Genomic DNA, 48,528 nt, shown 5'->3' on the forward strand with positions numbered 1-48,528 from the left:
TTCCAGTGAACTTTCTATTTTCTGTGAGAATAAAAGCAACATCTCTTGCATCTCTCGTTCATCGAAAATATTGTTAGCAAATGTAGTTTCTCGGCCAACAGACTTTCTCTCGCGATGTGGGTTTACTTTAGAATCTGATAAGCCTCTCACTGCTCGATACAAGCGATAGCCTTGTTTATTCAGCTCCCGAATTAAATCCCACTCCTCCCATGCTTTTAAATCCGCGCCAGAATGGATACCTAATCGATGTAGTTTCTCGGCTGTGACTTTCCCAACACCGTGGAATTTCGTAACTGGTAGACTCTCTAAAAAGGCTTCTGCTTCCTCTGGTAATACGACGGTCATCCCTGCTGGCTTCTTAAAATCTGATGCAATTTTGGCGATGAATTTATTGTATGAAACGCCTGCTGATGCGGTCAAACCGAGTTCGTGATAGATCGCATGTTGGATCTCCAGGGCTATCTTCATTGCGGATTTGATTCCTTTTTTGTTTTCGGTAACGTCTAAATAAGCCTCATCTAAAGACATTGGCTCCACTAAATCTGTATAACGATGAAATATTTCACGGATTTGTGCGGATACTTCTCGGTAATGTTCCATATTTCCATGGATGAAGATGCCGTGTGGACATAGTTTATATGCTTGCTTTGTCGGCATCGCAGAATGGACACCGAATTTCCTAGCTTCATATGAACATGTGGAGACGACACCTCGTTTATTTGGGTCTCCACCAATGATAAGTGCCTTTCCACGATATTCCGGATGGTCTCGCTCCTCTACCGAAGCAAAAAAAGCATCCATATCAATATGAATAATTTTACGCGTCTTATCCACTTCACTCATCACCTTCCAAAAAACGAACGTTTGTTCCTCTCTTAATTATACTCTCTCCTCTTAAATAATGCAAGCTGGATTCGGTTAAATTTTGAACAAAAATTACACAGCAAAAAAGAGACTATTTTTTAAGTACAGCGTGTCGACAAATGCTTAGTTTCTAGGCAAAAGCGAGTACCAGCGCGGAGCATACTAAGGTATGTGAGCACTGGAACAGAGCTTTTAACGACGAAAATGAGCGTTTGTCGACACGCTGATATTTTGCGGAAAATCACGTGAAGCAGTTTTTCTACAGTCTGTTTTAAGTAGCCTCCCTTTTTTATTTTTTCTCAAATGCGCCTTTACCGAAAAATTCGATGACGCGTGGCATGACCTGGTACATTCGCGAAATAAGGTTCATCAAAAACGGTAGATTTATTTCACGCTTTGGTTTCCCCATAATTGCCACGATTTTTGCAGCTACTTTTTCAGGCTTCAGAACCAAGAAACCTACATTGTCTAAATAGTCGCCCGATTTGTCGGCAATGTCGAAAAAGCTAGTTGCGATCGGCCCAGGGTTCACCGTCGTTACGTGGATACCTGATGGCTTGGTTTCCATTCGCAAAGCATTGGAATAGCCTAAAACTGCGAATTTTGTTGCGGAATAAGCGGATGATTTTGGTGTCGCGATTTTGCCAGCTTGGGAGGCGATGTTGATAATATGCCCCGACTTACGCGCCAACATGTCTGGTAAAGCGAGTTGCGTCAAGCGCATCAAACCAAGTACATTGGTATCAAACATCCGTTCCACCGTCGCAAAATCAGTCTTTACAGCTTCTTCAAAAATCCCAAATCCAGCGCAATTTACTAGGACATCGATTTTTGTATCGCCGATTTTTTGCATCACGTCTTCTATCTCTTCAAAGTCTGTCATATCCATTTTGTGGTAAGCGCTAACAACACCATAATCCGCTTGAATCTGTGTTGCTAAATCTGACAATTTTTCCGTGCGGCGAGCCGTCAGAATCGTGTGTGCGCCTTGTGCCGCGACTTGCCGTGCCATCTCTGCTCCGAGCCCATTGGATGCACCTGTAATCATCACCGTTTTCCCCTTCAAAAAATCGTTCATCCTTCTCCAAACTCCTTTATAGTTCAAATATCGCAAAATCGGTCGCCATTTCCGTATTAGGAAAAATCGCTTGGCATTCTGAGACCAATTCGCGATTGTCCTCCCGGCTATAACGCGAACTAATATGCGTGATAATCAGCCGTTTTGCATTCGCATTCTTAGCTAGCGTGGCAGCTTCTATCGTCGTAGAATGCATGTACTCTCCAGCCATATCGCCCATTTCAGCACCAAATGTCGCTTCGTGCACGATGACATCCGCCTGATCCGCGAGTACCAACTCATTCGCCGTCGTCCGTGTGTCGCCAAAAATAGCCATAACCCGTCCTTTTTTAGCGGGTCCAATAAACTGGCTTCCATCGACTACTTCGCCATTCTCAAGCGTCACCGTCTTACCTTCTTTCAGCTCCTTAAAAATCGGTCCTGGCTTCACACCAAGTGCCGAAAGTCCTTCCGCATCAAGCGATCCCGCCTTATCAGCCTCCTCAATCCGGTAGCCATAACTCAAAATGCCGTGATCCAACTCGCGACAAATAACTTTAAAATCAGCATCTTCAAACACGACTTCACTATCAATTTCCACAATTTCAAGCGGGTATTTCAAATGCGTGCCACTCACCGCTAAACTCGTCCGAATATAATTCGCAATCCCCACAGGTCCGTAAATCGTAAGTTCCGTTTCGCCGCCCTGAAAAGAACGACTGCTAAGAAGCCCTGGCAAGCCGAAAATATGATCCCCATGCAAATGCGTAATAAAAATTTTTTCCAGTTTACTCAATCGAATCGAACTTCGTAAAATCTGATGTTGCGTTGCTTCCCCACAATCAAACAGCCAAATACTATTTCGTTCATTTAGCATCGTGAGCGCAATTGCCGTTACGTTACGGCCTTTGGAAGGGACACCCGCTCCTGTTCCGAGAAAAATCAATTCCATCTTTGTCTCACAATCCTTTCTCTAATCCGCTATTAATCATACCATATTTAGCCCATTTATGGCACTCCCACCGCTAAGCTTTTCCGACTTTTCCGGTTCAATCAGTTGCACATTAGAAATCAAACGGCTAAAATAGTAAGGAATAATGAGGGCGACTATGATTATATCTTAATTGTCTCATTCTCAGAATAAAAGCTAAAACATCTCGCTCATTTTTTCTAGGTAAGTTGTATTGACAGCTTTACGCAAATCGAGCGCTTGTCGCCGGTTTATCTGAGGTATGTTCCACACAATAAAGAAAGAGGGTAAGCACGTATGACAGAAGTGAAAGAACAAGTAGCTTTAATTACTATTTTTGGCGGTACGGGAGATTTGGCAAATCGCAAACTTTACCCTTCGCTATACCATCTCTTCACGAAAGGCTTTTTGAAAGAAAATTTCGCAGTGATCGGTACAGCTCGTCGTCCATGGACCAATGATTTCTTCCGTGAAAAAGTCGTAGAATCATTGAAAGGCATCGAAAAAGAAGGCTTCGACCCAGAAGAATTCGCGTCACATTTCTACTACCAATCGCACGATGTAACCAATCGTGAATCGTATGTCGAGCTGAAAGATTTATCTGATGAACTCGATAAAAAATACGAACTACAAGGAAATCGCCTATTCTACCTTGCTATGGCGCCAAATTTCTTTGGAACTATCGCAAGTCGATTAAAGTCAGAAGGTTTTGTCGATAATGCTGGATTTAGCCGTTTGATCATTGAAAAACCATTTGGTCGCGATTTAGCAAGTGCCCAAGAACTCAATGAGTCACTGCGTCAAGCGTTTGATGAAAACGAGATTTACCGCATCGACCATTACTTAGGCAAAGAAATGATACAAAATATTTCCGTGATTCGTTTTGCGAATTCTATCATTGAATCGCTTTGGAATAATCGCTATATTGATAACGTCCAAGTAACATTGAGTGAGACGCTTGGTGTAGAAGATCGCGGGCGTTATTATGAAGAAAGTGGCGCGCTTCGTGATATGGTTCAAAATCATATTTTACAAATCGTATCCTTGCTTGCGATGGAGCCACCGATTAAATTAACCACACAAGAAATTCGCCATGAAAAAGTGCGCGCGCTCCGTTCTCTGCGTGTCATTGAAGGCGACGATGTGTACAAATATTTCGTACGCGGGCAATACGGTCCTGGAACAGTAGACGGCAAAGAGCTGCTCGGTTACCGTCAAGCAGAGAATGTCGATTCCGATTCTAATACCGAAACATTTGTCGCAGCGAAACTCATGATTGATAATTTCCGCTGGAGCGGCGTTCCGTTTTATATTAGAACCGGGAAACGCCTTGCGAAGAAAACAACGCAAATTGCGATTCAATTCAAAAACGTACCGATGAACCTTTTCGGTCCAGACCAATCGCTTGGAGGAAACGTGCTGGTGATACATATTCAACCAGACGAAGGTATCACGCTACACATGAATGTCAAAGAACCCGGCCAAGGAATGCTGACCATGCCAGTCAACCTGAACTACGCACACTCCTCACCAGACGGCATGAACACACCAGAAGCCTATGAAAAATTAATTCAAGACTGTCTAAACGGCGACGCAACATACTTCTCACATTGGGATGAAGTCTCCCTATCATGGAACTTCATCGACAAAGTAGCCGCAGTCTGGTCGAATTCAAAAGAACACTTCCCGAACTACACATCCGGCACAATGGGACCCAAAGAAGCGGATAAATTGGTGTCACAGGATGGATTTGAGTGGTTTGAATAGAGAAATGCTGAAGAAGCCCGTTAGACCCGAAAAAATTTGTTAGGGGCCGCAGTGAAAACCCGCTCTTGGTTTTTGAGGAGGGCACGAAAATTTCGAGGGTCTGGCTTCTGAAGCTGGATCCGGGGGCGCCAAACATGACGCAGTACATGGAACGAATGCTCACTCTGTTCGCACTCGTATTGAGGCTCTAAATCGGCGAGTGATGCCTCATAAGTGCCACAACATAGGGGGCGCAGTAAAAGTCCTCTTTTGACTTTTGCGGAGGCCACGAAATTTCCGAGAGGCTGGCTCTTGAAGCTGGATCCGGAGGTGCCAAACGTGACGCAAATCCAGAAAAAGATCCAGGTCTGTTTTACCTCCACAACCCGTGAAGTAAAACAGACCTGGAGTTTTTTTCTCTCTTCATCCACTCTCCCAATGTTGTTCCTTTTTTCACAAATCCATGTTACAATTAAAAGGAATACACAGTAAAAGGAGAATCAATATGCCAGAAAGCATTGACGATTATATCGATCGCGGTATCCATGGCGCAAAAGAAATTAATCCTGCCGAACGCAAAAAGTATCTCGGCACCTTTCGAGAACGTGTCGAAATCCAGATGAGTAAACAAGAAGTTTTTCAAAAATATTGTACCAAAGAATTAGAACAGGAAATGAAAGATCACCCGAAGGCCAAACTGCTCTTAAACGGCTCCATTTCCTATGAAATATTGCGTTCTTACATCATGTTGGCAGAAAAGCATAAGATGCCATTCTCGATTGTGGCACGCGAAGACGACGATACACCGATTGGCCTTGTTCTTGCGGAAGACCACGAAATCAACCGGGAAGATACGCATCTCCACGAAACGCCGGTTATTACAGAAGACACCACTGGAAAAGTCAGTCTGCTGGACAAAATCAAGGCTATTTTTCAAGAGTAAGGAAGTGTTTCACATGCTCCACACGATTGTACTGGCACTCGCCATTCTCGTGTTTTTACAAACAATTTATTTTTTCATACGGAAAAATACCGATATGGGCGTGATGTTCCTGCTCATCGGTATCGCATTGCTTATTATTTCGACGATTGGCTAAATGTAAGAGGCTCGCCGGTATTTATCGCTGTGCGCAGCCTTTTTTGCATGTCGCCAATTCCTCGTGTTCCGTGAAGCGGGAATGAAAATTGTTGTTTCCCATCTGTAATCGCCGCTAACAAAGGTTCGAATTTCTTTCCTCCAAGCATCACCATTGTCTCCTGCTCGATTCCGAGTGCTTGCCATTGCTGCTTTAATTCCTCTAACGAAATCGTATCTTTGGTCACACCTCGCGCAGTAAACCGCACGTCATACGTCCCTAAAACAACGGAATCAGGCGTTAAAAAACCATACTTCGGCGATAAAACCAGATAATCCCCATCAAATTTTTCAGCATAGGTCCGGCATAAACGATGAAAGTTTCCGGTATACGCTTGGCTCGCCGTCACCGGTCCCGCGTCCTCCTGCTTGTCCCAAATCTTTGGCTTTCCTGATGGTATAATAATCATGATGTCCCCTCATCCATTGGGTATTCCCACAAAACAATCTTACCGCGAGACTCCGTTTTATCATATTTCGGCTGATATAAAAATCCGGACTTGCGCAAAACTTGAATCGAATGCGGATTACTCTCGAAGCTTCTAGCAAATATACGCTTGATTTCTGGTTGTTGTTTCAGCCATACCAACAGCCCCCCTAACGCTTCTGTCACATAGCCATTATTTTGATACGCTGGCACAATGCTATATCCCAACTCGATTTCCCCTGTTTCTTCTGGCTTGCCTTGTCCGCCAATTTCTCCGATGACCTTGTTCTCCTCTTTCAACACGATTAAATGCGTCCATTTCGTCATCTCTGGTTCTTTTTTCACGCTTTCCAATACATATGGTAGGTAAAAAAAGAAATCGATGCCAGGCCAGTCTCTGGACACCTCATAGCCTGATACGCGCTCCAATTCGTCCACACCAGCAATCGTCGCTTCAATCCATTCCAAACTGTATTCTACTAACAGCAACCGTTCCGTTTCTAATTTCCCCATGTCCATACCTGACTTTCCGTTTCAATATATCTTCTCTCTAAAATTATCAAATTCTACCTCATTACGCAAACTTTTTGCAGAATGTCACCTGTTATTATCACCACATACTAATTTTTTGAAAACTTTTTTCATTATCATTGTACACGCTTACATTATTATCTACCAACCGATTTAGCTATGTATTCTAGTTTTTCAATGAAATCCAAAAGCAACAAATTTTCAAATAACGGTTGACATTTCCCCGTCAAAAGCTATAATTAATAATAATATTACATTGATTGATATTTATTGAATTCACATAGGCTACATACGAATGAAGTATCTCATTGTTGATAAATTTGATTTAGAGGAGTTAATGACTTATGAAAACATCTAACCGAAATGACGTCATTACAATTTTATTACTCTAGCAAGGGTCTGGAACACTGTTTAAAACAAGCAGTCGTTTAGATCCTGTTTATCATTAAATGGGATTCTTATCTAGGCATCCCATTTTTTTACTCAAAAATGGGATGCTTTTTTGTTGCCAAGATGCGTTATCAATGTCATTTTTCGCTTTAAAAGGTCATGCTAGTTGATATATTCTAAAAATTCAGCTTCGACCAACAATTATAATAAAGAAACGGGGAATATGCTCATGCGTAGTGATAAAATCAAAAAAGGTGTCGAACAAGCTCCAGCCCGGAGTCTTCTGCACGCAACCGGTCAAATCAAAAGTCCAGGTGATATGGATAAACCATTTATCGCCATCTGTAACTCTTACATCGATATCGTTCCAGGTCATGTGCATTTGCGTGAGCTCGCGGATATTGCGAAAGAAGCGATTCGTGAAGCTGGTGGTATCCCGTTCGAATTTAATACGATTGGGGTCGATGATGGGATTGCGATGGGTCATATCGGGATGCGCTATTCCCTTCCGAGTCGCGAGGTTATCGCGGATGCGGCGGAAACGGTTATCAATGCCCACTGGTTTGACGGGGTTATGTATATTCCGAACTGTGACAAAATTACGCCTGGTATGTTGCTTGCCTCTGTGCGTACGAACGTGCCGGCAATCTTCTGTTCTGGTGGTCCGATGAAGGCTGGGCTTTCTGCAACAGGTAAAGCCTTGACGCTTTCTTCTGTATTCGAAGCGGTTGGTGCTTTTAAAGAAGGTAGCATGTCCCAAGAAGAATTTTTAGATATGGAAGCAAATGCTTGTCCGACGTGTGGATCGTGTGCTGGGATGTTTACAGCGAACTCGATGAACTGCTTGATGGAAGTGCTCGGTATGGCGGTTCCGTTCAATGGAACGACGCTTGCTGTATCGGAGGCGCGCCGTGAGTTGATCCGCGAATCGGCGTTCCACTTGATGGATCTTGTGAAAAAAGACATTCGTCCTCGCGATATTATTACGCGTGATGCGATTGATGATGCTTTCGCGCTAGATATGGCGATGGGCGGCTCGACAAACACAGTGCTACACGTTTTGGCTTTGGCGAACGAAGCGGAAATTGATTACGATTTGGAGCGCATCAATGAAATCGCAAGTCGTGTCCCTTACCTCTCCAAAATCGCGCCGTCCTCTGCGTATTCGATGCATGATGTCCACGAGGCTGGCGGTGTTCCTGCTATTATGAAGGAGCTTGTCGACCTTGGAAATGCGATTCACCCCGACCGGATTACGGTGACTGGTAAAACGATTCGTGAAAATGTCGAAAATGCGAAAATTAACAATACGGACGTGATTCATCCAAAAGAAGATCCGTATACAAAAACGGGCGGTCTCTCCATCCTATTCGGAAATATCGCGCCAAAAGGTTCGGCGATCAAAGTCGGCGGCGTGGACCCATCGGTATCCGTCTTTACCGGAAAAGCGATTTGTTTCGATTCGCATGACGCGGCTGTTGAAGCGATTGATAATCATACGGTTCGCGAAGGTCATGTGGTCGTGATTCGCTATGAAGGTCCTCGTGGCGGTCCGGGAATGCCGGAAATGCTTGCTCCGACGTCTTCTATCGTGGGACGCGGACTTGGAAAAGATGTGGCGCTAATCACGGACGGTCGCTTCTCTGGTGCAACACGTGGCATCGCGATTGGTCACATTTCTCCTGAAGCGGCGTCTGGTGGTCCGATTGCCTTGATTGAAGATGGCGATACGATCGTGATTGACTTGCCGAATCGGACGCTGAATGTCGATGTGGCGCCTGAAGTTTTAGAGGCTCGTCGCGCTGGGATTCCTAAATTTGTTCCTAAAATTAAAAAAGGCTATCTGGCTCGCTATGCTGCACTCGTGACATCAGCTCACACTGGTGGCGTACTGCAACTTCCGGATGATTTCTTAGAGTGATAAGGAGAGGTGAAGAAAATGATCAAAGTAGAGAAGGAAACGACGACAAAAAGCGGTGCGGAGCTTTTAATTGATGCTCTGAATGCGCAGAATGTAGAGATGATTTTTGGCTATCCTGGTGGGGCTGTGTTACCACTATATGATGCGTTTTATGATTGCGATATTCCGCATATTCTGACGCGTCACGAACAAGGCGCGGTGCACGCAGCGGAAGGTTATGCTCGCGTCACCGGAAAAGCTGGCGTTGTCGTCGTTACAAGTGGACCTGGTGCAACGAATGCTTTAACGGGAATTGCGGACGCGATGAGCGATTCAATCCCGATGGTCGTTTTCACTGGCCAAGTTGCCACACCTGGTATCGGAAAAGACGCGTTCCAAGAAGCCGACATGATTGGCTTAACGATTCCGATTACAAAATATAATTACCAAGTACGCGATGTGAAAGATATTCCGAAAATTATTAAAGAAGCTTTCCATATTGCCACAACGGGTCGTCAAGGTCCCGTCGTGATTGATTTACCGAAAGATATGTCTATCGCAACAACCGATAAGGTCAACGATGACACAATTCACTTGCCAGGTTATCAGCCTACCGTGAAGCCAAATGGCATGCAACTTGAAAAATTGATGCAAGCTTTAGCGGTTTCTAGCAAACCGGTTATCTTAGCTGGCGCTGGTGTGAATCATTCGCGCGCGACGGCGGAACTACTCGATTTTGCGGAACGCTATCAAATTCCAGTCGTGAACACGCTACTTGGACTTGGTAGTTTTCCACAAGATCATCCCCTCTTCCTCGGAATGGGCGGGATGCACGGTTCTTACGCAGCAAACATGGCGCTGACGGATCCTGATTTGCTCATTAATTTTGGCTCGCGGTTTGATGATCGCATGGTTGGCTCGCCACAAGAGTTCGCGAAACATGCGGTGATTGCGCATATCGATATCGACCCTGCGGAAATCGGCAAAGTCTTAACAACGAAAATTCCGATTGTTGCGGATATTAAAGAAACGTTGACGCAACTGCTGGAAATGACTGTAACGGAGGAAGCGGACAAAACGCATTGGTACAAGCTAAATATGACGCGTAAAGAACGCCATCCCTTCACGTATAATCGGGATTCAAAAGCGGAAATCAAACCGCAAAAAGTGATTGAGATTATCGGGGAGATTACGGAAGGCAAAGCGCTTGTTGCTACCGATGTTGGGCAGCACCAAATGTGGGTCGCGCAATTTTATCCGTTTCGTCATGATCACCAAATTATGACGAGTGGCGGACTTGGTACGATGGGCTTCGGTTTCCCAGCGGCTATCGGTGCTCAGCTCGCCTATCCGGAACAAACGGTCGTTGCTTTTGTCGGTGATGGTGGTTTCCAGATGACAAATCAAGAACTCGCGATTTTGAATGACTACAACATCAATTTGAAAACGGTCATTATTAATAACGGATCGCTTGGCATGGTGCGGCAGTGGCAAGAAAAGTTCCACAATGAACGCTTCTCCCACTCCATTTTCCAGAGTCAGCCTGATTTTGTGAAACTCGCGGAGGCTTATGGCGTGAAAGGTGTTCGTTTGACGGATCCAGAAACATTGGCCGCAGATTTGGAAGAAGCGTTTGCCTATCCTGGCCCAATCGTTATCGACTGCGTTGTATCGCCGAACGAGCTAGTACTACCAATGATTCCACCAGGCAAGGCGAATCATCAAATGGAAGGAGTGGAATAAATGCGACGTATCATTACAGCAACTGTTAATAACTCAAGTGGTGTGCTAAATCGGATTACCGGTGTTATCTCGCGTCGCCAATATAACATTGATAGTATCTCTGTTGGTTGGACCGAAACGCCGAATGTTTCCCGCATTACCATCGTCGTTCATGTCGATTCGCTCTATGAAATTGAACAGGTGACGAAACAGTTAAACAAGCAAATCGATGTGCTAAAAGTGAGTGATATTACCGATGATCCACATATGGAGCGGGAACTGGCTTTAATTAAAGTCAACGCCCCTGCAACGACACGAGCGGAACTTAATTCGATTATTGAGCCGTTTCGTGCGACGATTATCGATGTTGGTAAAACGAGCGTTGTTGTGCAAGTCGCGGGAACGAGTGAAAAAGTCAATGCATTTGTTGACAGCATTCGCCCATATGGCATACAACAAATGGCTCGCACCGGTGTTACTGGCTTTACTCGTAGCGCTAAATAATCATTTTGAATCCCAGAAAACCTTTTTTCTGAGAAATATATAAAGATAATTTATGGAGGTTAGGAAAATGACAAAAGTTTATTATGAAGATTCGGTACAAGAAAGCGCGTTAGAAGGTAAGAAAGTTGCGGTAATTGGTTACGGTTCACAAGGCCATGCGCATTCGCAAAACTTACGCGATAACGGGAACAATGTCATTATTGGGATTCGTGAAGGAAAATCAGCCGAAGCTGCTCGCAATGACGGTTTTGAGGTTTTATCTGTGGCAGATGCTACGAAAGCGGCGGACGTCGTGATGATCCTTTTACCAGATGAAACGCAAGGAGATACTTATGAAGCTGAAATCAAGCCGAATTTAGAAGCTGGAAATGCCTTAGCTTTTGCGCATGGTTTTAACATTCATTTTGACGTAATTAAACCACCTGCTGACGTGGATGTGTTCTTAGTAGCACCAAAAGGTCCAGGACATTTAGTTCGTCGTACATTCGTGGAAGGTGGCGCGGTTCCGGGATTATTCGCGGTTTATCAAGATGCTACTGGAAAAGCAACAGACATGGCATTATCTTACGCTAAAGGCATTGGCGCAACTCGTGCCGGTGTTATCGAAACGACATTTAAAGAAGAAACAGAAACAGATTTGTTCGGTGAGCAAGCGGTATTATGTGGCGGTACCACGCATTTAGTACAAGCTGGTTTCGAGACATTAGTTGAAGCTGGATACCAACCGGAACTTGCGTATTTCGAAGTATTACACGAGTTGAAATTAATTGTTGACTTGATGTATGAAGGTGGCATGGAAAAAATGCGTGATTCGATCTCAAATACAGCGGAATACGGCGACTACGTTTCTGGCCCACGCGTTGTAACGAGCGACACGAAAAAAGCAATGAAAGAAGTCTTGACGGACATCCAAAACGGCAACTTTGCCAAAGCATTTATTGATGATAATAAAAATGGTTTCAAAGAATTCCATCGTTTGCGCGCAGAACAAAAAGGACACCAAATCGAAGCGGTTGGTGCATCTCTACGCGAAATGATGCCTTTCGTCAAACCACAAAAATAATAGGAAGAGAATTGGGGATTTAGAAAACCTGCAGCGTTTCAACGGATACTTAGATTCTAGGAAAAGTCGGGCACTGGAGCGGCATGTACGATTTGTACGTGAGCACTAGCGCGCAGACTTTAACGACGAAGATAAGTGTTTATCGAAACGCTGCCCCCTTTTCTAATGAGGTGAAAACTATGGCTTATATTCAATTTTTTGATACGACCCTACGTGATGGTGAACAAACGCCGGGCGTCAATTTTAATCAACAGGAAAAAATTCAGATTGCGCGTCAGCTTGAGACTTACGGGATTGATGTGATTGAAGCGGGATTCCCGATTGCGTCTGACGGTGATTTCCATTCGGTGAAAGAGATTGCTAGTATTATTAAGAATGCAACGGTTTGCGGGCTTGCTCGTGCTGTGGAACGTGATATCGACCGCGCTTATGAGGCGTTACGCGGTGCTGCGAGTTCCCAAGTACACGTTTTTCTTGCTACTAGTGATGTACATATGAAGCATAAATTAAACATGAGCAGGCCGCAGGTGTTGGCGTCAATCAAACACCATGTCGCGCATGCTCGAAAACTTTTCCCAATCGTTCAGTTTTCACCAGAAGATGCGACGCGTACGGATCCTGCTTTTCTAGTGGAAGCTGTGCAAACCGCGATCGATGCTGGGGCGACGGTGATTAATATTCCGGATACGGTTGGCTTTACGAACCCAACGGAATTTGGTGCCCTCTTCCGCTACTTGCGTGAAAATATTCCGCGTTTTGATGAAGTTATTTTCTCCACGCATTGTCATGATGATCTTGGGATGTCGGTTGCGAACGCGCTTGCTGCCATTGAGAATGGGGCGCGACGTGTGGAAGGAACAATCAACGGTATTGGCGAACGTGCTGGGAATACAGCGCTTGAAGAAGTTGCTGTGGCGCTTCATATTCGCAATGATTACTACAAATCAGAGTCCGGTATTATTTTGAATCAGACGAAGAAAACGAGTGATTTGATCAGCCGCCTTTCTGGTATGCCTGTTCCGCGTAATAAGGCGATTATCGGTGGTAATGCTTACGCGCATGAATCTGGTATTCACCAAGATGGCGTTTTGAAAGAACCGACGACGTACGAGATTATCACGCCTGCTTTGGTTGGTGTCGAGAAAAACTCACTTCCACTTGGAAAATTGTCTGGTCGCCACGCTTTTGTGACACGTATGGAGGAACTTGGCTATACGATGACCGACGATGAGAAAAATGACGCGTTTAAACGATTTAAACATTTGGCAGATGTGAAAAAAGACGTGACCGAAGACGATTTACACGCGTTGATTCTTGGGCAAACGTCCGAAAAAGCAGATGATTACGAGCTGAATCACTTGCAAGTACAGTACGTGACGGGTGGCGTTCAAGGTGCGATTGTCCGCATTCATACGGAAGACGGTTCTGTTTTAGAAGATGCAGCGACTGGCGCCGGTAGTATTGAGGCGATTTATAATACGATTAACCGCCTGATGGAGCAAGATGTTGAGCTTACAGATTATCGTATTCAAGCGATTACTGCGGGACACGATGCACAAGCTGAGGTTCATGTTATCGTCAAAGATAAAGACGGCGCAACGTATCATGGGATTGGCATTGACAATGACGTCCTCACCGCCTCCGCCAAATCTTACCTCCACGCCAGCGCAAAAGCAAACGAAGCAAAACAACAAACAAACGAGGAGGTACCAGTCAAGTGACCTATTCCATTACAGCCCTTCCTGGCGACGGGATTGGACCAGAAATCATGGCGAGCGGTCTAGAAGTTCTAGCAACCCTCGCCGAGAAATTCCAACTAGATTTTAAAATTGAAACACATCCATTTGGCGGTGCCGGCATTGACGCCTTATCCGACCCACTTCCAGAAACAACACTTGCCGCTTGTCAAAAAGCAGACGCGATCTTGCTTGGCGCGATTGGTGGTCCAAAATGGGACAATGCACCGAATCGGCCAGAACAAGGATTGCTTGCCTTGCGTAAAGCACTAGGCCTGTTCGCAAATATCCGCCCTATCCAAGTTCCAACCACGATTGCCCACCTCTCTCCATTAAAAAAGGAAATTGTAGAAGGTACCGATTTTATCGTCGTCCGCGAGCTCACTGGTGGTATTTATTTCGGCGAACCGAAGCATTGGGATGAAAACAGCGCGGTGGATACATTAACGTATACGGCCTCAGAAATCGAGCGCATCGCAGTACAAGCTTTTGAGTTGGCAAAAACGCGTCGCAATAAGGTGACTTCGGTGGACAAAGCGAACGTGCTAGCGTCCAGTAAACTATGGCGTCAAGTCGTCGAACGCGTCGCTGAACGCTATCCCGAAGTCACGCTAGAACATCTTTATGTCGATGCTGCGGCCATGATTCTTATCCAACGCCCGACCACTTTTGATGTTATCGTGACGGAAAACATGTTTGGTGACATTTTGAGCGATGAAGCCTCTGTTATCACCGGTTCACTTGGCATGTTGCCTTCCGCGAGTCATCCAGCATCCGGCCCATCATTATACGAGCCGATTCACGGTTCCGCGCCAGATATCGCCGGTCAAAATATTGCCAACCCGATGTCGATGATTTCATCCGTGTCAATGATGCTACGCCAGTCTTTCCAACTTTTCGAAGCGGCGGATTATCTTGACAAAGCGGCCGCTGATACCATGGAAGCTGGATTTTTAACCAAAGATCTTGGCGGGAATACATCGACCACAGATTTTACAAATGAAGTTAAAAAACGAGTTAAAGGAGGAGAATAACAATGGCTAAAACAATGTTCGATAAGTTGTGGGATCGTCACGTCATATTTGGGAAAGAAGGTGAACCGCAACTGTTATACATCGACCTGCATTTGGTGCATGAAGTTACCTCCCCTCAAGCTTTTGAAGGATTGCGAATGGAAGGAAGACAAGTTCGCCGCACGGATCGCACGTTTGCTACAATGGATCATAACGTCCCGACCGAAGATATTTTCAACATTCATGACGTCGTTGCAAAAAAACAAATCGATGCGCTTCGCAAAAACTGTGAAGAGTTTGGCGTCACGCTTGCCGATGTTGGTAGTGAACGTCAAGGAATCGTGCACATGGTCGGACCTGAAACGGGGCTAACACAGCCTGGCAAAACAATCGTATGTGGTGACTCGCATACCGCAACACATGGCGCTTTCGGAGCGATGGCTTTTGGCATTGGCTCGAGTGAAGTGGAACATGTCCTTGCTACGCAATCCATCTGGCAACAAAAACCTAAATCAATGGGTGTCAAAATTAACGGGACGCTTCCAAAAGGTGTTTATGCAAAAGACGTTATTCTGCACCTGATCGCAACGTATGGCGTCGCGTTTGGTAGTGGATATGCCGTCGAATACTACGGGGAAGCCGTTCGGAATATGACGATGGAGGAACGCATGACGATTTGTAACATGTCCATCGAAGGCGGCGCCAAAATGGGCATGATGGCACCAGATGCCACAACGTTTGCCTATATTAAAGGGCGCGAATATGCACCGACAAATTGGGATGCAGCAATCGCGGATTGGGCGATTTTGCCAAGTGATCCTGATGCGACTTATGACCGCGATATCGAAATTGACGTCTCCGATCTAGCACCGTATGTCACTTGGGGAACCAATCCTGGCATGGGCGTTCCAGTCACAGAAGCATTCCCAGCAATCGAAAGCATCGACGACGAGCGTGCCTATCAATACATGGGACTTGAACCTGGCCAATCAGCCTCCGAAATCGATCTTGGCTACGTCTTCATCGGATCTTGCACCAACTCACGACTTTCGGACCTCGAAGAAGCTGCTCAAATCGTAAAAGGCCACCAAGTCGCATCCGGCATCCGCGCGATGGTCGTTCCTGGTTCCCGCCAAGTTCGCCTTGCCGCAGAACGCATCGGTCTTGACCAAGTTTTCATCGATGCAGGTTTTGAATGGCGCGAGCCCGGCTGTTCGATGTGTCTCGGCATGAACCCCGACCAAGTACCAGAAGGCATTCATTGTGCCTCGACATCCAATCGTAATTTTGAAGGACGTCAAGGTAAAGGCGCACGAACACATTTGGTGAGCCCAGCAATGGCCGCAGCAGCAGCGATTCACGGTCGCTTTATCGATATTCGCAAAGGAGTGTGGCAAAATGGAAGCAATGGTGTTGCATAAAGGAAAAACTGTAGCCCTGATGAACGATAACATTGATACCGATCAAATTATCCCGAAACAATTTCTAAAACGCATCGAACGAACTGGATTTGGCGAATTTCTCTTTGACGAATGGCGCTACCTTCCCGATCGTTCCTTGAACCCAGAGTTTCCGCTGAACGCTCCTGACCGACAAGAAGCTACCATCCTTGTCACCGGTGAGAATTTTGGCTGTGGATCCAGTCGTGAACACGCTCCTTGGGCCCTACTCGACTACCGATTCCGCGTCATCATTGCCGGCGGTTACAGCGATATTTTTTATATGAACTGCACGAAAAACGGTATTTTGCCCATCAGTTTGCCAAAAGAAGCACGCGTGAAACTGGCGGCTATTCCGGCGAACGAAGAAATAGCCGTCGATTTGCCGAAGCAACAAGTGATTAGCTCGGTAGGCACGTATGATTTTGATATCGATGCGACCTGGAAAGAGAAATTTATCAAAGGCCTCGATGATATCGCCCAAACGATGGAGCATGAATCCATGATTACCGATTACGAAAACAAGGCACGCGCCTATTAAAAATGAGGATGTGAGGATGTTATGGAAATGGTTGATGTCGATGCTTTAGTTAGCAAACAAGACGTGCTCGACGCGTATGACACGTTAAAATCTATCGTCAAGCACACGCCACTCGAAAAAGACTACTACTTATCACAAAAATATGACTGCAACGTCTACTTAAAACGCGAAGATTTACAGTGGGTTCGTTCGTTCAAACTGCGCGGCGCCTATTACGCCATCGCCCAACTAACCGAAGAACAACTGAAAAATGGCGTTACGTGCGCCAGTGCTGGAAATCACGCCCAAGGAGTCGCCTTCACGTGCCAAAAACTTGGCGTACCAGCAACAATCTTCATGCCAACGACGACGCCTCAACAAAAAGTATCGCAAGTTCGCTTTTTCGGTGGCGAGTTTGTCGAAGTTCGCCTGACTGGTGATACGTTTGACGCTTCGGCTTATTCGGCTAAGAAGTTTAGCGAAGAGCATAACAAGGCGTTCATCGCGCCATTTGATGATCCAGATATTATCGCTGGTCAAGGAACGGTTGCTGTTGAAATGCTCGATGATCTAGGCTCTGAAAGCTGCGACTTCGTATTTGCTGCGATTGGCGGCGGTGGCTTGGTTTCAGGTGTTGCGTCCTATGTGAAAGCAGTGCGTCCTGATACCACAATCATCGGCGTAGAGCCAAGTGGTGCACCATCAATGGCCAAATCATTACTCGCTGGCAAAGTTGTGAACCTGCCGAAAATCGATAAATTTGTCGATGGCGCTGCAGTGAAACAAGTCGGGGAACTGACGTACAAACATTGCGAGAAGCTTGTGGATGAAGTCACAGAAGTCGATGAAGGCGAAGTTTGCTCAACGATTCTAGACATGTACACGAAGCAAGCCATTGTCGCAGAGCCAGCTGGTGCCCTCTCAGTCGCGGCACTCAACCATTTCCGCCCACAAATCAAAGGCAAAAACGTCGTGTGTATCGTCAGCGGTGGGAATAACGACATCAATCGGATGCAAGAAATTGAAGAACGGTCCCTCGTTTTCGAAGGCCTGAAACACTATTTCATCGTCAATTTCCCACAGCGTCCAGGTGCCTTGCGTGAGTTCGTAAACGACGTCCTCGGCCCATATGATGACATTACCAAGTTCGAATACACAAAAAAAGTAAACCGGAATCAAGGACCCGTTATCATCGGTGTCTTGTTAGAAAATCCGAATGACTACGAAAAATTGCTTGAACGCATTGCTGTTTTTGATCCTAGTTTCATGCCGATTAATGACAATCAAATGCTCTATACCTTGCTTGTATAATGCAAAACACAGTCTGTAAGCCCTCCTTTCTTGAGGAAACTTACAAACTGTGTTTTTTTCATTAAAAAAGATTGAGCAACTACCAAAAAATCGGCAATTACTCAATCTCAATCCACGTTCTCGCGCTAGAATTAAAGTTTTGTTACTTTATCAGCTTGAGGTCCGCGTTGTCCTTCTACGATTTCAAATTCCACTTTTTGACCTTCATCAAGTGTTTTGAAACCTTCTCCTTCGATTGCGCTGAAGTGTACGAATACATCGTCGCCACCTTCAACTTCGATAAATCCAAAACCTTTTTCGCCATTGAACCATTTCACTGTACCTTCTTGCATGTGTCAAAAACCTCCAAAAATTTTTTCTTAATATGTTCCTTTTACAAATTAAAAACTTACTGGGAAACTGCTAAACAACAAGCTCACCTTGGTTTTCATATAAAAATTCACATATTATAAAAGATACTCATAGTTTAAGGATCAGTACCCTTTATAACATGTGAATAAGCTCTTGCTAAGCACCTACAGCATCCCAACAAACCACCTGTAAGGGCAATATTAATTTTATCAATACAACCATTTTAACGCTTTCATTCTAAAAATGCAAGCAATATTTACCTAAGTGCGCCATTATTGCGACAACTTAAAGATAGTTTGGAGCATAACCCATATAAATCGGCGACAAGCGCTCGCATTCCATCGGGGCCGTGGACTTCCGGTTCTCATGTACAGTCGTACACTCCGCTTCCGGCTTCCGCGATCCCGATGGAATACAAACGCTTTCGCTCGATTTGTGTAAAGCAATATATACTTTTCTACCCGAAAAAAGATTTCGCGATGCCTTACTTATTTTGTATGCTATTAACCGTAGTATTTTTATTTAATAATACTACGATCTTTTATGCGCCATTTTACTAGTAAGTTATGCAGTGGTTCGCGGACGAGGAAGTACACGCCAAGCGAGATAAAGATGGACGCGATTCCGAATAAGAAGCCGCCAAATACATCGGTTGGGTAGTGAACGCCTAGGTACACACGGGAATACATGATGAAGAATATCCAGCCTAGTGCAACGACACCAATCACGATTTTCGCCCACATTTGTCTTACAGTGAAAATCAAGAACATCGCTGCTAACCCGTAAAAAATCGTCGTGCCTGTCGCGTGACCACTTGGAAAACTAAAACCGGTTTCTGAAATAAGACGGTCAAAGTTTGGACGCGGACGCTCAAAAATATGTTTTAGAACCGTATTCATTAGAACCGCACACACTAGTACTGTTCCGCCGAACCATAGTCCAACAACGAATTTACGCAAGATGAATAGAACAACCACGGCAATTACCGTTAAAATAATCGCCAGTTCTGCGCTACCGAAGAACGTTAAATTCTCGATTAGACTCGTTTTTGAAGCGGATATGTTTGTTTGGATACGGCTGATCCAGTTTAAATCGAATTTGACCACCCATCTTGGTTCGGAATTGACCGCTAGTGCGACAATAACGAAAATCAACAAGGCAAACCCGCCAATAGTGAATAATGGTATGGCTTTCTTTTTGTTTGTATTCATAGATTTACTCCTAACTTCACTTGTTTTTTTGTAGGAAGGCTTGAACTTCTTCCACCATTGCTTGATACTGCGCTTGTTCCTTGGTATCACTTTTCTCAATCAGATTGATCGTTGTATCCGTAACAGCAAGCGTCCCGTGGTACACAAAAGTAGCATTACCAATCAGTTGCAGATGTAGCGCGCCATCTGAATCTTTGCTGGCAGTGACTTTGACGCGACCACCGTTATTATACACATGAACAGGCGTTTCCAGTTTATCATTGTGAAGCAGTTTTTTCATCAGACTTGAGGCCGACATTGCCGTTCCACAAGCATTCGTAAAGCCAACTCCACGCTCAAAAGTCCGAACGTAGATAGTGTCTTCCGCCAATTCCTTGACAAAGCTGACATTGACACCATCTGTAAAATAAGGATTTTCGCCGTTTAGGTACGTGGAAAGCTTCGTTTGTTTATCGGAGTCGAGCGTCGCCTGGTCCACAAAGGTGATTAAATGAGGATTGGGCACCGCTACTGCTGAAAAACGCAACTCATCGTCAAACGCCGGAACCTTCTTATCTATCATTTGCGCTTCATCCCAGTTTAATGGCAACGTTTCTGGCGCGAATAAAACCGGCGAAATTTCAACTTGATACGTTGGAATACCAGCGCCGATTTCTTCCGCTTTCGATACGTGTAGTGTCGCCTTCATCGTCTCGACGGTTGCTTCTTGCAAGTCATGCTGTTCTAGCAGGTAACGCGCCACCGTACGCAAGCCATTTCCACACATCGATGCTTCAGAGCCATCTGCATTAAAAACGCGCATACGGCCGATTGAGGCGTTATCTGAGCTTTCTGAAACGAACAAGATACCATCCGCGCCACCGAGCATTTCATCTCGATCACAAATACGGACTGCTAACTTCGCTCGATCTGCATCTTGCCAATGACTGAGATTATTTTTAGTCTCATCAATAAGAAAGAAATCATTTTGCGAACCATGTACTTTAATGAAGTTAATGTGTGCCATCAAGGTCCCTCCGTTTCTATGAACTGAAGGTCCTCTGTAAGCACCAGTAGCTATCAAACGACCTCAGATTTCCATTTTTATTAGTTTTGATAGTTCTCCACTACAATATCCGCACATCGCTTACACAACGTTGGGTGATCATGATTCTCGCCAACATCTTTCTTCACGACGCGGCAACGTTCGCATGTTTCGCCTTCTGCTACCGTGATTGCAACCGCAACATGGTGATCTTTCACCGCGTTGGCCGGCGCTCCTTCTAAGCCTTCCACTAATTCAAAATCAGACACGATTAGTAGTTGTGCGAAGTCGCCTTCCAATGAATCAAACAATTGTTTCGCTTCGCCATCCACGAACAGCGTCACTTTTGCCAGCATCGATTTACCGATAATTTTTTCATTACGCGCTTCTTCCAATGCTTTTTGAACCACGTCGCGAATTTGCATGAATTGATCCCATTTCTCCGTGATCGCTTCTGTCACAGGATAATGCTTCACTTCCGGCATCTCCGTCAAATGAATGCTCGCCGCGTCTTGATCCGCTAAATGTGACCAAACCTCGTCCGCCGTATGTGGTAAAATCGGTGCCAATAACTTCGTCAAAACAACGACCGCTTCATGGAAAACCGTTTGCATCGCGCGACGGTCTTTGCTATCCGCTGCTTCGATATACACAACATCCTTCGCAAAATCCATATAAAATTGGCTAAGTTCTACCGTACAGAAATTATTGATTTGGTGATAAATCGTTGAAAACTCATACTTATCATAGCTTGCACGAACATTTTTAACGAGCTCATCCAGCTTAATTAGTAAATATTGATCGACTTCGCGTAAATCTTCATAGGCAATCGCATCCGTTGCTGGCGCGAAATCAGAAATATTTCCGAGCAAGAAACGCATCGTGTTACGAATTTTGCGATAGACTTCCGATACTTGTTTTAGAATATTATCACTGATACGCACATCTGCTTGATAATCCACAGAGGCAACCCACAAACGCACGATATCCGCGCCTAATTGATTGATAACTTTTCCTGGAAGCATCGTGTTTCCAAGTGATTTACTCATTTTACGACCATCGCCATCTAAGGCAAAACCGTGACTTAAAACATTGCGGTACGGCGCTTCGCCACTAATAGCTACACTCGTCGTTAACGAGGAGTTGAACCAACCGCGATATTGGTCAGAACCTTCCATGTAAAGATCAGCCGGGCGATTCAGATAAGGACGTGCCTCAAGAACGGCTTGATGACTTGATCCTGAATCGAACCAAACATCCATAATATCGTTTTCTTTCGTAAATTCACCATTTGGACTACCTTCATGCGTGAATCCAGCCGGTAATAAATCTTTCGCTTCCCGCTCAAACCAAATATCCGATCCATGCTCGCGGAACAATTCAGAAACGTGATTAATCGTCTCGTCCGTGATGATAGAATCGCCATTTTCCGCGTAGAAAATCGGAAGTGGCACACCCCATACACGTTGGCGCGAAATAACCCAGTCCCCACGATCACGAACCATATTGAATAAACGCGTTTCGCCCCATGCAGGCGTCCAAGTCACCCCTTGCACAGCGTCTAATAACTCTTGACGGAATGCATTAATCGATGCAAACCATTGCGGTGTCGCACGGAAAATAACCGGTTTCTTCGTACGCCAATCATGCGGATACGAGTGCGTAATGAATTCCATTTTTAATAACGCGCCGACTTCTTCCAATTTCTCCGTTACCATTTTGTTCGCCGTATCATAAAACACGCCTTCAAAACCTGGTGCTTCGTCTGTGAAAACACCGCGATCGTCTAGTGGTGCCAATGTCTCTAAGCCATATTTTTGCCCAATGATAAAATCGTCTTCCCCGTGTCCAGGCGCCGTATGAACCGCACCAGTACCAGCTTCTGCTGTGGCATGTCCGCCATTCATCACCAAGGAATCCCGATCGTAAAATGGATGTCTCGTTACAACGCGATCAAGCTCTGCGCCACGAACCGTTTTCACGACCTCAGCCGCTTCCCAACCTAATGTCTCGCGAAGGCTTGGGAACAGTGCTTCTGCCACCACAAATTTCTCGCCATTTACCGCTACCACCACGTATTCTAAATCTGGATTTACCGTAATCCCCATATTGGCAGGAATCGTCCACGGCGTCGTTGTCCAAATCACGATATTCGTACCTTCTTCTAGCGCACCTTTACCATCCGTTACTTTAAACGCCACAAAAATCGAGGCAGATTTCTTATCTTGATATTCAATTTCCGCTTCAGCCAGAGCAGATTCACTAGATGGAGACCAATAAACCGGCTTCTTCCCTTTGTAGATGTAGCCTTTTTTAGCCATCTCACCAAAAACTTTGATTTGCTCTGCTTCATATTCCGGTTGTAGCGTGATGTAAGGATTCGCCCACTCACCAGTCACACCAAGGCGCTTGAATCCTGCACGTTGGATATCCACTTGTTTATACGCATATTCAGCGCAAAGCTTACGGAATTCTGCAACAGACATTTCTTTACGCTTCACACCTTTATTCGCCAGCGCTTGTTCAATCGGTAAACCATGCGTATCCCAACCAGGCACGTATGGCGAACGGAAGCCGCTCATCGATTTTTGACGAACAATCATATCCTTGATTACTTTATTCATCGCATGGCCCATATGTAGCTCACCATTCGCATACGGCGGCCCATCATGCAAAATAAACGTAGGCTTATCCGCATTTTTTTGTTGAATTTGGTCATATAAATCCATCTCTTCCCATTTCGCTTGCCATTCCGGCTCCTTATTCGGTAAATTACCTCGCATTGGGAATTCTGTTTTTGGCATTAATAACGTATCTTTGTACTCCATCAGTTCATTCTCCTTTGTATATCGTTATTTTTTATTCTTGTATTCGACAAGGCTTGCGTATCTCATTTTCAGGTCCAGCTTCAACGGCCAACTCCTCGAAAACTTCACGCCCTCCGCAAAAAGCAAGAGTGGCTTTTCCTGTGCCGCTCCAGTTTTTGTCGGATCTGAACGGGCCGTTTCCGCTTTTCAACACAAAAAACCCCTCCCTCAAAAAAGGGACGAGTCTAAATAGTCGCGGTACCACCCTTGTTGACATCGATCATGCATCTTTGCCCACTTCGTTATATCGTTAACGCCGACTTACGCTTCTTCCTAATTGGCAACGTGTACCTTTCAAAAAAAGAGCTCCAGAGTGATTTCCATATTCTATCCTATTTGCCAGTCTCTCACCATCACCAGCTCGCTTTAAAACAGGATGTATTCAGAACGTGTACTTGTCTCTATTATAGCTTTTCGATATCGTTTTCTTCTACTACTTCTAATTTCTCTGGTTCTGCTGATTTCAATTCGGTTGCATCGACTTCATATTCCATCAATTGCTTCCAATCATCACTCTTGATTAAATCCATTTGCGTTTCTACAAGTAAGCGCAAACGTTCACGGAACACTTTAGACTGACGCTTCAAGTCTTCAATTTCGATGGCAATTTTGCGGGCTTTTGATAACGAATCACTCAAAATACGGTCCGCGTCTTTCTCTGCTTCACGCACGATTAACTTCGCTTCTTTATCCGCATTATCAATCACTTGGTTCGCAGCTTCTTGAGCCACAATCAAGGACTTGTTTAGCGTTTCTTCAATATTTGTGAAATGTCCTAAGCGATCATCTCTTGAAGATAGCGTCTCCTCTAAGCGCTTCTTCTCTTTAATCAGTTGTTCATAATCCTTAATAATTTGGTCGAGGAATTCGTTCACCTCATCCTCTTCATAACCTCTAAAACCACGGCTAAACTCTTTATTATGTATATCCAGCGGTGATAATGGCATGCTCAACACCTCCATATGGTCAAAGCCTAACTAAATCTAGGCTAGCCCTTCTATTATACCATAAAAATTCATTCCATATATACCTGTCTCTTACTATAATAAAATTCTGACCTTCTCGCAAGTATTATCGTCTCAAAAAACGAAAATATTAACGTAAATAACCTATTTCCATCCGAATCTTGTCTTTCTTCGTGTGTCCATTGATTTCTCCCAGTTTAACACGACCATAACCGCGCGCTGAAATAATATCCAATTCCTCACACTCAAAATCAGGATTTTCAACCGTTTTCCAATTCACCTTCACCAGCTTCCCCTGCACGAGTTGTTTCGCTTTTTGGCGGGAAATATTGTGCGCTGTTGCCACGACAAGATCCAGACGCAAACTCGTAATCGTCGTTCCAACATACTCCCAATCCGCGCGCACAGGCAACGCTTGATCCAGACTCAATTCTTCCAACATGATATTCACTTTCCCTATTTTATCGAGTTGCAAACGAATATACTCTTTCATTTCGCCCATCACAAAAAATTGCCACAACTCATTTTCCGTTAAAATATCGCCGAAAATATCGCGTTTCATACCGAGTGACATCACCGTTCCAAGAATCATCTGGTGCGACAGTGTCGTGAACTTCACCGGATAGCGAATATCAAACAACGTAATCTGAAAATCAGCATCGGTCGGCTCATAGTAATCCGGATAAATAAGCGCGCGTCGACGTTCTGCATGCGCCACACCGCCCCAGAATCTCACCTTGATATGGTCATATCCTCCAACCACCGATTCCAAAATCAGGCGCTGACGCGGATCCAAGAAATCCGTCAAACGAGGCGTGTACTGGTCCTCAACCTGCACAATCCACTCCAAGGCTACATCAATAAAACTATGCTCTTCTGCTCTAAAATGTTGATAAATCCCTTCCATGTTCCCCTTACTCCCTTTAACAACAAAATGACCCTTACGAAAAAGCCATTTTGCAATATAGTCGTGCTTTCATAAAACCCATTATAGCACGCTTCCCCGTTTTTTAACACCCACACAATTCCAAAAAATACCGAATGAAAGCACTCCTGATTTCCAGACAGCTTTCATTTCGGTATCAACATGTTAGAAAAATAGTGGTAATAAATAATTATACACTAAGTACTGTAAGCCAAACGTCGCCATTCGTATCGCAAAAAAGGCAATGATCGGTGATAAATCAAGGACTCCACCAATTGGCGGAATAATTCTCCGGAACGGCGCTAAAACAGGTTCACAAATTTTCGCTAAAAAGCGGCCAAATGTGGTTTCGTAAGCACCCGGGAACCAAGACATTAAAATATAAACAAACAGTACGTACGGGAAATAATCCAGTACTAAGAAGACATAGTGTGCGATCTGATATGCTAATATAATGTGTTACACCTCATTTACATAAAATCTTGTTCTTCTAACATCTCAGAAATAGCGCCATCGACCTCGACGTTTTCTGGTGTGCAGAGGAAAATATTGTTGCCAATACGTTGAATATCTCCACCTAAAGCATACACAGTCCCACTCAAAAAGTCCACAATTCGGATTGCTTGGTCATGGCTAATACGTTGCAAATTCACAACCACCGTCTTATATTCCTTCAAGTAGTCAGAAAGCTCTTGCGCTTCTGCATACACCCGCGGTTCCACAAGAACCATTTGGCTTGAAAATTGAGCCCCATTCATGCTTACCACTTTATGCTCATCGACTGGTGCTACTTCGCTTTGATTCGTAAAATAGTTTTTTCCTGTTGGTTTTTTCATTTTTTTCTCAGTTGGAACCTCGCGAAGTGGTTGAGGTTTCGCCGCAACCGGTTGCTCTTCGTAATAATCTTCGCCCTCTTCCTCATCTAAGAAAAAGTAAGATTTAAATTTATTTTTTAATCCCATCTGATTTACACCTCCACATTTAGTTTTCCTCTACTAAAGCTCTTCCTACTCTGATAAACGTTGCGCCTTCCTCTATTGCAACCTCAAAATCATTCGTCATTCCCATCGACAATTCATGACACGGAACATTCGGGATTCCAAGTTTCTCTATTTCTAGCTGCACTGCTTTTAATCCTTGAAAAACGTGATGTAAAGTCTGCTCATCATCGGTGTTTGGAGCCATGGTCATCAGTCCAACAATTTCAATACGCTCATAGTTCTGCGCCTTCACAAACGCGATGGCTTCCTCAGCACTAAAACCATGTTTTGTTTCTTCCTCAGAAATATTCACCTGTAAGAAACAAGCAACTTTCTGAGTCGCACGTTTTTCGATTTCATCAGCCAATGACTTGCGGTCCAATGAATGTAAAAAATGCGTATATGGTAGGATGGCTCTCACTTTTCGTGTTTGTAATGATCCAATAAAATGCCAAACAATATCGGGTTTATCCGCAAACGCTTCTACTTTTTCTGTAAAAACTTCCGCTCGATTTTCGCCAAAATGACGAATGCCGAGATTGTATAGCTTCTCCATCGCAACAATGTCCACCGTCTTAGTTACGGCAACTAAATGCACATCTGCCACATCACGACCGCTTTTTTTTGCTGCTTCGGAAATTTTATCTTCAATCGCTTGTAAGTTTTCGTTATAGCTCATCACATATCACCTATTTTTCCATACTTTTATTAGTTTCGACGGTTTCTGTTGCGGATGAATGCAGGCACTTCTACGTCGAGGTTTTGGCGCTGCTCTTCTACGTGTGGCGCTTGTGGGTGTTCTTCATTCGATGCTTGCTGCTGTTGTTGTGGCGCGTTAGATTCTTCTTTCACCGCGTAACCAGGGCGATTGACTTGAATCGCTGGATTGGGACGATTTTGCGCTTGGGCTTGTTGTTTTGCTTGAGCTGCTTCGTCAAAACCTGTCGCGATAACGGTAACAATCAATTCTTCTTGCAAATCATCATTGATAACCGAACCGAAAATCATATTTACATCTTCATCGGATGCAGAAGATACGATTTCAGCTGCTTCTTGCACTTCATACAGGCTCAAATTAGAACCACCTGTAATATTCATCAACACGCCTTTTGCACCGTCAATCGATGTTTCCAGCAGTGGAGATGAGATTGCTTTTTTAGCTGCGTCTGCCGCACGATTTTCACCAGTTCCAATACCGATTCCCATCAAAGCCGAACCGCGATTCGTCATGATTGTTTTCACATCGGCGAAATCCAGGTTAATTAAACCAGGAACAGCAATTAAATCAGATATACCCTGTACACCTTGGCGTAAAACATTATCGGCTTCACGGAATGCTTCCAACATCGGCGTATTTTTATCGACAATTTGTAATAAACGATCATTCGGGATAACAATCAGCGTGTCTACCGCTTCCTTCATGGCTTCTGTACCAATTGCCGCTTGTTTCGAACGCTTGGGACCTTCAAAGCCAAATGGACGCGTCACGACACCTACCGTCAAAGCACCCATTTCTTTGGCGATCGTCGCAATAACCGGCGCTGCACCAGTCCCAGTTCCGCCACCCATACCAGCCGTTACGAAAACCATATCCGCACCTTTTAGCGCTTCTTCGATCATTTCGCGACTTTCTTCTGCAGCTTTTTTACCGATTTCAGGAACAGCTCCTGCTCCAAGTCCACGTGTTAATTTCGTGCCTATTTGCAAGTGAACTTCTGCTTTAGAAAGATTCAAAGCTTGTGCATCCGTATTTGCTGCGACAAAATCGACACCTTGGACACCATGTTCAATCATTCGGTTGACAGCATTGTTCCCGCCGCCACCGATTCCGATTACTTTAATTGTTGCTAAGCTTTCTGCACTCGTGTCAAAATCTAACATACTATTTGCCTCCTAATTTTACCTTTTTAACGAAAACACGTACTTCTTCTAATCGAAAAATGCACCGAAGAAATTCTTCATCTTGGTGGAAACTTTCTCTTCTTCGGTTTTCTTTGGTTTTTGCTTCGGTTTGGAATACTGCTCTTCTTTTACTTCTACGGCTTCGGATGGTTCCGAATTTAAACTTCTGCCTTCTTTTTCAGCCATCTGATAGGCATATTTTATTAAGCCAACAGCGGTCGTGAAACTCGGCTCACGAACACCGATATAATCTGGAATTGCTAACCTTACATGGGCTTGAAAAACTTTGCCGGCAAGGTCAATGGCGCCTGGAATCGACATCACGCCGCCGGTTAACACATAACCACCAGGGAGGTGTGCTTTACCTACGCGTGCTAATTCTTCTAACGCCAACGTATAAATTTCTTCCATACGCGCCTCGATGATATCTGCTACTTCGAGTTGTGTGAAATGTTGCTGCTGATCACTGCCGATAACGTCGATGCCAAATGCGATGTCCTCAGAAGCATCATCGTAAAAAGCATAACCGTGCTCTAATTTCACTTTTTCGGCGTTGGCTGTCGATGTGTTTAAACCGAGTGACAAATCTTTCGTCACATGTTCTCCACCAACTGGTAATACCGTTGTATACGTTAATTTCCCTTGTTCAAATACACTAATTGTCGTTGTACCAGCACCGATATTGATGAGTGCCGTACCGAATTCTTTATCATCTTCTGTTAAGGAAACCGAGCCTTCTGCAAGTGGTTGAAGCACGATGTCTGTAATCTCTAACCCAGCACGTTCTACGCAACGCAACGTATTATGTAGGATCGCTTTTGAACCTGTAATAAGTGTTCCTTCCATTTCAAGACGTACACCGATCATGCCTCTTGGATTGACGCCTTCGAAGCCATCGACCACGTATTGATCCGGAATCACATTGATAATTTCTCTATCTGGAGCGAGTGAAATCACCTGCGCAGAGTCAATGACATTCCATACATCATCATCTGTAATTTCACGATTCTCGCCACTAATCGCGACGACACCGCGGCAAGCTTCCAGTCGAACTTGGCTCGAAACAATACCCACAATCACTTGGGATACGTGCACGCCTACCATACGTTCTGCCTGTTCAATGGCTTTTTTAATCGATTCTACTGTCTTATCAATATCAACAATGACGCCTTTTTTGACTCCTTGGGACGCCACATTACCCACACCGATAATATTGAGTCTGTCATTGGCCATCTCGGCAATAATCACTTTCACAGACGATGTTCCAATATCCAAACTTACGTAAATTTCGTTTTCTCCCATTTATCGGCACCTCCTTTATTTCATATTCTGTCTTGTTTTATTTGTCTACTTGCAAAAATTCAGTAGTAAGTTTTATTTTAAAGTTTATTGTTAATGGTTGGTGTTTGTTCTTCAAGATTTCCCTCTCAGACAAACATAATAAGTAGAGGATAAAAGATATACTATTCAATCAACACATATCTACAGTCTACACCAAGAAGCATGGTAATAAAAGCACAAAGGATGTTTTTCAGCAACTTTTTAGCATTTTTTTTAATTCATCGCCAAAAGAGGAACGTGCATTCTTATCGGGAATTCGATTATGTGCTATTTCGTACGTTTTATCCTAGCGAACTTTGTAATCTATTTATTAATTTTTCTTATCTAACGAGGCTTTCTCTTCTTTGTCCTTTAAATAGGTGCGGAAATAAGAACCGATTTCTAAATCAATGATACCTTTTTGGCCGTCTTTTAGCTGGGCCACGATGGACGGGTAGTGTGCCATTTTTTCAGCGAAGGTGGAGATTGTCGCGGAGACTTGGTTGCCATCATTCATGTATAGGCTGATATGCTCATCATCGCTTTTGGTCGGCGCGAAGTGAATCTCGGAGATGGATAGCAGGACGCCTTCTGGTAATTGATTGAGCTGTGCAACCATGTCTTCTAGCACTTGCCCGTTTTTAAAGCCGCTAAAAATAGGATTATTGCCAATTGGGAACTGCTTCGGCTGCGTGGTGAGTAATTTGCCTGTTTCTAAAATGTCGAAATACTGGCCGTTCTTTCCTTGATAGCCGATTGTTTTGTTTTCTGTGATGTGCACGCGTAATGTGTTTAGGCCTCGGAGTTCGATCTTCGCCTTTTTAATCAGCGGATTTTTTTCGAGTGCTGCGGTGCTTTTGGATTTATTTATCCCGAAAACAAAAGCCTCCAAATTCAAATCGCCTTCTGTCAAAATGGTTTGTTCATCGACTTGGTGGTTCCCATCGACGTAAATACGTTGCACTTTACTCAGTGGTGATAGGAAATAAAGCGTAATTAAAATGAGAAGAACGAAGATACTAATTAGAATCGACATATGGCGAATGAGCTTCTTTTTGCGGTATTTTTTGAGTTCTGGAATTCTGCTTTCGATAGAAACAATTTTTTTATTACTCGCCATGTGATTGTCCTCCTCATCTGTTTTTAGTTGTTGATGATGTCATAGATAGCATCTACCAACTTGTCGGCTGCATCGGGAACGCCGAGCTGCTTGGCTTCGTATTGCATTTTTGCCAGTTTTTCCGGACTTTCCATAATCGTATCGATTTCATCTAGCAAGCGTATTGGTGTTAAGTCTGACTCTGCGATGACGGATGCTGCTGCTTTTTTAGCCAGTGATTCGGCATTTTTGGCTTGATGATTCGCCGTGACATACGGGCTTGGGATTAAGATACTTGGGACGCCTAGTGCGGTCAATTCTGCCAGCGATGTCGCGCCGGCCCTTGATACGACTAAGGTACAGACGTTAAGTACTTTTGGCATGTCGTAGATGAATGGCTGAATGCTGATATTTTTGTTTAGCTCCATTTCCACCAGCTTTTCCTTGATTTTCTCAAAATGGGCATCGCCGGTCACATAAAGCAGCTGATAACCGCGTTTCCCGATTTTTGTAAGATTGGCTTCCACGGCTTCGTTAATTCCTCTGGCACCGCGACTTCCCCCGAAAACAAGGACTGTCGGCTTATCTTGCTCCAAACCATACTCGGTTAAAACAGCGCCTGATTCGATGCCAACTACTTCGGATGCGCGCGGATTCCCTGTGAAAACAACTTTTTCAGCAGCAAAGGAATCGCTCACTTCTTCAAAACAAATCGCCACACGGTTGGCATACCGACTTAAAAACTTATTCGTCAACCCGGCCACGCTATTTTGTTCATGGATAAGTGTCGGGATGTTCAGTTTTGCTGCGGCATAAACAACTGGGCCACAAACATAGCCACCTGTGCCGATGACAGCATCCGGTTTGAAAGCACGAATCAAGGCTTTACTGCGCGTCACACCCTTGAAAAAACGCGTCACTGTTTTGACGTTTTCTAAAGATAGCGCGCGTTTAAAACCCGTGATTTCGATGGCTTCAAAAGGAATCCCTTCGCGTCTTACGATGGTTGACTCGAGGCCTTTTTCTGTTCCGATGTAAAGAAATTCAGCTTCTGGGTCTCGCTTTTTAATTGCTCGGATTAGCGCAAGGGCTGGATAAATATGTCCGCCCGTTCCGCCACCGCTTATAACAAATTTCATTTTTCCACCTCATCTGGCAATTCTTCGATGGCATCCATAAAGGCACGGCCTCGAACTTCGAACGTTCTGTATTGATCCCAACTCGCGCATGCTGGTGACAGTAAAATGATATCGCCTGGATTGGATAATTCATAGGCAAGTGGCACAGCAGCCGTCACATCATGAACTTGGTGCACATCCACGCCGGCTTCTTTACCAACGCGTCCTACTTTTTCAGCTGTTTCGCCGAATGTAATCAATGTTTTTACGTTCTTGAAAAATGGTTTGAGTTCGTCGAATTCAGTACCTCGATCGAGCCCTCCAGCCAGAAGCACCACTGGTTTATTAAAACCGCTAAGCGCGCTCTGTGTTGCCAAAATATTCGTTGCTTTGGAGTCGTTGTAGAATTTGCGTCCGTTCAGTTCTTTGACAAACTGCGTCCGATGCTCTACGCCTTTAAAAGTCTCCAACACATGCATGATTTGCTCGTTGCTCACATCACAGATTTTAGCGACAGCGATGGAAGCAAGAATATTTTCTAAGTTGTGCTCTCCTGGAAGCAGGATGTCATCACGTTTGCCGATTATTTCGTCGTAAAACATGATATTGCCATCTTTGACATAGGCGCCTTCGCCCAATTTTTGTGTTGGCGAGAACGGAATAACTTTCGCTTTCGTACGCTTCGTCATGTTCCGCAATTCATCTTGATCCCAGTTGATAACTAAGAATTCATTTTTCGTTTGGTTTTCTTGGATGCGCCACTTGGCTTTTACATATTCTTCACGCGTTTTATGATAATCGATATGCGCCTCATAAATATTCGTGATCACCGCGATTTTCGGGCAAAATGTGCGAATCCCCATCAACTGGAACGAGGAAAGCTCCATAGCGATATACTGCTCTGCCGTCGCCTTCTCCGCAACTTCCGAACCTGGAAAACCGATATTACCGGCAAGTAATGATTTATTTGGCGTCATTTCGTTCAGCATATGGTGCACGATGGTCGTCGTCGTTGTTTTTCCGTTTGTCCCTGTGATACCAATGATTGGCGCGTCCGATATTTGATACGCTAGCTCGACTTCTGTAATAATCGGGATCATCAAGTCCTGCGCTTTTTTAATCATCGGGTTGTCGTACGGAATACCCGGATTTTTCACGACAAGTTCAAACCCTTCATCCAAAAGTTCCACAGGATGCGAGCCGCAGATGACTTTAATGCCCTGTTCTAGCAAGCCTTGCGCTTCTGGATTCTCACTAAACGGCTTTTGATCGTTCACTGTCACAAAGGCGCCGAGTTTATGAAGTAATGATGCCGCACTGACACCACTTCTCGCTAAGCCCAATACAAGTACTTTGCGATGCTTATATTGAATAATGTTTTTCATTTTTATTCCCCCAGTTTCAACTCATTCCCATTTTTTAAAGGATGACGAGCAGTGCAATTATCGCACAGACAAGCCCCGCACCCCAGAAAGTGAAGACGATACGCCATTCTGACCAGCCGATATCGACATGCTCAAAGTGATGGTGAATCGGACTCATTTTGAATAATCGTTTTCCGTTTGTTACTTTAAAGTAGAACACTTGGATGATCACCGAAGCCGTTTCGATAACGAAGACGAGTCCGATTAAAAGCAACATCCATTCTTGTTGTAGCAAAATCGAAATCGCGGCAATCGCGCCACCAAGTGCTAACGACCCTGTGTCCCCCATGAAAATTTTTGCGGGGTTCTTGTTGAAAAGTAGGAAGCCTAGCATCGCTCCGACAATCGCCAAACAAAACATCGCTACGACATCTTGTTCTTGGAAAATCGCGATGATTCCGAATGCACCGAATGCGATAACGGAAAGCCCTGAAACCAAACCGTCCAAACCATCTGTTAAGTTCACTGCATTGGAGAATCCTACGAGCCAGAAAATCACGAAGATGAGGAAGAACCAGCCAAGATTGATCTCTGTTGATGTGAATGGAATCGTCAGTGTGTCTGGATAACCGTTCCATCGATAAATCACGTAGAACAAGATGGAGATAACAACTTGTCCTAGAAACTTCTGCTTCGAACGCAATCCTAAGTTTTGCTTTTTCACGACTTTAATGTAGTCATCTAAAAATCCTAATGCGCCGAATAATACGAGTGGGATGAGTAGTAGCAATGCTTCACTGCCAAACCAACCGCCGATTAGCGTCATGATTACGAAACTGATAACCATCGCAAGTAAGAATACGAGGCCGCCCATTGTCGGTGTCCCTGATTTTTTTTGATGGCTTTGTGGGCCTTCCTCACGAATACTTTGACCGAACTTTAATTTTTGCAGAAACGGGATAAATAAAGGTACCCCGATGACAGTAATAATGAAAGCCATCGCAAATGTTGTAACTATCCAATATAATGACACGCTTTTTCGCTCCAATCTATTTTGTATCTTTCGCTATCGTAAAATGTCCCGTTATAATATTTTTGCTAAAATGGCTTCGCGTGCTTCTTTGCGATCATCGAAATCATGAACAATATCGCCAATGATTTGATACGTTTCATGCCCTTTTCCAGCGATTAAAATAACATCTTCTGGATTCGCCTGCTGTACCGCAAACCGAATCGCGTCATGCCGATGTTCTTTTACCGTATACATTGCGTCTGGGACACCAGCTAGCATATCTTCAATAATCTGCATCGGCACTTCTGTCCGCGGATTATCGGATGTAAAAATCGGATCCGTCGCGTACTTCACAGCAATCTGAGCCATCTGTGGACGTTTGCCTTTATCCCGGTCACCGCCACAACCTACGACGACAAAAATGCGTCCTGTTGCAAACTCGGTCACGGTTTTCAATACATTTTCCAGACCATCTGGCGTATGCGCGTAATCCACAATCACCGGGAACTGTTGCCCCGCGTCCACGAGTTCAAACCGCCCCGCTACACCTTGCACTTTTTCAAGGGAAGCGATAATATCTGGAATCGCGTGTGGTGTTTCATTCGCCGCGTAAACCGTCGCAATTGCTGCGAGCGCGTTATACACGTTAAATTTGCCAATCAATTTCAGCTGCACCGCGAAGACCTCATCCTGAAAATGAAGCTGGAATCCCGTTCCCTTGCTGCTAATCCGGATATCACTAGCTCGGAATGTCGCCGCGCCGTCGATGCCATACGTCAACAAACTCACGCCTGTCGCCTCAACCATCATTTTCGCGTGCGGGTCATCCCCATTAATAATCGCCGTCTTGGCTGAACCTCCGTACCCATTTCCAAGCTGGGCGAACAATAAACTTTTCGCGTGGGCGTATTCTTCCATCGTCTTATGATAATCCAAATGATCCTGCGACAAATTCGTAAATACCGCGATGTCATATTCCGAGCCATAGACACGGCCTTGCACAAGCGCGTGTGAGGATACTTCCATGATCGCCGTTGTCACTTCCTGATCCCGCATTTGCCGGAACGTCTTTTGCAACGTTAAACTGTCAGGCGTCGTGTTCTTCGTCTCCAAAATCTCTGCGCCAATTTTGCGATACATCGTGCCAATCAAGCCCGTCGTCACCGCATGATCCGCTAAAATGAACTCCACCAAATGGCTCACCGTCGTCTTGCCGTTCGTTCCCGTAATGCCAATCAAATTCATTTCCGCCGTTGGATACGAGTAAAACGCCGCGGCAAGCATCGCCATCGCCCGTTTCCCGTCCTGCACTAAAATAACTGGAATCGTGATATCCGCCAACATCCGCTCCGCTACAATCGCGACCGCGCCTTGTTCCTGCGCCGTTTTCGCAAACGCATGCCCGTCTACCACTTCCCCGTCGATACACACAAATAACGTACCCGCCGTCACCAATCTACTGTCCTGCTCGACACTTTCCACTTCTATATGTAGCGTATCTTCCTTGGCTTGCACCAACTGGCTATAAGGAATCGCCTGCATCAGCTTCTCTAATTCCATTTCGAACTTCCCTTCCATCTCATCGCCTCCACAGCCCAACGCAAAAAATGATATCGCAACCTCTAAAAAAACGAGTGCATATCAGCGCGCGTAACGATGACAAATCTTCTATTCTATATTAGCAAAAACAGCCGCGAAATACTAGTCTTTTAACAATGTTTCCCCAGCTATCAAAACAAGCAGGCACATCACGCTTACGATTCCCGAAAAAGTGTGCGCCTGCTTCTCATTTTACTAATTTAATAAAGCATTTAATCCCGTTGCCTCTTGCACTGTCGTATCCGCCGAATCCTCTTTATTATCCTCTACTTTCGGGACTTTATTGAAATTCGGAATTTTATCAGGCGTGGTGAGATCGATTGTCACCTGCGACTTATCATTGAGCACCGATCCCGCAGAAAGACTCTGTTTCAACACATAACCATCTCCATTGACCGTAAATGGCACACCCGTTATTTCCGAAACTTTGAGCACATCATTCTTCGCCCAATCCTTCATATCAGGAATCGTCATGTCCCCTTCTGTCATCAAAATAACCCGCTGCCCTTCTAAAATTTTCTCTCCAGCTAGTGGCAACTGTTGCACAATTTTCTTCCCGTTACCAATCACGACTGGAATCAATTTCTTCGCTTCCAATTCTTTCTTCGCAACATCTGGTGTCTTGCCAGCCATCGAAGTCATCTCGACCGATTTTAGTTTTGCCGTATCCGCCGATTTAATGTTCAAGTATTGCAAACTGTTTTTCATCACCGGATTGAAAACTTCCGACACCGCTTTTCCGCCCGTCTCCGTACCAGATAATTGCGGTTGTTGCATCGTCACGTACATCACAAGCTCCGGATCTTTCGCTGGCGCCATGCCCATGAAGGAGAAAATATAGTTATCATTCCCCGTCATGTAGCCACCACCATTCGGATTCGGAATCTGTGACGTTCCGGTTTTCCCAGCAATATCATAACCATCAATCGCGTACAATTTCCCAGTTCCAACCTTACCTGTAATAACATTCCGCAACTCTTCACGCGTTTGTTTCGCCGTTGCTGCACTAATCGGTTTACCCGTCGTGACTGGCTTCGTTTCCGTCACTTTCCCCGTATTCGGATCAACAATTTTTGACACAACGTACGGCTGTTTCATCGTACCATCACTCGCAATCGCCGTCGCACCTTGAAGCATTTGCATCATTGTCACCGTCGTACCTTGACCGAAAACCGTTGTCACCTGCTCAATTCTCCGATCAAACAGAATTTTACCAGTCGCCTCATTCGGAAGATCGATTCCCGTTTTTGCGCCAAAGCCAAAGTTTTGCAAGTACGTTTTGAATTTATCCGGACCCATACCCGCTAGGAGTTTCGCAAAAGCAACGTTACTCGAACGCTCTACGCCTTCACGATACGTAATCGAACCCCAACCAACACCAGCATTATGATCATGAATCGGGATACTACCAACGTTATACGTCCCCGATTGATAATACGCATTCGGATGATACACACCTAAATCAATCGCCGAAGCTAGCGAGAAAATCTTCATAACCGAACCAGGCTCATACGTAATCTCAACCGGCAAATTCGCCCATTGATTCGTTAAACCTTCCTTTGTCGTCGGGTTAAACGTGTCCCGCTGACTCATCGCCAAAATCTCGCCCGTTTTCGGATTCATCACAACCGCCATCATATTCTTCGGATTATATTTCGCATCCACCGTATTTAGCGTATCCTCCAAAAACGTCTGAATCTTCTTATCCAACGTTAAATAAATATCCTGCCCATCTTGTGCTTCTTTCACCGTACTTTTCGTATTCGGCAAAATGTAGCCATATTTATCCGCGTCATAATTAATCGAGCCATTTTTACCCGTCAAAATGTCATTGTACGCCTTCTCAATGCCCATTTTACCAATCAACTTCGAAATTCCATCCTTGCCCTCTTCTTGCTGCGCATAACCAATCAGATGCGAGGCAAATACACCGTTTGGATAAAATCGTTCCGCCTGTTTCGTAAACACCAAACCTGGCAATTTCGACGCTTCAATCTTGTCCTTCACTTCTGCCGATAAATTCTTCCCAGCCTTACCAAACTCAACTTGGAAGAGATTCTTCTTTTGCAGTTTCTTCAAAATATCCGCTTCTTTCATCGGCAAATATTTCGCCAAAAGCGCTGCTGTTTCTCCTTTTTCCACCACGTGATGCGGGTTTTTCGCGTCCACCGTTTGCTTCGGATCAAGCACTGCCGCCAACGTATAAGAAGCAGTGTCCTTTGCAATCACTTCGCCCTTTTGATCTAAAATAGAGCCGCGATTTGCTTCAATGACACTGCTTCGTAAATGCTGTTTAGCCGCTTTGGCCGCAAGTGGAACGCCGTTAACATCGCCAACGACTTGCATGTAAAAGAAGCGTCCGATAACCGACAGAAAAATAACTCCAAAGATGATAAAAAGAACCAGGGCGCCTCTTCGCATGTTTCCTACTCGTTTTTTCATTTGCCTTCCACTACCTTCACATTATCTGGATCGAGTTTCAATCCAAGTTCTTTCGCTTTTTGCCATACGCGTTCATAACGACTAAGGTCTGCCACTTCTGCCGACAAATCCTCATTCGCCTTCACTTGTTTATCTACATCTGCCTGTTTCTCTTGTATGCCTTGGTTCACGCTATATACTTGCGCTTGTACATGAATGATTTTAAAAGCAAATACCGCAATAACGATAATAAAAACAGACGCAATCAACTTCTCGCCCAACGTTATTTTGCCACGTTTTAAAATTTGTTTTTTAGGCTGCGGTTGTGGTGCTTCCCTATGTACGCGTTTCGGTTCCACATTCGTTTTGTAGGCTACATTGTTACTCATCTACTTCACTCCTACTTCCTAAATATTCCGTTCCACCACTCTAAGTTTCGCTGAACGCGCACGGTTGTTTTCTGCTAGTTCTTCCTCAGACGGGAGAATCGGTTTTCTTGTTACTAACTTCATCTTTGGCTTATATTCATCTGGAATAATCGGTAACCCTGGCGGCAGTTCTGGTCCTTTCGCTTCCTCTGTGAACATTTGTTTTGTAATACGATCTTCTAAAGAATGGAACGTAATCACGCTGATTCGTCCGCCCGGTTTCAGTAAATCCATCGCCTCTTTCAGCGAATCCTCTACTGCGCCAAGCTCGTCATTCACTGCAATCCGAATCGCTTGGAAAACCCGTTTTGCCGGATGTCCACCTTTTCGCCTTGCTGGTGCTGGAATCGCGGCTTTAATCGCATCCACTAATTCCCCAGTCGTCTCAATCGGCGCCACTTCACGCCTGCGCTCAATCTCACGCGCCACTTGCTTCGAAAATTTCTCCTCGCCATAACGGAAAAAAATACGCACAAGATCTTCATAGCGCCAATCATTCACGACATCGCGTGCCGTAAGTTCTGCCTCTTGATCCATTCGCATATCTAGCGGTGCATCCTGATGATAACTAAATCCACGTTCCCGTTCATCTAGTTGCGGTGACGAAACACCTAAATCATACAAAATCCCATCCACTTCGGTAATCCCAACTTCTAGCAATGCTTCCTTAATATATCTAAAGTTGCTTTTGATAAACGTGACCTGTCCTTCGTATCCCTTTAATCGCTCTTTGGCGTGAGCGAGCGCCTTGTTATCTTGGTCAAACGCGAATAAATGTCCTTTTTCTGAAAGCTGACTTAGTAAGTAAGCGCTATGCCCTGCACCACCGAGTGTGCAATCCACATAAACCCCATCCGGCTTGATATTCAAATTATCCACCGTTTCTTTTAACAATACTGTCTCATGTTGGAACATCTTTATGCCCCTCCTCTTTTTAAATATCAAAGCCAATCATATTTTCGGCAATATCGGCGAACGATTCTTCGGCTTCATCAAAGAATTTATCCCATTCCGACTTGCTCCAAATTTCAATACGACTTGCGACCCCGACAATCACCGTCTCCTTCTCGAGTTCCGCATAGCTTGTTAAATTGGACGGAATATTTATCCGACCCTGCTTATCAAGCTCACATTCCGAAGCCCCAGAAAAGAAAAAACGGGTAAAAGAACGAGCATCTTTTTTAGTCAGTGGGAGCGTTTGAATCTTCTCTTCTACTTTCGTCCACTCATCAAGCGGATAAGCAAAGAGACATTTATCAAGCCCTCGGGTAATGACAAATTGATCCCCTAATTGTTCACGGAATTTAGATGGCACGATTAAACGACCCTTTATATCAATGTTATGTTGATATTCGCCCATGAACATAGTCCATCCCCACTTTCTTATAAACAACTTTACCACAACTCCCCACTTCGCACCACCAAAAACTAAAAAAAAGCGTAAAAAAGAGACTACTCACAAAAAAGAAGTCTCTCAATCCACGTTATAAAGCCAATTTATCATTCTAAAAAAAAGTGGGTGTTAGTGGGGCACACGGTAAGATAAATAACAGAAAATAGTAGTAACAACATTTTAAGCCCCAGTTAATCTCCAGTTTATTTTTATATGGCATACTTGAGGGTAAAGAAGGAGGTCATCCGATGGCAAAATTCATTCTCATTCTCACGACACTCTTACTCACCGCCTGCTCGAATGTCAACACGGAAAAAACAACCACCAATACGCCAAAATCCACAGTAAAAAAAGAAACGGAGGAGAAAGCCATGCCGAAGAAAAACACGGCAGATTTAAATCAAGCCTTGCTCCAAGCGATCGAGACAAACGATATCCAGCAAATCGAAACACTGCTACAAGAAGGCGCACAAGTAGATACGGTAAATACACGCGGCGAAAGCGGTCTACTCGTCGCAACGCATGCGAACAATATCCCAATGGCAAAAATATTTCTCCAACATGGCGCCAATGTCAATTTGCAAGATAAGATAGAAGATAGTCCCTTTTTATACGCCGGAGCAGAAGGTCGGACGGAGATTTTGAAATTAATGATTTCGCACCATCCCGACTACACGCTAACAAATCGCTTTGGAGGAACTGCCTTGATTCCAGCCGCTGAAAAAGGCCACCTCGCCAATGTTCAACTGCTTTTAGCCGAAACGAGCATCGATGTGAATCATGTAAACAATCCTGGCTGGACGGCACTTTTAGAAGCGATTGTGCTCTCTGACGGTGGCAAAACGCAGCAACAAATCGTGCAAGCCTTGCTGGAAAACGGCGCAGATCCAAATATCGCGGATTCAAGCGGCGTCACACCACTTGCGCACGCGAAGCAACAAGGTTATGACGCCATTTCCAATTTATTATTAGCTCATGGCGCCAAATAACACGAAAAAGAAGAGATAACTACCGAAATAATTACCTCGGTCGTATCTCTTCTTTTGGCTATTCTTGTTTCACCGTTCTCGTTGCAGGCCTAAGCGCCCAGAACGTCATCATCACGCCAACAAGCCCGCAGAACAATATGAATAAGGCCATGCCATACTTTCCAATATACGGTGAAAACATCAGACTCCCAGCTCCAATTAATTTGCCAATTTGAAAAACAAAACCGTTAAACGCCATGTAAGTTCCGCGCATCGAGTCCTCCACAATATCTGCAAGAATAGTTTGCCGCGTTGGCACGTAAAGCAGTTCCCCGACAGATAAAATAATCGTGGCACCAAAAAGTACCCACACGCTATCCGTAAACGCACATATCGCGAACCCTAACGCAAAAATCATAAAACCAATATACATCCATTTTTGCAAACTGCGATCCCGAACCCATTTTGCAATCGGCGCTGTGAAAAGCACAATCATCATCGTGTTGACCAATGTCAAAATACTGACTAGCTTCACGCCATCAAATGGTATATTTCCAAGCCAACCGAAGCTATATATCATCGGCGGAAATACATCAGCTAGCCGTACCGAAATAAAATTATTGCGCTGAAATTCAATCGATAATACCGCGATTCCTCCCGCTGTGAACCATAGAAAGCGCGCATCATACAAAATCTTCTGATAACTCCGAAACAAACTTCTTATCCCCGCATCACTAACCGCATTATTCCCGTGCTGTTCCAACGTTTCCGAAATCAGCGTAATCGTCAGCCATGTCGTCACAAGCGACATCACGAGCAAACCGATGAGCAGTTCGAATAAATAACTCTGGAAAAACCAGCCGCCGATAACGACACCAATCATCACCGATAAATTATTCGCCCAGTAATTAATCGAATACATGTAAGCCCGCTCCTCACGCGTACTCACATCAATCAACATGGCGTCACTGGCAGGAATCGTAAACCCTTGCGATACCGCAATCAAAAGCAATGCTACAAACGTCAACCACGGCGACACCATCCAAGGCGAATTCACGAACAGCATCAATGCAAACGCCCCAACCTTCACCCACTCTCCCCAAACCATCAATTTTCGCCGTCCAATATGATCCGCCAAATGCCCGCCATAAATACTCGCTATAAACTGCACAGCAATGTTGATCATCAATAAAATACCCGCGACACCAATATTAATCTCCTTCGCAAAATAAATCGCCATAAACGGAAATACCATCGAACCAATCAGTTTACTCAAAAACGAAATACCTATCCGCGCCTTGATATTGGGATGCAATGTACGAAACATTGACTTCACCTCCTAAACATAGTATAACTAGTTTTAAAAAGGAGAAAAAGGGATAATATCATATTTTTTTGTCCCCTTTTATCATTAGAAGGAGGTCCTATCATGCGCGATCTTGCCTATTACGATATGCGTGCTTTTTTATCGGAGAGACAAATCGGCGATACAGCCACATTTCGTCTGAACGAACTAGCTGAAAAATGGGAATGTAGCGACAAAAACGTCAAGCGAAAACTTAAAAAATACCAAGAACTCGAATTTTGCCAGTACCAGCCTGGTCGCGGACGCGGAAACGCCTCCCAAATAACCTTCACACAGAGCTTCCAATCAGAAATCGAGGACTTTATCCGTACCGCAGTCGAGCAAGAAAATCTGGATAAACTGCTCACCCTTTTACAGCTAAATATTCCACGCGAATGGTTTAGCGCCGTATCCTCCGAAATGAACGAGCTATTTGGACTTCATACCGAAAAAGGCGATCAAGATATACTGCGCCTCGTCATCGCCCGCCCATTTAGCATTCTTGACCCGCTGCACACATCGATTAACATGGAAAGTTCCCTACTTCTTCAACTCGGCGACCCACTCGTTCGTTTCGACACGACGACAAACACCGTCATGCCTTGCATCGCGCACCATTGGAAAAGGGAGAATAATAGCACAACCTGGACATTCTACATCAGAAAAGGAATCCCATTTCATCACGGCAGAACATTGACGAGTACCGACATTCGCCACACCCTTGAAAAAGCCATGCAAAAAGGAACCGTGACTCATTGGTATCTAAGGGATATCGCGCGCATCGAGCTCCCATCCGAAAACAAAATCACGATTCACCTTCGCACCCCTAATCCCTTTTTCATTCGCTATCTTTGCTTGGGAAATCTCGTCATCCTGCCGCACGACATCCCATTCGACGAGTATAAATGGATCAGCACCGGCGCCTTCAAAATGACAAAAAGAACCTCTCAAAAACTGATTTTAGAGGCATTCGATTCTCATTTCCTAGAACGCCCATTTCTCGATCGCATTGAGTTCTGGCTCGTAAAAGATCAGGCTAATCCCGCCATCACCGTTACAAATATGGGAAACCCGGACAATAACGACTACACAGACCACGCAACAAGAGATTATGGCGTCAATATTGTCACCTTCAATTTCAAGCACTGCACTTTTGCACATCAGCCAGCATTCCGCGAAGCCTTTTACCACTTACTAGACCCACAAAGAATGCTTCACGATTTAGAGAATCACGAAGAAACCGAGGCCTCCAGCTACTTTTTCCATAAATCCAGCCCGCAAAAAAGGGATTCGAGTAAAATAGAAGCATTGTTGAAAACCGCCCAGTATAACGGTGAAACATTGCAATTTGCGGTTCTCTCACACGCAAAAACAATTCGCCAAGGGCATTGGATAGTGGAGCAAGCTACCAAATTTGGCATTTCCCTTGCGTTGCGAGTGATCGATCTCAGCTCTGAATTTTATCAAGCCAGTCAATGGGAAGATGTCGACATTGCTATGAGCGCCGATGTCCCAAGTACTGATATTGAGATTGCGTTTATGGACTTTTACGGAAATCCTAATTTGGCCCCGCAACGTTTTTTGGCAAAAAAAGAGCTCCAACACATCGAGGAGCTACTACATCAAGCGCGACAATGTGCCGAATTCAGTGAGCGCGATCATTTTTACGACCAAATAGAGGACTTTGTACGCGATAATCACCTGCTCCTTTTCCTGGAACACCTCACCAAACACCAATTCATCCACGCCACGATCAAGACCGAAGACAAGCACGTATTCGGCCACTTAAACTTGAAAAAACTATGGATTGACTAGAAAACTAATAAAATACTCTTCACGATTCCTGTCACGAATAGCAATAAATACAAAATCGCGAAAGCAAAGAAACAAATGCGCCAATAGCCACGAATCACTTTGCGAAAATTAATATCCCCTTGCGACTTGGCGTAGAGCGCGACAAATAGAATACCGATCAAGAATAGCAACAATAAAATATAGAGCAAAAATGACTGATCAAATAGCACAATCATGAAGAAATGATCCGCTAAAATCAGAAAGAACGTCGTCACATCTGCGCTTCGCTTCACCGCTTTGGGCGTTCTTTTTGTCATATATTGCGTCACCATGAAGGTCACTGTAAAAATAAGTACTGGGGCGACAATAACAAGCGCCGTCATATTTGTTAACCAATTCACTGTAAGTATTCTCCTTCTAGCCCTTTCACCAGGCCGTATAATGTTTCAGAAATCGGCGCTACTTTTCCTTGTTCTTGCGCAAGTTTGACGACTGCGCCTGAAATACTCGCAATCTCCGTTTTTCGCTTCTCTCGTACATCTGTTGCCATCGAGGAAAAGTTAGCCGATGTCGCCTTACATATCGCCGTCACTTTTTCTAACGCATTCTCCAGGTCCAGTATATCCGCGACTTCCCGCGTCAGTTTTACCAGGAGTTCATTCCAAGATTCATTATGTATCAAAGCACCATTTTGCACGCCAAGAACGGCTGTCAACGGATTAATCACCGCGTTCGCCAATAACTTATTATAAACCATTTCTTTAAAATCTGCTTGCTGTAAAAAGGGAAAGGCGGGATTAGACATCATGATAGGATATAACGCCTCATTTGGCTCCCCTCGATAAACGGCCCAATTCGTTTGGCCTGCCCCGCGCCAGACTACCGTTGTAGCATCAATTTTCCCAGCACCGTGTTCACATGTCCCAAGTAGGATGTTTTTTTGCGGTAGATTGGGAAGTAGAGCTAGGTGCGCTATGCCGTTTTGTAAGAATAGCAGTGGAGTGTTTGTCGGGATTCTCGTGAGGGTATCCATCAAATCTTCTAGTTGGTAGGATTTCACGGTTATGATGATGAGATCCACTGCAGTGAAATCAGCCTCGGTGATGGGCGTTGCGTGGACATCGGTATGGGTCTTTACCCCATCGACAACGACTGTTATCCCGCCTTTTTTCGTGATAATGTCGGCTTGTTCCTTCGTTCTTGTGTAAAGCGTCACGTTTGTTCGCAATAGACCAGCGTATAAAAGTCCCAAGGCTCCTGCGCCAATAATGCCTACTCGATAGGTCATGTGGTTCCCTCCTCTTTTATAGCTTGGCTCTATTTTAGCAAAATTTTGTGTATTTTGCATTTTTGATGGTACGTTTTTTTAGGTATGATTGGTGGTTTGATTTTTTGGGACTAAAAACTACTGGGGTTTATGTGTTCAACTATGTTTGGGTGGTATAGAAAATCTGGTTTTCAGTTTCAATATTTTTTTCGTGGGGATTCTTGGTTTGGTGTTTAAGAGCCACTGGGGGATTACATGCTCGCTTTGCTCTCATGCATATTGAGGCTCTTGGTTTTCAATCTTATTGTTTGTTTTGTCGGGATTCTTGGTTTGGTGTTTTAAGAGCCGCTGGGGGATTACATGCTCGCTTTGCTCTCATGCATATTGAGGCTCTAATTCAGCATAGTACGCTTCATAAGAGCCTCAACAACAATAAAAAAACCGAGAAGATCCATGGCGTCTTCTCGGTTTTTTTATGTGACAAGCGTACGTATCGCTTGCTTTGTTCACGCAATTTAGTTGCTTTCTACTACTTCTTTGCCGTTATATTGACCACATTCAGGACAAATACGGTGAGAAAGTTTGTACTCGCCACAATTAGGGCATTCAACCATACCAGGCACTTGTAATTTGAAGTGCGTACGACGCTTGCGTTTTTTTGCTTTAGATGTTCTTCTAAAAGGTACTGCCATTTCCATACACCTCCTTCGCGACTTCAGGATATCTCCTTGATCGCAATCCATCTAAGAAAAATTTCTTTCTCTTAAAATATATTCCAGCTCTTAGAATTAGTCTTCTTTCTTATCAAAGAAATCGGCTAATCCTGCAAGACGAGGATCCACTTTCTTTTCTTCTTGTTTTGCTTGTTGTTCCAGCTCTTCTTCTGTTATCACGTTCCAATCGTTTCCTTCTGACAACGCGTTCTCCACATTATCGCTGTAAACTTGCATCGGAATCTCCAACAAAAGTAATTCTTCAATCACTGGTAACGCATCAATTTTATCGCCGTCCATCATATGATGTGTCTCGTCCAATACCTTCTCCTCTTTGTTCACATACGTTTCCACAGATTTGATATGATACGGGTAAATAACATCTTCAAACGTTCTGGCACATGGTAATACAAAGGTTCCGTCTAAAACAAGATCAATCAAAACCGAATCTTGACGCACCGAAATGTCCCCAGAAACCTTTACTAGGCTCGCTGAACGAACATCGTGATTGTGCTCTTTCAAGTATTCTGTCACATCTATTTCCTGCTCAAACGGCACTTTCTTACCGCGGTATTTCTGTAGTTGAATTAATGACCATTTCATCGTTTATCACTCCAAGCGCAACAAAAAATATTATAGACTTTTCTAAGCCTTTTGTCAATCCCTATTTCCTAAGCGAACCATGTTCTCCCGCCCGATTTTGTGGTATTCTGGAAGTAATCAGAAATAACGACCAGCGAATTTCTTTCAAAACGGCTCACTTACTCAGTCTAACATGATTTACGTGCCAAACTCAAATGGAAGACTCAGCTAGTTTTTTAGAGCGCATCGTTTTACTCGATATTATTGTGACATGGAGTTGATAAAAATGAAAGCAACTGGCATTATCGTGGAGTATAATCCATTCCACAACGGGCATTTATTGCATTTGCAAGAAGCCAGGAAACAGACGCAAGCTGATGTTGTCATCGCTGTTATGAGCGGCTCTTTTTTGCAGCGAGGCGAACCGGCACTCTTGCCAAAATGGGAGCGTGCGCAGATGGCCGTTGACGCGGGTGTGGATCTTGTCGTGGAACTTCCTTTTCATTTTGCGACACAACAAGCCGCGATTTTTGCGAACGGAGCCGTCGAAATCTTAGATGCGCTAGGTGTGCAGTCAATCTTTTTTGGTAGTGAAAATGGGGATGCGAATGCTTTTAGCTCTGCGGCCAAGATACTGACGGAACAAGATGTCCCTTTTAAAGCTGCTATGCGACGTTTTTTGGATGATAAGAAGAATAGTTATGCAACAGCCTGGAATGCCGCTATTCACGAACTAGCGCCCGATTTGACGCTTGATTTAGCGCAACCGAATAATATTCTAGGATTCCATTATGCGCGCGCAATCGCTGAACAGGGAAAAGCCATTGAAATCGCGACGATGGCGAGGCAAAATGCGGCCTATCACGACGAGAATCCAACGCACCATTCTATTGCGAGCGCCACTGCTATTCGAACGATGCTACTAGGAAACGACTGGAAAAAAGTCCGCCAATACGTTCCCGATACCACCTTGCGCCTTTTACAGAAGTTTCGCGAAACGCATTCCTTTGTCTCCTGGGATGATTTTTGGCCACTGCTGAAATACCAACTTGTTACCGCACCCATCTCCCAGCTTCAGAGCACACGCGGCGTCTCAGAAGGCATCGAAAACCGATTACAGCAAGCGGCACTTCACGCGACCAATTTTGACGAATTTCTGGCTGCAACAAGAACGAAACGCTATAGCAACGCACGCATCAAACGCACAGCCTTGCAAATACTAGCGCAACAATCGGAAACGACGACGACGCAAAACTACATCCGACTTTTAGGCATGTCAACCACTGGACAGCGATATCTCGGCCGAATCAAAAAAAACATCGCATTACCAATCATCAGCACCGCCTCCAAAGCAAATCCTGCCTTGATTGAAAACGATATCCGTGCAACAAAACTATATTCCTTCGCACCGACGCTAGAAAACCAGATTTTGCGCGATTTTCATACATCTCCATACAGAAAAAATCCTTAATCAGTGTACTGAACCCCAAAAGTTGGACCAAATTTAATTAGACTTCTTGGCTGGCCTGAAGACGGTATTCTACCGGACTCA

At 44.5% G+C, this 48,528-nt stretch carries 46 protein-coding genes and 1 other annotated feature (1 of these 47 running past the window's edge); of the genes, 15 read left to right on the forward strand and 31 right to left on the reverse strand.

Features of this window, described 5'->3' with window-relative positions:
* From dinB to rnz, 3 genes are all read right to left on the reverse strand, one after another.
* Positions 1 to 834: the 5' portion of a DNA polymerase IV gene (gene dinB / locus EP58_RS11825; protein ID WP_036093766.1), read on the reverse strand. 237 nt of this gene lie to the left of the window's left edge; 834 of the gene's 1,071 nt are visible here — the first part of the coding sequence; its start codon is at positions 832 to 834; the stop codon falls past the left edge of the window.
* Between the two features lie 319 nt (positions 835 to 1,153).
* Positions 1,154 to 1,942: an SDR family NAD(P)-dependent oxidoreductase gene (locus tag EP58_RS11830; protein WP_036093664.1), complete on the reverse strand. Its 789-nt coding sequence runs from the start codon at positions 1,940 to 1,942 to the stop codon at positions 1,154 to 1,156.
* Between the two features lie 16 nt (positions 1,943 to 1,958).
* On the reverse strand, positions 1,959 to 2,873 hold the full coding sequence (rnz, locus tag EP58_RS11835) for a ribonuclease Z (RefSeq protein ID WP_036093665.1): 915 nt from the start codon (positions 2,871 to 2,873) through the stop codon (positions 1,959 to 1,961).
* Positions 2,874 to 3,188: 315 nt separating this feature from the next.
* On the opposite strand from rnz, the gene zwf reads away from it, so the two are divergent.
* The 3 genes from zwf (at position 3,189) to EP58_RS17365 (ending at position 5,734) form a co-directional block, all read left to right on the forward strand.
* On the forward strand, positions 3,189 to 4,658 hold the full coding sequence (gene zwf, locus EP58_RS11840; RefSeq protein ID WP_036093667.1) for a glucose-6-phosphate dehydrogenase: 1,470 nt from the start codon (positions 3,189 to 3,191) through the stop codon (positions 4,656 to 4,658).
* Positions 4,659 to 5,142: 484 nt separating this feature from the next.
* Positions 5,143 to 5,580, forward strand: a complete 438-nt coding sequence (locus tag EP58_RS11850) for a YueI family protein (RefSeq protein WP_036093672.1) — start codon at positions 5,143 to 5,145, stop codon at positions 5,578 to 5,580.
* Positions 5,581 to 5,593: 13 nt separating this feature from the next.
* Positions 5,594 to 5,734, forward strand: coding sequence for a hypothetical protein (locus EP58_RS17365; RefSeq protein WP_103034920.1), 141 nt, complete (start codon positions 5,594 to 5,596; stop codon positions 5,732 to 5,734).
* On the opposite strand, the gene EP58_RS11855 is transcribed toward EP58_RS17365, so the two are convergent.
* On the reverse strand, positions 5,715 to 6,182 hold the full coding sequence (locus EP58_RS11855) for a DUF6884 domain-containing protein (protein ID WP_036093674.1): 468 nt from the start codon (positions 6,180 to 6,182) through the stop codon (positions 5,715 to 5,717). The two genes, EP58_RS17365 and EP58_RS11855, sit on opposite strands and share 20 nt — an antisense overlap.
* Positions 6,179 to 6,712 carry a GNAT family N-acetyltransferase gene (locus EP58_RS11860; RefSeq protein ID WP_036093767.1) on the reverse strand — a complete coding sequence of 178 codons (534 nt, stop codon included), beginning with the start codon at positions 6,710 to 6,712 and terminating at the stop codon, positions 6,179 to 6,181. Before EP58_RS11860 ends, EP58_RS11855 begins: the two co-directional genes overlap by 4 nt.
* 637 nt (positions 6,713 to 7,349) lie before the next feature.
* Between EP58_RS11860 and ilvD the strand changes: the two genes are divergently transcribed.
* The 9 genes from ilvD (at position 7,350) to ilvA (ending at position 18,328) form a co-directional block, all read left to right on the forward strand.
* The gene (ilvD, locus tag EP58_RS11865) at positions 7,350 to 9,041 is read left to right on the forward strand and encodes a dihydroxy-acid dehydratase (protein WP_036093768.1); all 1,692 of its coding nucleotides are present in this window, start codon (positions 7,350 to 7,352) and stop codon (positions 9,039 to 9,041) included.
* Positions 9,042 to 9,059: 18 nt separating this feature from the next.
* Positions 9,060 to 10,763, forward strand: a complete 1,704-nt coding sequence (ilvB, locus tag EP58_RS11870; protein ID WP_036093675.1) for a biosynthetic-type acetolactate synthase large subunit — start codon at positions 9,060 to 9,062, stop codon at positions 10,761 to 10,763.
* Complete coding sequence (gene ilvN, locus EP58_RS11875) at positions 10,764 to 11,246, forward strand: acetolactate synthase small subunit (RefSeq protein ID WP_036080183.1); 483 nt, start codon at positions 10,764 to 10,766, stop codon at positions 11,244 to 11,246.
* Between the two features lie 67 nt (positions 11,247 to 11,313).
* On the forward strand, positions 11,314 to 12,309 hold the full coding sequence (ilvC, locus tag EP58_RS11880; RefSeq protein ID WP_036093677.1) for a ketol-acid reductoisomerase: 996 nt from the start codon (positions 11,314 to 11,316) through the stop codon (positions 12,307 to 12,309).
* Positions 12,310 to 12,488: 179 nt separating this feature from the next.
* On the forward strand, positions 12,489 to 14,030 hold the full coding sequence (locus EP58_RS11885) for a 2-isopropylmalate synthase (protein WP_036093679.1): 1,542 nt from the start codon (positions 12,489 to 12,491) through the stop codon (positions 14,028 to 14,030).
* Positions 14,027 to 15,079 (forward strand): 3-isopropylmalate dehydrogenase, encoded by a 1,053-nt coding sequence (gene leuB, locus EP58_RS11890; RefSeq protein ID WP_036093680.1) that lies wholly within the window; start codon positions 14,027 to 14,029, stop codon positions 15,077 to 15,079. The genes EP58_RS11885 and leuB overlap by 4 nt, the downstream gene beginning before the upstream one ends.
* A 2-nt stretch (positions 15,080 to 15,081) precedes the next feature.
* Positions 15,082 to 16,479: a 3-isopropylmalate dehydratase large subunit gene (gene leuC, locus EP58_RS11895; protein ID WP_036093682.1), complete on the forward strand. Its 1,398-nt coding sequence runs from the start codon at positions 15,082 to 15,084 to the stop codon at positions 16,477 to 16,479.
* The gene (gene leuD / locus EP58_RS11900) at positions 16,457 to 17,038 is read left to right on the forward strand and encodes a 3-isopropylmalate dehydratase small subunit (RefSeq protein WP_036093684.1); all 582 of its coding nucleotides are present in this window, start codon (positions 16,457 to 16,459) and stop codon (positions 17,036 to 17,038) included. The genes leuC and leuD overlap by 23 nt, the downstream gene beginning before the upstream one ends.
* Before the next feature lie 21 nt (positions 17,039 to 17,059).
* The gene (gene ilvA, locus EP58_RS11905) at positions 17,060 to 18,328 is read left to right on the forward strand and encodes a threonine ammonia-lyase (RefSeq protein WP_036093685.1); all 1,269 of its coding nucleotides are present in this window, start codon (positions 17,060 to 17,062) and stop codon (positions 18,326 to 18,328) included.
* Between the two features lie 131 nt (positions 18,329 to 18,459).
* Here ilvA and EP58_RS11910 read toward each other — a convergent pair whose 3' ends face one another.
* The 21 genes from EP58_RS11910 to mraZ form a co-directional block, all read right to left on the reverse strand.
* Entirely contained in the window at positions 18,460 to 18,660 is a 201-nt protein-coding gene (locus EP58_RS11910) for a cold-shock protein (RefSeq protein WP_036093687.1), read from the reverse strand.
* Positions 18,661 to 19,197: 537 nt separating this feature from the next.
* Positions 19,198 to 19,890 (reverse strand): phosphatase PAP2 family protein, encoded by a 693-nt coding sequence (locus tag EP58_RS11915; protein WP_036093690.1) that lies wholly within the window; start codon positions 19,888 to 19,890, stop codon positions 19,198 to 19,200.
* Between the two features lie 16 nt (positions 19,891 to 19,906).
* Entirely contained in the window at positions 19,907 to 20,896 is a 990-nt protein-coding gene (dapF, locus tag EP58_RS11920) for a diaminopimelate epimerase (RefSeq protein WP_036093692.1), read from the reverse strand.
* An 80-nt stretch (positions 20,897 to 20,976) separates the two neighbouring features.
* Entirely contained in the window at positions 20,977 to 23,742 is a 2,766-nt protein-coding gene (gene ileS / locus EP58_RS11925) for an isoleucine--tRNA ligase (protein ID WP_036093694.1), read from the reverse strand.
* A 31-nt stretch (positions 23,743 to 23,773) separates the two neighbouring features.
* Entirely contained in the window at positions 23,774 to 23,935 is a 162-nt protein-coding gene (locus EP58_RS17540; RefSeq protein WP_156110581.1) for a hypothetical protein, read from the reverse strand.
* 18 nt (positions 23,936 to 23,953) lie between these two features.
* Positions 23,954 to 24,198: a binding site (T-box leader), on the reverse strand.
* The gene (locus tag EP58_RS11930; protein WP_036080160.1) at positions 24,186 to 24,728 is read right to left on the reverse strand and encodes a DivIVA domain-containing protein; all 543 of its coding nucleotides are present in this window, start codon (positions 24,726 to 24,728) and stop codon (positions 24,186 to 24,188) included. It overlaps the preceding feature by 13 nt.
* 148 nt (positions 24,729 to 24,876) lie before the next feature.
* On the reverse strand, positions 24,877 to 25,653 hold the full coding sequence (locus EP58_RS11935; RefSeq protein WP_036093695.1) for a YlmH family RNA-binding protein: 777 nt from the start codon (positions 25,651 to 25,653) through the stop codon (positions 24,877 to 24,879).
* A gap of 183 nt (positions 25,654 to 25,836) precedes the next feature.
* Positions 25,837 to 26,127: a YggT family protein gene (locus EP58_RS11940; RefSeq protein ID WP_052164836.1), complete on the reverse strand. Its 291-nt coding sequence runs from the start codon at positions 26,125 to 26,127 to the stop codon at positions 25,837 to 25,839.
* 14 nt (positions 26,128 to 26,141) lie between these two features.
* Positions 26,142 to 26,633 (reverse strand): cell division protein SepF, encoded by a 492-nt coding sequence (locus EP58_RS11945; RefSeq protein WP_036093697.1) that lies wholly within the window; start codon positions 26,631 to 26,633, stop codon positions 26,142 to 26,144.
* A 19-nt stretch (positions 26,634 to 26,652) separates the two neighbouring features.
* Positions 26,653 to 27,330 (reverse strand): YggS family pyridoxal phosphate-dependent enzyme, encoded by a 678-nt coding sequence (locus tag EP58_RS11950; RefSeq protein WP_036093699.1) that lies wholly within the window; start codon positions 27,328 to 27,330, stop codon positions 26,653 to 26,655.
* 29 nt (positions 27,331 to 27,359) lie between these two features.
* The gene (gene ftsZ / locus EP58_RS11955; RefSeq protein WP_036093701.1) at positions 27,360 to 28,532 is read right to left on the reverse strand and encodes a cell division protein FtsZ; all 1,173 of its coding nucleotides are present in this window, start codon (positions 28,530 to 28,532) and stop codon (positions 27,360 to 27,362) included.
* A 48-nt stretch (positions 28,533 to 28,580) separates the two neighbouring features.
* Positions 28,581 to 29,855 (reverse strand): cell division protein FtsA, encoded by a 1,275-nt coding sequence (gene ftsA, locus EP58_RS11960; RefSeq protein ID WP_036093703.1) that lies wholly within the window; start codon positions 29,853 to 29,855, stop codon positions 28,581 to 28,583.
* Between the two features lie 349 nt (positions 29,856 to 30,204).
* Entirely contained in the window at positions 30,205 to 30,993 is a 789-nt protein-coding gene (locus EP58_RS11965) for a cell division protein FtsQ/DivIB (RefSeq protein ID WP_036093704.1), read from the reverse strand.
* A gap of 23 nt (positions 30,994 to 31,016) precedes the next feature.
* Positions 31,017 to 32,111 (reverse strand): undecaprenyldiphospho-muramoylpentapeptide beta-N-acetylglucosaminyltransferase, encoded by a 1,095-nt coding sequence (gene murG, locus EP58_RS11970; RefSeq protein WP_036093705.1) that lies wholly within the window; start codon positions 32,109 to 32,111, stop codon positions 31,017 to 31,019.
* Positions 32,108 to 33,475, reverse strand: a complete 1,368-nt coding sequence (murD, locus tag EP58_RS11975) for a UDP-N-acetylmuramoyl-L-alanine--D-glutamate ligase (RefSeq protein WP_036093707.1) — start codon at positions 33,473 to 33,475, stop codon at positions 32,108 to 32,110. Before murD ends, murG begins: the two co-directional genes overlap by 4 nt.
* Before the next feature lie 34 nt (positions 33,476 to 33,509).
* A complete protein-coding gene (mraY, locus tag EP58_RS11980; RefSeq protein ID WP_036093709.1) occupies positions 33,510 to 34,487 on the reverse strand; it encodes a phospho-N-acetylmuramoyl-pentapeptide-transferase in 978 nt (325 codons plus the stop codon).
* A 51-nt stretch (positions 34,488 to 34,538) separates the two neighbouring features.
* The gene (locus EP58_RS11985) at positions 34,539 to 36,026 is read right to left on the reverse strand and encodes a UDP-N-acetylmuramoyl-L-alanyl-D-glutamate--2,6-diaminopimelate ligase (RefSeq protein ID WP_036093769.1); all 1,488 of its coding nucleotides are present in this window, start codon (positions 36,024 to 36,026) and stop codon (positions 34,539 to 34,541) included.
* 234 nt (positions 36,027 to 36,260) lie between these two features.
* Complete coding sequence (locus tag EP58_RS11990; RefSeq protein ID WP_036093711.1) at positions 36,261 to 38,507, reverse strand: penicillin-binding protein; 2,247 nt, start codon at positions 38,505 to 38,507, stop codon at positions 36,261 to 36,263.
* On the reverse strand, positions 38,504 to 38,875 hold the full coding sequence (gene ftsL, locus EP58_RS11995; protein ID WP_036093713.1) for a cell division protein FtsL: 372 nt from the start codon (positions 38,873 to 38,875) through the stop codon (positions 38,504 to 38,506). Before ftsL ends, EP58_RS11990 begins: the two co-directional genes overlap by 4 nt.
* Before the next feature lie 18 nt (positions 38,876 to 38,893).
* Entirely contained in the window at positions 38,894 to 39,829 is a 936-nt protein-coding gene (gene rsmH / locus EP58_RS12000; protein WP_036093715.1) for a 16S rRNA (cytosine(1402)-N(4))-methyltransferase RsmH, read from the reverse strand.
* A 19-nt stretch (positions 39,830 to 39,848) separates the two neighbouring features.
* Positions 39,849 to 40,280 (reverse strand): division/cell wall cluster transcriptional repressor MraZ, encoded by a 432-nt coding sequence (mraZ, locus tag EP58_RS12005; protein ID WP_036093716.1) that lies wholly within the window; start codon positions 40,278 to 40,280, stop codon positions 39,849 to 39,851.
* A gap of 275 nt (positions 40,281 to 40,555) precedes the next feature.
* Between mraZ and EP58_RS12010 the strand changes: the two genes are divergently transcribed.
* On the forward strand, positions 40,556 to 41,296 hold the full coding sequence (locus EP58_RS12010) for an ankyrin repeat domain-containing protein (protein ID WP_036093718.1): 741 nt from the start codon (positions 40,556 to 40,558) through the stop codon (positions 41,294 to 41,296).
* A gap of 58 nt (positions 41,297 to 41,354) precedes the next feature.
* Here EP58_RS12010 and EP58_RS12015 read toward each other — a convergent pair whose 3' ends face one another.
* Positions 41,355 to 42,602 (reverse strand): MDR family MFS transporter, encoded by a 1,248-nt coding sequence (locus EP58_RS12015; protein ID WP_036093719.1) that lies wholly within the window; start codon positions 42,600 to 42,602, stop codon positions 41,355 to 41,357.
* Between the two features lie 102 nt (positions 42,603 to 42,704).
* On the opposite strand from EP58_RS12015, the gene EP58_RS12020 reads away from it, so the two are divergent.
* Entirely contained in the window at positions 42,705 to 44,435 is a 1,731-nt protein-coding gene (locus tag EP58_RS12020) for an ABC transporter substrate-binding protein (RefSeq protein ID WP_036093771.1), read from the forward strand.
* Here EP58_RS12020 and EP58_RS12025 read toward each other — a convergent pair.
* From EP58_RS12025 to EP58_RS12040, 4 genes are all read right to left on the reverse strand, one after another.
* Complete coding sequence (locus EP58_RS12025; protein WP_036093772.1) at positions 44,432 to 44,797, reverse strand: DUF3397 domain-containing protein; 366 nt, start codon at positions 44,795 to 44,797, stop codon at positions 44,432 to 44,434. The two genes, EP58_RS12020 and EP58_RS12025, sit on opposite strands and share 4 nt — an antisense overlap.
* 14 nt (positions 44,798 to 44,811) lie before the next feature.
* The gene (locus tag EP58_RS12030; protein WP_036093721.1) at positions 44,812 to 45,702 is read right to left on the reverse strand and encodes a 2-dehydropantoate 2-reductase; all 891 of its coding nucleotides are present in this window, start codon (positions 45,700 to 45,702) and stop codon (positions 44,812 to 44,814) included.
* Positions 45,703 to 46,196: 494 nt separating this feature from the next.
* Entirely contained in the window at positions 46,197 to 46,373 is a 177-nt protein-coding gene (gene rpmF / locus EP58_RS12035; protein ID WP_036064226.1) for a 50S ribosomal protein L32, read from the reverse strand.
* 96 nt (positions 46,374 to 46,469) lie between these two features.
* Positions 46,470 to 46,997, reverse strand: a complete 528-nt coding sequence (locus tag EP58_RS12040; RefSeq protein ID WP_036093722.1) for a YceD family protein — start codon at positions 46,995 to 46,997, stop codon at positions 46,470 to 46,472.
* Between the two features lie 265 nt (positions 46,998 to 47,262).
* On the opposite strand from EP58_RS12040, the gene EP58_RS12045 reads away from it, so the two are divergent.
* Entirely contained in the window at positions 47,263 to 48,447 is a 1,185-nt protein-coding gene (locus EP58_RS12045; protein ID WP_036093725.1) for a nucleotidyltransferase, read from the forward strand.
* The last annotated feature ends 81 nt before the right edge of the window (positions 48,448 to 48,528 follow it).

Origin of the sequence: Paenilisteria newyorkensis, from assembly GCF_000766145.1 — a bacterium.
GTDB classification, from domain to species: domain Bacteria; phylum Bacillota; class Bacilli; order Lactobacillales; family Listeriaceae; genus Listeria_A; species Listeria_A newyorkensis.

Excerpts from the sequence above, each read along its gene's own strand:
- ilvC (WP_036093677.1), top strand. The coding sequence starts at position 11,314 with ATGACAAAAGTTTATTATGAAGATTCGGTACAAGAAAGCGCGTTAGAA.
- EP58_RS12015 (WP_036093719.1), bottom strand. The coding sequence starts at position 42,602 with ATGTTTCGTACATTGCATCCCAATATCAAGGCGCGGATAGGTATTTCG.
- EP58_RS11965 (WP_036093704.1), bottom strand. The coding sequence starts at position 30,993 with ATGGCGAGTAATAAAAAAATTGTTTCTATCGAAAGCAGAATTCCAGAA.
- ilvA (WP_036093685.1), top strand. The coding sequence starts at position 17,060 with ATGGAAATGGTTGATGTCGATGCTTTAGTTAGCAAACAAGACGTGCTC.
- ileS (WP_036093694.1), bottom strand. The coding sequence starts at position 23,742 with ATGGAGTACAAAGATACGTTATTAATGCCAAAAACAGAATTCCCAATG.
- zwf (WP_036093667.1), top strand. The coding sequence starts at position 3,189 with ATGACAGAAGTGAAAGAACAAGTAGCTTTAATTACTATTTTTGGCGGT.
- EP58_RS11915 (WP_036093690.1), bottom strand. The coding sequence starts at position 19,890 with ATGAATACAAACAAAAAGAAAGCCATACCATTATTCACTATTGGCGGG.
- EP58_RS11930 (WP_036080160.1), bottom strand. The coding sequence starts at position 24,728 with ATGCCATTATCACCGCTGGATATACATAATAAAGAGTTTAGCCGTGGT.
- EP58_RS12040 (WP_036093722.1), bottom strand. The coding sequence starts at position 46,997 with ATGAAATGGTCATTAATTCAACTACAGAAATACCGCGGTAAGAAAGTG.
- EP58_RS11885 (WP_036093679.1), top strand. The coding sequence starts at position 12,489 with ATGGCTTATATTCAATTTTTTGATACGACCCTACGTGATGGTGAACAA.
- EP58_RS11850 (WP_036093672.1), top strand. The coding sequence starts at position 5,143 with ATGCCAGAAAGCATTGACGATTATATCGATCGCGGTATCCATGGCGCA.
- rpmF (WP_036064226.1), bottom strand. The coding sequence starts at position 46,373 with ATGGCAGTACCTTTTAGAAGAACATCTAAAGCAAAAAAACGCAAGCGT.
- leuD (WP_036093684.1), top strand. The coding sequence starts at position 16,457 with ATGGAAGCAATGGTGTTGCATAAAGGAAAAACTGTAGCCCTGATGAAC.
- EP58_RS11985 (WP_036093769.1), bottom strand. The coding sequence starts at position 36,026 with ATGGAATTAGAGAAGCTGATGCAGGCGATTCCTTATAGCCAGTTGGTG.
- EP58_RS11860 (WP_036093767.1), bottom strand. The coding sequence starts at position 6,712 with ATGGGGAAATTAGAAACGGAACGGTTGCTGTTAGTAGAATACAGTTTG.
- EP58_RS11830 (WP_036093664.1), bottom strand. The coding sequence starts at position 1,942 with ATGAACGATTTTTTGAAGGGGAAAACGGTGATGATTACAGGTGCATCC.
- EP58_RS17365 (WP_103034920.1), top strand. The coding sequence starts at position 5,594 with ATGCTCCACACGATTGTACTGGCACTCGCCATTCTCGTGTTTTTACAA.
- ftsL (WP_036093713.1), bottom strand. The coding sequence starts at position 38,875 with ATGAGTAACAATGTAGCCTACAAAACGAATGTGGAACCGAAACGCGTA.
- EP58_RS12010 (WP_036093718.1), top strand. The coding sequence starts at position 40,556 with ATGGCAAAATTCATTCTCATTCTCACGACACTCTTACTCACCGCCTGC.
- ftsA (WP_036093703.1), bottom strand. The coding sequence starts at position 29,855 with ATGGGAGAAAACGAAATTTACGTAAGTTTGGATATTGGAACATCGTCT.
- EP58_RS11910 (WP_036093687.1), bottom strand. The coding sequence starts at position 18,660 with ATGCAAGAAGGTACAGTGAAATGGTTCAATGGCGAAAAAGGTTTTGGA.
- murD (WP_036093707.1), bottom strand. The coding sequence starts at position 33,475 with ATGAAAAACATTATTCAATATAAGCATCGCAAAGTACTTGTATTGGGC.
- ilvN (WP_036080183.1), top strand. The coding sequence starts at position 10,764 with ATGCGACGTATCATTACAGCAACTGTTAATAACTCAAGTGGTGTGCTA.
- EP58_RS11945 (WP_036093697.1), bottom strand. The coding sequence starts at position 26,633 with ATGGGATTAAAAAATAAATTTAAATCTTACTTTTTCTTAGATGAGGAA.
- rsmH (WP_036093715.1), bottom strand. The coding sequence starts at position 39,829 with ATGTTCCAACATGAGACAGTATTGTTAAAAGAAACGGTGGATAATTTG.
- mraZ (WP_036093716.1), bottom strand. The coding sequence starts at position 40,280 with ATGTTCATGGGCGAATATCAACATAACATTGATATAAAGGGTCGTTTA.
- murG (WP_036093705.1), bottom strand. The coding sequence starts at position 32,111 with ATGAAATTTGTTATAAGCGGTGGCGGAACGGGCGGACATATTTATCCA.
- ilvD (WP_036093768.1), top strand. The coding sequence starts at position 7,350 with ATGCGTAGTGATAAAATCAAAAAAGGTGTCGAACAAGCTCCAGCCCGG.
- EP58_RS12030 (WP_036093721.1), bottom strand. The coding sequence starts at position 45,702 with ATGACCTATCGAGTAGGCATTATTGGCGCAGGAGCCTTGGGACTTTTA.
- dapF (WP_036093692.1), bottom strand. The coding sequence starts at position 20,896 with ATGGCACACATTAACTTCATTAAAGTACATGGTTCGCAAAATGATTTC.
- EP58_RS12020 (WP_036093771.1), top strand. The coding sequence starts at position 42,705 with ATGCGCGATCTTGCCTATTACGATATGCGTGCTTTTTTATCGGAGAGA.
- rnz (WP_036093665.1), bottom strand. The coding sequence starts at position 2,873 with ATGGAATTGATTTTTCTCGGAACAGGAGCGGGTGTCCCTTCCAAAGGC.
- EP58_RS12025 (WP_036093772.1), bottom strand. The coding sequence starts at position 44,797 with ATGACGGCGCTTGTTATTGTCGCCCCAGTACTTATTTTTACAGTGACC.
- leuC (WP_036093682.1), top strand. The coding sequence starts at position 15,082 with ATGGCTAAAACAATGTTCGATAAGTTGTGGGATCGTCACGTCATATTT.
- ftsZ (WP_036093701.1), bottom strand. The coding sequence starts at position 28,532 with ATGTTAGATTTTGACACGAGTGCAGAAAGCTTAGCAACAATTAAAGTA.
- EP58_RS11855 (WP_036093674.1), bottom strand. The coding sequence starts at position 6,182 with ATGATTATTATACCATCAGGAAAGCCAAAGATTTGGGACAAGCAGGAG.
- ilvB (WP_036093675.1), top strand. The coding sequence starts at position 9,060 with ATGATCAAAGTAGAGAAGGAAACGACGACAAAAAGCGGTGCGGAGCTT.
- EP58_RS11990 (WP_036093711.1), bottom strand. The coding sequence starts at position 38,507 with ATGAAAAAACGAGTAGGAAACATGCGAAGAGGCGCCCTGGTTCTTTTT.
- EP58_RS11950 (WP_036093699.1), bottom strand. The coding sequence starts at position 27,330 with ATGAGCTATAACGAAAACTTACAAGCGATTGAAGATAAAATTTCCGAA.
- EP58_RS12045 (WP_036093725.1), top strand. The coding sequence starts at position 47,263 with ATGAAAGCAACTGGCATTATCGTGGAGTATAATCCATTCCACAACGGG.
- EP58_RS11935 (WP_036093695.1), bottom strand. The coding sequence starts at position 25,653 with ATGGAAGGGATTTATCAACATTTTAGAGCAGAAGAGCATAGTTTTATT.